This is a genomic window from Chitinimonas viridis (assembly GCF_030409555.1).
Taxonomy (GTDB): domain Bacteria; phylum Pseudomonadota; class Gammaproteobacteria; order Burkholderiales; family Chitinimonadaceae; genus Chitinimonas; species Chitinimonas viridis.
The window spans coordinates 845,191-901,549 of sequence record NZ_JAUFPU010000018.1 but is presented as its reverse complement, the minus strand read 5'-3'; the positions used below and the strand labels follow the sequence as shown (position 1 = coordinate 901,549).

Here is a 56,359-nt window from a genome sequence, read left to right as displayed (position 1 = left end):
CGGCCTTACACCAGTACTTGTTAAGGGTTGGGGCTGGAAGGAGCTATGTGTTGCTGTGCGTGAACGCCGGATTTTACTGCTGAATGGTGAAGGGACTACGTCTGTTGGCTGCGGGTGGATGGCACCAGTTAAAATGTGGTCTGTGGGTCGCTGCTCGCAATCTATTGCTCTGGATGTTCACGCCGGGACAGTAGAACAACTCCTTAGTACGGAAGCGCGTATAGCGTTTCCAAGGGTTGCGCGACAGCAAGGGGAGCCCAAGGCGGCCGAGGGATTATTGGATATTGACGAGGATCTGGCTCGTCGATTCGAGAAATTCCTATCAGATGAGTCACTACTAAACAGCACCGCTTGGGTAGCACACCAAGCAAATAACGAACTATAAGTGCTTTCCGTGGCTCAAAGCAGGCTGTTTCACAGCCATTCAGGGCTGCGGCAGCGAACGCTTATGCAAACCATTGAAATTGCCCAGCCGATCGCAAGACGGCTGGGTGTTAGTCGCGTCGTTGACGTTACATGGCTTGATCGTATAGGCATACCAGTTGCTGCGAGCATCCGACCTACTGCTGCACGGTCACATTTATGTGTAAATGCAGGAAAAGGACTCTCGTTGCAGGAAGCGATCGCGGGTGCGTTACTTGAATCCATTGAGTTTGCATTTGCTGAACCTGGCGCAAGCCTCTTGCAGCACGATGTTATTGCATTAGGTGATATCGCCGCGTCTTTTCCGCAGCCCTTTGATATCCGCTTATTTTGCCCTAAGTGGCAAGCTGACCTAAACCCAGAAAAACAGACTGCAGCGATTCAGGTGCGGCACCCTGACAGTGAGGAGATGATTTGGGTTCCTGCGGAACTAATTTGGATGCCGACACATGACCTTCCTTATACTGGAACGTTCGGCGGCAGCACAAGTGGCCTAGCATCAGGCAACTCTATTCTAGAAGCGAGTGTGCACGGTTTAGCAGAATTAATTGAGCGTGACACCACAGCATTAAATTGCATAAGGCCTTCATCACAACTCGTTAGCTTAAAGGACCTCCCTGATCATCTGGAGATGCTTGTAGATCTAATTATTCAAGCAGATCTCGAAATATTCGTACGTTATACATCCGCTTTAGGAGGGCTACCATATTTCGAAGCCTATATTCTTGAACCAAATCTAACATCACCAATCGCAATTGCTGCGGGCTATGGACTACATCTAAATAAGTCTATTGCGATGACCCGTGCTATAACTGAAGCAGCGCAGGCGCGATTAAGTCACATTCATGGTGGGCGAGATGACATAGTGCGGCGCCATGAAATGTTCATGGCGTCGGGGCCAAGCGCTGAACTTGCAGCGAATGAGGGCTTACGCGCGCGTATCTCACATAATGATTGTGTCATCGATTTTGGGCGGATCGCTGATCAGGAACAATGCTGTGTAGACCTAGCTACGGCGTGGACAACTTTGAATAAGATAGTCAAATCAGAAGGTCTTCCCTCTCCTATCGTGGTCACATTGACTCCGGAGCATCTACCTATACAGGTTGTACGAGTAATTGCTCCGGGCCTAGAGCAATTTGACCCGGAATCTCGTCGAGTTGGACCTCGGATACTACATGAGATCAAGGCCCGTGATTAATCACCATTTACACCTCTTTGCAGGTCCAAGCCTTGGATTGACGACGCAAACTCGATTAAGCGCAGAAGGCATAGTTTTGCATCAACCCATTGGCAGAGGGGATATACAAGCGCTAATTAAAGATGAGCCAGATGCATTAATTGCGATTGCCGATGGGTTATTTCATCAACGGCCTGCTGTCGGTCATGCGGAAATTCGAGATGCAATTCGTTCTGGGGCCCGTATTTGGGGGCTTTGTTCAATAGGTGCGATTCGTGCTGTAGAGCTGGGACATGTAGGAATGTGTGGGTTTGGTGATGTTTTCCAGGCATTTCACGCCAATCCTGCGCTGCCGGATGATGAAGTCACTTTACTTCATTTGCCAAACTATCCTTATACTGCAATAAGTGAACCTTTGATTCATTGGCGGCATTATCTTCAATGCCAAGAGGAAAGCGGAGTTTTATCCGCGCCTGCCAAAGAACATATATTGTCACATATGTCATGCAGGTGGTATGGTGAGAGAACAGTTGAATATGGGTCCTGCCTATTAGCTAAGTTCGGTAATATTCTCATCAATCCTAGGGATCTAGATTTAGCACTTAACCCTCATAGAATAAAATATCTGGATCTTCAAAAATTCATAGAATTACGTCCGTGGGAAATCAAAAATCCAGTAAGCTACACATCGAAATCGCTAAGCTGCTCAAAAATAAAACTGACCGAACTAGGTGGTCTTCCATTCATTGACGACGATTTTGATGCCTCGCGCTTCCTTTCGATAGTGGCTGGTACGCGAGCGGGTTGGCTGGAGCCTAGTCGTGGCCGAGATGATTATCTAAGATTATTAAGTCCAGAGCATGTCTGTGAAGTGGCTAGTAGTAAAGTATTCCGACAAGATTTAATCCCAGATTGCTCCGCGCTGACGGAGAAAGAATCAGCGTGGGTAAACACCGCCCTTCGTGAGGTAAAGGTGCGCTCCAAATCACTCGCACCACTATTTGAACTGCCAATTCGTCTACTTCGATGGCAATGTCAGAAAATTAGTATGACAAATCCCAAGATCCCTCAAACCATTTTTCTAGGTGAAGGTGCACTTCAATCATCCTTCGGTATTCTTGAAGAAGTATTAGTTCATGAATTCGCCCACGTTTGGATGGGTATGATGTGTGAATTGCTAGATCTGCAACACCGGGATGCCAAGCAGATACATACATTGCCATCGGGGACAGGCTCCAAAGACGCGAGAGGTGTCTTACTCGCACTACATTTCTCTTGCGCGGTACATCGATATTTACTGGAAAGCGCAACAACAGTCCCATTGATAGGGCGACGTGCGGAGCGACTTCATTATGTGCTCTGGTACATGCGCCAAGCAACTAAAATACCGATTGGAGCCGATCTCTCACCATTAGGTCAGGCAGTATTCGACCGAATGTCACATTATGCTGCATCTTATGTGTAAGGTAATTTATGCCAACATTGACTTTGATTGGTCCCAAGTTTAGTCTTCTCGAAAGAGATTATCAGTGTGCGGGGCGTTATTGGCGTCAGATAATTGAAGAGCTTACTATCAACAACTATAAACTGAAGGAATTATTACCACTGCGCTGTGGCGATAAAACGGCACTTGGTTTAGCGTATTTTATTAACAATCAACGTATTTATGAGATGGATTTCTTTCACGCTACGTTCATGGATAGCGATGAATTGGTAATAGTTCATGCAGTTAGTGGCGGCTGATGCTAATCTAAATATAGTAAATGAGCCAAAATTGAACCAATCTATTGATGCCAGGGGGCTATGTGACAAATCTTGGCTAAGTCTAGCTAGAAAGCCACACCAGCTGTTACCTCCCTTAGTTCTACCACGAGCGGTTGATGCGTTGGGATTTACCATAGACGACATATCCGAGGTGTTTTTTTACTTGCCAGGTGATCAAGCAGTGAAGAAGCGCCCGTATCTTCGGGCTTACGTAAATGGTGAAATGTTCCCAAGCTTAGAACGAAAGATATGGAAATCGCCGATTAATACTGCAGGCAATTTTCAGTCTTGGTTTAATGATATTTTTGAATGCAGAAAATCAGGTCTAATCCTTAACGGGGCGGAGCGCTGGGCACTAAGAGCATGCGCAAAGTTTGCTGCTTGGATCCGACCAAAAATATATGAGGAGGATCCACTGCATCTTGGCATCGAGGCTGTCATATTTGCGGGTGACTATGGATTCACGCCGTTCGGAGTACATTATGACGAGCCTTGCGCGTCGGTTATTCATTTTAATCTCGGCCCATGCCCTAAGGATATTTTTATATTCGAAAAAGATGCTTTATTAGGCATACCTCGATCGTTGCAAGACGCTACACGTTACACTATCGAACCTGGAGATGGATTTGTTCTACCGGCAAACTATGCTCATATAGGTGATGCTCCTGAATTTAGCATAGATATTTCTTTTAAACTGACCTTTCGTAGCACAGACGAAATAATTTCGCACACCATAGGGCTGCTTATTGATCAAGGTAACAAGGATCTTGGTACAACACTCAGTGACGTTATTTTACATCGCTTAGGAGCTGAAAATAGTAATGAGTTGGTTGGGGTTACGGTGGAGAATATCCTAACTAATGCTCGCCATCGTTCTTGGAGTAATATGCTGTTTTCTGGCTCTCCAATTAAGGAAAGTGCCCATTGGTCCGACAATTCTATAATTAGTTTGGCAAATGAATTTCCCCTTGTTACGCATGTACATAATAATGTTATTTATATATATTCTCGCGGCTATTCTCACCGTGTTGTTAATCATGGGAAAGTACGTTCTGCGCTGGAGAGTTTGAATCAGAACCGGCATATGTCAGTGCTTGAGTTGAGAAAGCAATGCGAATCTTACTGTGATTACAAAACACTTATAGATTTCATAGTAACTAGTCGAGGAGTAATCGTATCCAATTGATTAGAGCGCATTTACTATCCTTTTTGCCAAGTCGGCCGCTAATTATTAGCCACCCTGACTCACCGACCAGGGCTTAGCTGCTAAATCGAAAAGCAGTAGAGAAAAATCCTATACAGGAACTGGCGAGTTTCTCACCATCTCGTTAGAACTCTAGTGAGGTCGTTCTCATAATGTATGCCGAAAACAACCCTTGCGACAAAAATAAGGTAGCAAACCTGGGTATTCGGTAAACATTTACGACTGCTTGTACATGCATCCATTCGTTTTTAGAAGATATTCGCAATCAAAGTAGAAATTTCCGATCGCAACCCGTCAATCCAAGCCTACCGGAACTCTGAAATTTTCAGCTCTTTACTAACGATCAACCCCGGCAAAGAAATTAGGCCTGCAATGAGAACCGCTGATAAGGTACCAACGTTATATCTGAAAGTGCAAAAAATCATTCGCCATTCTCGCTTACTCTATAAATCCACTCCCGCCGTACTCAAATCCACCGTCATCGCCGTTACCGGCGCCCCCGGCAAACTAAGCGTGCAATTCTGTTCGCGCTGCCAGATGCTGGCGCTGGCATAGCCGCTGCCGGCGGGATCAGGCGTTGGGAAGGTGGCGATGCTGCCGGTGTAGGCATGGGTGGCGGTGGTGCTCACCTTATAGGCCCAGATGCGCGGTGTGGCGTTCAATTCCAGTGTCTGCAGCAGGTTAAACAGGCTGGCGGCGATGACGTGTGAGCAGTAGATACCAACGCCATAGCCTTGCTGGGCCAGTGCCTGGGCCCAGGCTTTGATATAGGCCTGGCTGGCGGCGGTGGGGGCGGAGCCGTCTTCTACGTCGAGATAGACGTAGCTGCCTTGGGCAAAACCGGCCTGCCCGACCAGTTGTGCGGCATTGGCACCGTCGAGACTGCCTTGGGCGGCGGTGATGATGTGCGAGCCGGGGCCGGCGGTCTGTTGGCCGAGGTAGACCGGGGCGAGGCCCCAGCCTTGGGCGACCAGGGTGGCGCGGGTGTTCATCCAGCCGGTATCGCCGTGGCTGGGGGCGGGCGCCAGGTAAAAGCCGCACCAGGCTAGGTTGGTGTTGGCCTTGAGCCAGGCCATCTGGCTATCGCCAGGGTAGTGCGAGGTGTCGAATCCTGCCTGAAAACCCATTGCCATCCTCCTGCGCGTATTGTTTTTCTCTTACATGTTCACTTCATCATGCTCGACAGCTGGTTGAAGGCATAAGGGGCAAACAGGGCAGAGCCGACCAGGAAGTACTTGGCCAGATCGTCGATATAGGCCAGCGAAGCCGGGCTAAAAAAGGCGGCGTAGAGGGCGAAATAGCCGATGCCGACATACATGGCGGCCATGATGACCAGGCCCACCATGCCAATCAGACGGCTGGCACTGGGGATCAGGTGACCGGGCAACTGGTAGGTGTCTGTCGCTGTTGGGGTGGCCTGTGGGGCGGGGTTGGCCATCGCGGCGGGCAAGGAGGCGGCATCAAGCTCTTCGCTCATGGCTTCGGCAATACGCCACCCTTGCTTGATCAGGGCGCGGCGTATGGCGGCCAGCACCGATAGCAAAATCAGCGTCACCAGCCCAGTCACGGCGATGAAATAGACGAGTTTGACGGTCTCTTCGTCCATGGTTTCCTCCTGCGGCTTCGATGTAGGGGCACGTTGCAAGCGTCGCAAACCACACATCTTGGTCAGTTCGCTACGCTACGGCTCTAACAACGTTCTATACGCTGGCAGCGCAAAAAGAAAACCACAATGCGATTTCCACCGCTTGCTGTGGCGAACCTGGCGACCGCCATGGGGGCTGAAACCCGGTCTGGCAGGGCTGTTGGCGGCTGCCAGCTGCCCCAAAACCACGCTGTTTGTGCCGTCCATCCGGCTTGCCCTACCGGATGGCCGGGCGATGGCGTGAACGTGGGTATGGATTGGGGATAATTCGGCCCTTTTGCACAGGCCCAAAAAGCATCCACTAAGCGTTCTGCCCGCAAGTACACAGTTATGCACCGGGTACAGGGGGCTTAAGCCTGTGAAAAGTAAACGTTATCTGGGTTTTCCACAGATTTCGGCTACCTTTATTAATCTTTATCCATCTTTACACACTTACTTAATCAAGCCGCCCTGTGAATAGCCCGCTACCCCAGTCCGTGCCAGACAAGCTGCCCGATACCCGCAACCTCGGCGTCATGCTGCGCGTGCTGCTGTCAGCCAACCTGTTCGCGGTGGGTCTGGCTTTGTGGAGCACCGATAGCGTGCGCGATGCGATGCGTGAATACATCGCGCAAGCCGCCTTGCTACAGCCCACTTTGCTGTTTGCACTCGGCAGCCTGGCGCTGCTACGCGATCGCTTGCTGCGCTTGCCCTATGGCATGGGTGTGACTGTCTGCGTGCTGCTATGCACTGCTGTCGGCATGCTGGTCCGTATTGGCCTGGCTGATTTCTACCCGCTGGTGGCACAAAGCTATCTGCGCACGCTGGTTGCCAGCTCGGCACTGACTCTGTTGCTTTTGGGCTACTTCCGGCTACGCAGCCGTGCCATGTCGCCACTGCTGACCGAGGCCAGGCTGCAAGCACTGCAAGCCCGGATACGGCCCCATTTTCTGTTCAACAGCCTGAATGCGGTGTTGAGCCTGATACGCAGCGAGCCGCGCAAGGCAGAAGAAGCATTGGAAGATCTGGCTGATCTGTTCCGAGTTTTTATGGCCGAGAACCGTGATCTGGTGCCGTTGGCACGCGAGGTGGCGCTGGCCAGCCAGTACTTGCGGATAGAGGGTTTGCGGCTAGGAGGGCGGATGCAGCTGGAATGGCACAGTGAACGCATGCCAGCTGATGCGCTGGTGCCGCCACTGGTGCTGCAACCCTTGCTGGAAAACGCCGTGTATCACGGTATTGAACCTGCCATTGCACCCGGTATCATCAGCATCAATATATTTCGATCACGAGATGAGTTGCATATTGATATCCGTAACCCCTATTACAAAGAGGGTGGGGATCATCATTCCGGCAACAAGATGGCGATGGGCAACATCCGGGAAAGGCTGCGTTTGCACTTTGATGCTGAAGCTAGCCTGAAAACCACCGTGGGCAACGACTATTATCAAGTGCATGTAACTATGCCTTACCGCACGGCAAAACTATGACTGCTACGCTCCGAGTGTTTCTGGTGGACGACGAACCACCAGCCCTGAACCGGCTGCAGGATATCCTGGCCGACTGCCGTGCCGAGTTTCCGCACGAAGTGGTCGGCACGGCCCAAAACGGCCCGGAAGCCATAGAGAAACTGGTGCAGCAGCCTGCCGACCTGGTGCTGACCGACATCAACATGCCCGGCATGAATGGCCTGGAGCTGGCTCGCCACCTGGGGCGTCTGCACCACAGGCCAGCCGTGATCTTTTGCACAGCCTTCGATGAATTCGCGGTACAAGCTTTCGAAGTGCATGCGCTCGATTACCTGCTGAAACCCATACGGCAGGAGCGGCTGGCCGCTGCGCTGGCCCGTGCGCGTGAATTGCCGCATGCCAGTACCGATGCATTGGCCTCCTTGGCGACCACGGCAAGGCGGTATTTCAGCGTGGCAGAGCGCGGCAGGGTCAGGCTGGTGCCGGTGGATTCAGTGTTATTCCTGAAAGCCGAGCTGAAGTACGTTACCCTCAAGACCCGCGAAGCCGAGTTTCTGCTGGAAGAATCGCTCACCCAGCTGGAAGCCGAATTTGGCGACCGCTTTTTGCGTATCCATCGCAATTGTCTGATTGCCCGCAACAAGCTGCAGGGCTTTGAGCGTGGCCACGAAGAAGGCGAAGGCCATTGGATGGCAATACTGGATGGCTGCGCCGAGAAATTGCCGGTCAGTCGCCGGCAAGCCCATGTGGTGAGGGAATTCCGCCGAGGTGACGCCTGAAGCAAGCACCCTGATCGCCCTGGTCAAAATATTTTTCTGCTCTCTGCATCCAGCAGGCTGAATGCCTGCATCCAAGTCGGTGTAAACAATGTGGCGGGTCTTTACCGCCTTTTCGGCAGATGCCACCAGCCGCTGCAACGCCGGCTCGTAAATTTGCCCACACACCGAGGACACGTTACATGGATGCACAACTCTTCAACGAACATCTCTGGCTGCTTGCCATGATTCCCTTGGCTGCCATTGCCTTGCCGGCCGTCATTGTGTTTGTGGTGCTGTATTTTCGGCAGCAGCGCACTGTGCAAATGGTTGAGGCCATCAAGTATCTGAGCGATAGAGGCCAGCCCATACCGCCTGAGTTGCTTGATCCGCCCCGGCAAGATGAGAAGGAAGGCTCCCCGCTGTTTCAGGCCATTACCCTGTTGGGTGTCGGTGTGGGCTTGGCGATCATGTTCTACATGTTGGGTCTGCGCTTTTTGAGCGGCATCGGCGCCTTGGTGTTCTGCATCGGTGCGGCACAGTTGCTGGCGCTGTGGATAGAAGGCCGCCAGGGTAACAAGTCGGACAACGCGGCTGACTGACGGTGGACGGCGCCACCATTACCCAGACGGAGGCGGAATCTGCCCTGCTGGGCCGGGCAAGCGCGGGCGACAGGGCTGCTTTTGGCGAACTGGTAAGGCTGCATCAGGCACGGGTGCGGATGCAGCTGCGCCGATTGACCAAGGGCGATATCGCCTTGGCCGATGATCTGGCACAGGAGGCCTTTGTGCAGGCCTGGCGGCATATTGCAGGTTTTCGGGGAACAGCCCGGTTCAGCACCTGGCTATACCGGATTGCCTACCACCAGTTCCTGATGCATCAGCGTAGCCACCCGGTGCAGCAGACCTTGCCCGATAGCTGGGACATCGCCGCCAGCGAGGTGGATAATGTCTTGCGGCTGGACATCGAAGAGGCCGTCAAACGGCTGCCGGAGATGGAACGGATAGCGATAGTCCATTGTTTTCAAATGGATTTAAGCCATGAAGAAGCCGCTGCAGTACTGGGTTTGCCCTTGGGCACCCTGAAATCGCATGTGACGCGTGGCAAAGCCAGGTTGCGCACGTGGCTGGCGGCCTGGCAGGCAGGAGAGCAGAAATGACACCGATCAAACCGGAGATGGCAACGGACGAGGCGCTGGATGCCATGTTGTACGCCACCGCAGGGCCGTTTGATCTGGCGGACGATGGCTTCAGCCAGATTGTGATGGCGCAGGTGTATAACTCGCCGCTGCCATCCCTGCCTGCCGCGCAGGCATTGGCTGTAGCCCGGCAGCGGTTGGCCAGGCAGCGGCGTCAATCGCGCTGGACGCTAGGTGGGGCAGTGGTGGGGACCTTGATAGCCCTGGGCCTGATGCAGCTGTCTGGTGGCGAGAGCCTGGGTAGCTGGCAGGGCTGGGGTATGACGGTGCTGGTGCTGGTGGGCACCAGTGGATTGCTGGCGGCGGTGATGCTGAAGGGCGAGTGGCGCTGAACACCACCCGCCCTGGTTTGATAGCCTCAGGCCGTGCTGGTGCCGGGAGCACCGATATGCATGGCAGGGCTGACCTTGTCGCCCTGGTTGGCCAGGAAACCGCGATACACCCTGGCGGTAGCGGCCGGTTTCTCTAGCATGGGAACATGGCCGCAGGCCGGGATGATTGCCACCTGGGCGTGGCGTATGCCCGCCTGGAACAGCTTGATGGATGAGATGTCCAGCACCCTGTCGTCGTCACCCCACAGTATCAGGGTGGGGGCCTTGATGGCGGGCAGGCGGTCATCGAGCCAAACGCGTTCGGTAAAGATTTCGTGGAAGACCAGATCCTGGTCGTCCGCTACCGTCATGCGCTGGGCCACCAGATAGTCGCGCAGAAAGCCCGGTATCCAGGGTTGTTTGTGGTAGACCAGCTTGATGATGCGGTCGAAATCGCTGGGTTCACGCACCAGCAGCCAGTTCTCGCCCGCCAGCGCGGCGTCGTAGAAGGGACTGCGCTTGGGCATATCCACCCCCGCGGCATTGAACAGCCCCAGGCTGGCCACGCGTTCAGGGTAAGCGGCAGCGAAACCGGCAGCGATATAGCCCCCCATGGAGTTGCCGACCAGATGCACCTGCTCCAGGTGCAGCATGTCGACAAAATCCTTGAGACGGGCGATCTGGCGTTCCAGCGAATAGGATTGGCCCGGCAAATAGCCGGTCTGGCCAAAGCCAGGCAGATCGGGCACCAGCACGCGGTAGTCGCCGCGCATATGCGGGGTGAAGCGCACCCAGTTGTCGCCATCGCCACCAAAGCCATGCAAGAGCAGCATGGGCGGCGCGTCGCGCCGGCCGGATTCGTGGTAGACCAGCTCGAAGCCATCGACCCCTATGCTGTGCCGGACATAGCCAGCACGGCGGCGCATCAACGCCAGGGTGGCGGTAGCCCAACGGGTCCAGGTCAGGCCTATGCCCACCAGTACCAAGCCTGCAACGCCTACAACCTGCCACCAGCTCATGGCAGCTCCCCCGGGTTGATCGGGGTATAGAGATAGTCTATCAATCCAAGCCTCTGATTTATAAGAATCTTATTGGCCCCCTGGTGGCCAGCCGAGAGCTTACCAAAAACCACGGCAGCACTACGGCGTAAATGCTGACGCTCGCCACCTGCCCCCATGACATGGTTTATGCTGCGCGTTTTGCCATCCTGCCTGCAGCCTGTTCGCCATGACCATCAATATGACAAGAGACACCTTTACCGCCAGCGATGGCGCTACCTTGGCGCGCTACCACTGGGCCGGGCGTGAGCCTCGCATCATCGTGGTGATCTCCCATGGCATGGCCGAGCATGCTGCGCGCTACGATGCCTTTGCCGAGTTCCTGAACGAGCACGATTGCGATGTGTGGGCGCTGGACCATCGTGGCCACGGCGGCAGCGTACAAAACGGCAAGCTTGGGCATTTTGCCGATCACGACGGGTTTCGTCGGGTGGTGGCCGATCTGATGGAGCTGATCGCCTATGCCCGCCAGCAGCATCCCGGTCTGCCGGTGGTGCTGCTGGGCCACAGCATGGGCTCCTTTATCGCCCGTTCCCTGCTGTTGACCCGACCGGGCCTGATCGATGGCCTGATACTCTCGGCCACCGGTTTCAGGCAGGCGCCGCTGGCGCGCTGGATGGGCCGGATCGCCCGCTGGAAAGGCCGCAAGGGCATGGATCAGCCCTCGGCCTTCATGGGCAAGCTGGTGTTTGGCACGTTCAACCTGCGCTTTCGGCCGGCGCGCACGCCGTTCGACTGGCTGAGCCGCGACCCGGCCGTGGTGGATGCCTATATTGCCGACCCGATGTGTGGTTTTGATTGCAGCCCCAGGCTGTGGTCTGACCTGTTCGCGGCCATAGTCGATATGGAGAACCGGGAAGCCGGTGGCTCCACCCTGCCAGCCAAGATGTCGGTGATGCTGCTGGCCGGCACCCATGATCCGGTCAGCATGGGCGGGCGCGGCTGCCGCCAGCTGTCTGAGCGCTACCTGCGCATCGGCCTGCGCGATGTGGTGGTGACCCTGTTCGACAAGGGCCGCCATGAACTGCTGAACGAGACCAACAAGGAAGCGGTCTGGCATGGCATACGGGTATGGCTGAACCGACGCTTTCCTCCGGCGGGGCAGGAATGAAGGACTGGCACTTTGCCAGCCTGGAAGGGGTGCCGCTGGCGCAGCTCTACCAGGCTTTTGCTGCGGCTTTTGCCGATTACCTGCTGCCCATGCAGCTGGACGAAGCCGGCCTGCACACCATGCTGCAACGGCGCGGCTATGTGCCCGGCTTGTCGGGTGGGGTGTTTGCCGGTGGGCGCTTGATCGGTTTTCACTTTATCTGCCAGGGCGACTGGCAAGGCCGCCGTACGGCTTACGATACCGCCAGCGGTGTGCTGCCCGAGGCGCGTGGCCAAAGGTTGAGTCAGCGGCTGTTTGCCTGGCTGGCACCACGTTGGCGTGAACAGGGGGTGCAGCAAGCCCTGCTGGAAGTGCTGGCAGAGAACACGGCCGCCCGGCGCAGCTACACAGCCACGGGCTTTGCCCTGAGCCGGCAGTTTGACTGCCTGCAACTGCAGGCCCGGCCCCCGCTGGCCCTGCCCGAGGCCATGACCTTGGTGGTGGAAGCCAGTAATGACTGGCCGGTAGGCTGCCTGGGCTGGTTAGCTGCTGAGCCCGCCTGGCAAAACAGCGTGCGGGCGCTGGCCGCCAGCCCGCAGCGGTTCGAGCGGGTGGGCCTGTATGGCCAGGGCCAGCTGCAAGCGCTGGCGCTGCTCAATCCCATCAGCGGCGAGCTGCCGCTGTTCGCCGTCCACCCCGGCTACCGCCGGCAGGGCCTGGGACAAGCACTGATCGCCAGCGCGGCAGCCCGTAGCGATAAACCGCTGTATTTCAACAATCTCGATGCCGATAGCCCGTCGGTGCAGTTGCTGCTTAAGCTGGGCGCCACCTCGGTCGCCCTGCAGCATGAGATGCGCTGGGATATTGCCTAGCCAGTCCGCTTGAACAGCGCCAGCGCCAGGGCGCGCTGGGTGGCGTGATCGACTACCGGTTCCGGGTAGTCCTGCCCCAGCCGTATGCCCGCCCCTGCCAACACCAAGGGTTTGGCCTGCCAGGGGGCGTGCAGGGCATCGGTCGGCAACCGGGCCAGCTCAGGCACATAGCGACGGATGAACCGGCCTTCCGGGTCGAAGCGCTCTGACTGGCTGACGGGGTTGAAGATGCGGAAATAGGGCTGGGCATCACAGCCGGTGCTGGCGGCCCATTGCCAGCCGCCGTTGTTGGCGGCCAGGTCGAAATCGATCAATTTTTCGGCAAAGTAGCGCTCGCCCCAGCGCCAGTCGATCAGCAGATCCTTGACCAGAAAACTGGCGGCCACCATGCGCAGGCGGTTGTGCATGAAGCCGGTCTGGTTGAGCTGGCGCATGGCGGCATCGACGATGGGGTAGCCGGTACGGCCCTCGCACCAGGCGGCGTATAGCGCGGGGTCGTTGGGAAAGGTCAGTTGCGCGTATTCGGGCTTGAAGGCGTGGCTCACCACATCGGGGCGGTGCCACAGTATCTGCTGGTAGAAATCGCGCCAGATCAGTTCGTTCAGCCAGCACAGGCTGCCGGCGGTGCCGCGCTGCCAGGCATGGCTGGCCAGCCGCCGTACCGATACCGTGCCAAATCGCAGGTGTACCGACAGATAGGACACCCCCTTGATGCCGGGGTAGTCGCGCGCAACCTTGTAGTTGTCGATGCGGTCGTGGAAATCCTCGAACAACTGCGAGGCGCCCGCTGCGCCGGTCTTGATGCCTATCTGCTGCAGATTGCTGCGCTCGAATCCCAGTTGCGACAAGGCCGGCAGCGGCTCGGCAGGGCAGCGGCGCAGCGCCGGCAGGTAGCGGGCGACCGGGTAGGACTGCAGGTAGAACGGGTCCAGCTTTTTCAGCCAGGCGTTCTTGTAGGGGGTAAATACGGTGAAGAACCGACCCGCCTGGGTCAGCACCTCGTCACGCTCGAAGATCACCTGATCCTTGCTGCTATGGAAATCTATGCCGTCCGCCGCCAGGGCGGCGGCGACCTGGGCATCGCGCGCCAGGGCGGCGGGTTCGTAATCGGCATTGGTGTAGACGGCCTGGGCCCCAAGCTCCTGTGCCAGGCGGGGGATTTCCTCCGCGGCCACGGCATGGCGTACCAGCACATCGCTGCCCAGCGCCTGCAGCTCGGCCTTGAGCGCGGCCAGGGTTTCCCAGATGAATTCCACCCGGCGATCCTGCCTGGGCAAGGCGTCCAGGATGGCGCGGTCGAACACGAATACCGGCTGCACTTGCTCGGCGGCCTTCAGTGCGTGGTATAGCGCGGCCTGGTCATCCAGCCGCAGATCGCGGCGCAGCCAGAGCAGGGCGGTAGTGTAGGGTTTCATGTGTTTTGTCAATATTATGTCTAATGCAATTGTAGGGATAATGCAGCTTGCTTGCAGCTGTGTCCTGCCGTTATTTCACGTGAAACATGGCCCGCAGCGGGCGGACGGGGCGCGCAGCGGTCAGGGTGCCCAATGCGCAGGGGCGGGATTTCAAGAACGGGCTGTTTGCCGCACGGGCAAGTGTGGTGCGGGTATGCGATAATTCGCCGCATGGAAGCCATGAATCTGAGCCGCCAATTTCTTATCGCCATGCCCGCCATGGCCGACCCCATCTTCGCCAAGTCGTTGGTGTTCGTCTGCGACCATAACGACCAGGGCGCCATGGGTGTCATCGTCAATCGCCCCCTGGGCATGAATATGCGCACCCTGTTCCAGCAGGTAGACATCGAGCTCCGCCGCGAGGACGTGGCCGAGCAGGAAGTCTATTTCGGCGGGCCGGTCCAGACCGACCGGGGCTTTGTGCTGCACCAGCCGCTGGGCAACTGGCAATCCACCCTGGCGGTGGAGGATGAGCTGGGCCTGACCACCTCCAAGGACGTGCTGTTGGCCATGGGCGAGGGGGGTGGGCCGGATCGCATGTTCATCTCGCTGGGCTACGCCGGCTGGGAAGCCGGCCAATTGGAGAGCGAGCTGGGCCAGAATGCCTGGCTGACGGTCGATGCCGATATCGAGGTGATCTTCAGTCTGCCGTCGGAGCAACGCTATGAAGCGGCCCTGGGCCTGCTGGGCATAGACATGGCCATGCTGTCCGACACGGCCGGCCACGCCTGAGCCCATGGCCGGCTACGTACTCGCTTTCGATTTTGGCGAAGTCCGCATCGGTGTCGCCGGCGGCAGTACCGAGCTGTGCCTGGCATCGCCGCTGACCACCATCACCGGTGCCAGCAACGACGACAAGTTTGCCGCCATCGCCAAGCTGATCGCCGAATGGCAGCCCAGCCAGCTGGTGGTGGGCCTGCCCAGCCATCTGGATGGCACCGAACACGACATGAGCCGGCTGGCACGCACTTTCGCCAACCGCCTGAATGGCCGCTTCAACCTGCCGGTGGCACTGGTGGACGAGCGCCTGACCTCGGTCGAGGCCGAGGAGCTGCTGAGCGAGGCCCAGACCTTTGGCAAGAAGCGCAAGGCCGCGCTGGACCAGGTGGCAGCCATGCGCATCCTGCAGGTATGGTTTGATCAGCAGGGGGCCTGAATGGACGTGCTGATACGCCCCTATATGATGGATGACGCGGCTGCCATGGGCCAGTTGCTGACGGCCCTGGACTACGCCCCCGCTGATGCCGCCACCATGCAGCGCCGGCTGGCACGCCTGGCGCAAGGATTGCCGCATGCGGTGTTCGTGGCGGACTGGCAAGGCCGGGTGGTGGGGTGGGTGCATGTGGCCCAGGTGTGCCAGACCGCCAGCGATGGCTATGCCGAGGTCTATGTGTTGACGGTAGATCCGGCGTGCCAGGGCCAGGGCGTGGGACGAAAGCTGCTGGCGCAGGTCGAACACTGGGTAGTGGCGCAGCTGGGCGGCGGCCGCATCAGGCTGGGTTCCGGCGTCCACCGTACCGAGGCCCACAAGTTCTACGAGCATCTCGACTATTCCAAGCGGCCCAGTTTCGTATTCGAGAAACACAGTGCAGCGACCGTCATCTGAAAGGCATCGACCGATGTATAACCCCCAACTGAACAGCCACGGCGAGCTGATACACCTGCTCAGCACCGAATCGCTGCCGGCGCGCATCCTGCACCAGATACTGGACCGTGCCGCCGGCTATGTGGCAGCGGGCGATGCCGGCGAGAAGAAGCACAGCGACCTGGCCGGCAAGAGCGTGTTCAACCTGTTCTTCGAGAACTCCACGCGCACCCGTACCACCTTCGAGATCGCCCAGAAGCGCCTCAGCGCCGATGTACACAGCCTCAATATCCAGGCCAGCTCCACGGCCAAGGGCGAGACCCTGCTCGATACCATCCACAATCTTGAGGCCATGGGCGCCGACATGTTTGTGGTGCGGCACGCCGAATCGGGTGCGCCCTTCCTGATCGCCAAGCATGTGCGGCCGGGCGTGGCCGTGGTGAACGCCGGTGACGGCCGCCATGCCCACCCCACCCAGGCCCTGCTGGACATGTACACCATCCGCCATTTCAAGGGCGACTTCCGCAACCTCACCGTGGCCATCGTCGGCGATATCCTGCATTCACGGGTAGCCCGCTCGCAGATCCATGCGCTGACCACCCTGGGCTGCCCCGAGGTCAGGGTGATCGGCCCCAAGACCCTGCTGCCGCGAGATGTGGAGCAGCTGGGCGTGCGGGTGTTCCACGACCTGAAGGAAGGCCTCAAGGGCGTGGACGTGGTGATCGCCCTGCGTTTGCAGAACGAGCGCATGAACGGCGCCCTGCTGCCCTCGGCCAACGAGTTCAACCAGTTCTACGGCCTCAGCCGCGAGAAGCTGGCGCTGGCCCAGCCCGATGCCATCGTGATGCATCCTGGCCCCATGAACCGTGGCGTGGAGATTGATTCCGCCGTGGCGGATGGCAAGCAGAGCGTCATCCTGGATCAAGTCACTTTCGGTATCGCGGTACGCATGGCCGTGATGAGCATCTTGTCGGAGGCCCGCGCATGATTACCCTGATACAGAACGGCCGCCTGTTGGACCCGGCCAGCGGCCATGAGACGGTCGCCGACCTCTACCTGGCCGATGGCCGCATCGCAGGCATCGGCGAGGCCCCGGCCGGCCATGTGGCCGACCAGACCCTGGATGCGGCAGGCCTGACCGTGATACCGGGCCTGATCGACCTGGCTGCCCGCCTGGGCGAGCCGGGAGGCGAGCACAAGAACAAGCTGCAGAGCGAGTTGCGTGCCGCGGTGGCCGGTGGGGTGACCACGCTGTGCGCCATGCCCGACACCCATCCGGCGCTGGATGAGCCCGGCCTGGTGCAGATGCTGCGCCAGCGGGCCGATGGCCTGGGCCTGGCCAAGGTGCTGCCGCTGGGCGCGCTGACCCGAGGACTGGCGGGCTCGGAGCTGACTGAATTTGCCAAGCTGCGCGATGCCGGCTGCGTCTCGTTTAGCCAGGCCGATGCGCCGTTGGCCGATACCCGCGTGCTCTACCGCGCCATGCAGTATGCCGCCACCTATGGCATCACCCTGCGCCTGCGGCCGCAAGATGTGCGGCTGGCCTCCGGCGGCGTGGCCCATGATGGCCAGGTCGCCACCCGGTTGGGCCTGCCGGCCATTCCCTCGGTGGCCGAGACGGTCGCCATTTCCACCATCGTGATCCTGATGAAGGACAGCGGCGCCAGCGTGCACCTGGAGCGTGTATCCACCCGCGAAGGCCTGGAGATGATCGCCGCCGCCCGTAACTACGGCCTCAAGCTGACGGCCGATGTCAGCATCAACCATGTGCATCTGGCCGATATCGATATCGGTTACTTCGACAGCAATATGCGCCTGAGCCCGCCCCTGCGCGGGGTGACCGACCGCGATGCCATCCAGCATGCCCTGCTCGATGGCACCATCAGCGCCATCTGTTCTGACCATAGCCCGGTGGGCAACGACGACAAGCTGCTGCCGTTTGGCGAGGCCAAACCCGGTGCCAGCGGGCTGGAGCTGCTGTTGCCGCTGGTGCTGGCCTGGGCCGAGCAGAAGCGGGTGCCCCTGGCACAGGCGCTGGCCCGCATCACCAGCGGCCCGGCCGAGCTGCTGGGCCTGGATGCCGGACGTATTGCCGTAGGCGCTCCGGCCGACCTGTGTCTGTATGATCCGCATGCAACATGGCGTGTCATGCCGGAAACGCTGCTCAGCAGTGGCAAGCACACACCGTTTGTCGGGATGGAGATGCGTGGTAGAGTCCGCCATACCCTGGTCGGTGGCCGACTGGCCTATACCGAACCGGGCGCAGCGTGAAACGCACGCCAAGCTTCTAACAGGGTCCATGGACCCCGACCCGAGCACGACCAGAACCCCTGAATTAGTGAGGAATACGCCATGTCCGATATCGATGCAAACTTCAAGCAAGCCGCCGAAGACGTCACCAAGCTCTCCGAAGCCCCTGACAATTCGGTCAAGCTCAAGCTGTACGCGCTGTTCAAGCAAGCCAGTGAAGGCGATGTGAAGGGCGACAAGCCTTCCATGTTCGACTTTGTCGGCGCCGCCAAGTACAACGCCTGGGCTGAACTGGCCGGCACCGAGCAAGACGCTGCTAAGCAAAAGTACATCGACCTGGTCGAAGCACTGAAGGCCAAGGAATAAGCGCCGCGCTAAGCACCCGTTGGTGCTATCGCGACAAGGCCGCCCAAGGGGCGGCCTTGTTGTTTCTGGAGGCTGTGCAAGGCCCGCCCATCAAGGGGGAAACGCATTCGGGTTGTTGCTGGGGTAGGCCATGAACAAGCGCTTTAGCTCACCCGATTGCTTGAGCTTGGTCAGCTCGGCATCAAAGCGGGCCTTGAGCTGTTTGCCGCGTGGCTTATCGACAAAGCCGAAATACAGGGGCTTGGTCAGTACCGCTGGCTTGATCACGATGCCGACCTGCCTGGACTGCTTGGCCAGCAGCGGTTTCATCTCGGCCTCGTAGTCGAGCACCACATCCAGCCGGTTGGCGGCCAGCATCTCCAGCATGGCGGACAGCGAAGTCTTCTCCTGGTAGTCCATGCGTATGTCTGGCGCGTATTCGGTAAAGGCATAGCCTATCTGCGCGCCCACCCGCATGCCGGCCAGCGAGGCCTTGCCCTGCCAGGCGGGAAAGCGGCTAGCCTGCACGGCGGCATCCACCACATCCATATCGGTCATCTGGGCCGACAGCGGCATCTTGTTGCGCTGTGAGTGGCTGGTGCTGGGTAGGATGTCGGCCGAGCCGGACTCCAGCATCACCCGCGCCCTTTCATAGGGTACGAAGCTGATCTTCAGCTGGTAATCCGGTGCCGGGTAGATCTTGCGCAACAGATCCAGGTAGTAGCCATTGCCGCTGGGTTCGGCGTAGCCCAGGTATTCGGCAGTGGCAATGTGCAGCGTCTCGGCCGCCTGGGCCGTCAGGCCGGCCAGCATGAGCAGTAGGGGGACAAGGCGCATGATGTAGACTCCAGCTGGTGATGGCCCTATTGGCATAGCAGGTTTGCCTGCCCTCTGCCGCCTGTTGTCAGGCTGGCCTGGCGTTGCCTTTTTTTGCGGCCCTCATTTGTCCTGGCCCCCTGCGTCGTGCCATCATCCGCCCGCCCGAACCCTCTTAGCCGTAAGCACCATGACCGATATCCCAGACCTGCCACTCGATGAACCGGAAGACGAACTGCCCGAGGCAGTCGCTGCGGAGCCCGGCAGCAATGATCTGCCACCGCCTCCCAGCCTGACCGACTTTGCTGGCGCCGACAGCGTGCCGCTGGGGCGCTATGCCGAGCGGGCCTACCTGGAATATGCCGTCTCGGTGGTGAAGGGGCGTGCCCTGCCGGATGTCTGCGATGGGCAGAAGCCGGTGCAGCGCCGCATCCTCTACGCCATGCACGAGATGGGCCTGGGTGCCACGGCCAAGCCGGTGAAATCGGCCCGGGTGGTGGGTGAGGTGCTGGGTAAGTACCATCCGCACGGCGATACCTCGGCCTATGACGCCATGGTGCGGCTGGCGCAGAATTTCTCCCTGCGCTATCCGTTGGTGGACGGCCAGGGCAACTTCGGCTCGCGCGATGGCGACGGCGCTGCGGCCATGCGCTACACCGAAGCGCGCTTGACCAAGATCGCCGAGCTGCTGCTGTCGGAAATCGATATGGGCACCGCCGACTTCGTGCCCAACTACGATGGCGCATTCGAAGAGCCCAAGCTGCTGCCGGCCCGCCTGCCCATGTTGCTGCTGAACGGCGCATCGGGTATCGCCGTGGGCATGGCCACCGAAATGCCGCCGCACAATCTGCGCGAGGTGGCCGATGCAGCAGTGGCGCTGATACAGCGGCCGCAGATCAGCCTGGACGAGCTGCTGGACCATATCCAGGGGCCGGATTTTCCTGGTGGCGGCCAGATCATCTCCAGCCGCGAGCAGATACGCACAGCCTATGAGGGCGGCCGTGGCAGCCTGGCGGTGCGGGCACGCTGGAAGATAGAGGAACTGGCACGCGGCCAGTGGCAGTTGGTGGTGACCGAGCTGCCGCCCAATACCTCGTCGCAGCGGGTGCTGGAAGAGATAGAGGACCTGACCAACCCCAAGATCAAGAAGGGCAAGAAGGCACTGACCCAGGAGCAGGTGCAGCTCAAGCAATTGCTGCTGAGCCAGCTCGATACCGTGCGCGATGAATCGGGCAAGGACGTGGCCGTGCGGCTGGTGTTCGAACCCAAGTCGCGGACCCAGAGCCCGGACGAGTTCGCCAACATGCTGCTGACCCACACCAGTCTGGAGGGCAGTTCGTCCATCAACCTGGTGGCCATAGGCATTGATGGCCGGCCGCAGCAGAAATCGCTGAAGCAGCTGCTGGCGGAGTGGGTGCAGTACCGCTTTGCCACCGTGCGCCGCCGCACCGCGCACCGCCTGGGGCAGGTGGATGACCGCATCCATATCCTGGAAGGCCGCATGGTGGTCTACCTCAATATCGACGAGGTGATTCGCATCATCCGCGAGAGCGATGAGCCCAAGTCGGCCCTGATGCAGGCCTTCCAGCTCAGCGAGCGGCAGGCCGACGATATCCTGGAAATCCGCCTGCGCCAGCTGGCCCGGCTTGAAGGTATCAAGATCGAGCAGGAACTGGCCAAGCTGCGTGACGAGAAGGCCGGCCTGGAGCATCTGCTGGGCAATGAATCGGCCATGCAGAAACTGATCGTCAAGGAGATACGCGACGACGCCAAGGCTTTTGGCGATGACCGCCGCACCTTGATTGAAGCCACCGAGAAGGCCAGCATCACGGTGGCCGTGGTGGATGAGCCGTTGACCGTCATCGTCTCGCAAAAAGGCTGGATACGCAGCCGCAACGGCCATGGCCTAGAGATCCAGAACCTGACCTTCAAGGAAGGCGACAGCTTGCTGGCGGCGCTGGAGTGCCGCTCGGTCGATACGGTGGCGCTGTTTGGCTCGGATGGCCGGGTCTACAACCTGCTGGCGGGCAATCTGCCGGGCGGGCGCGGTGACGGGGTGCCGGTGGCTTCGGTGATCGACCTGGCAGCCAAGAGCCGCATCGTGCAGTTGCTGGCGGCGCGGCCGGAGCAGGCCTTGTTGATCGCCGGCGCCAACGGCTATGCCTTCCACTGCGAGTTCAAGGATCTGCTGACCCGGCAGAAGGCTGGCAAGGCCTTCCTGTCGCTGGATGACGGGGAAGAGCTGCTGAAGATCGCCACCTTCAGCCCGGCCGAGGGTAACCTGGTCTGCTGCCTGTCGGTATCGGCCCGCCTGCATGCCTTCCCCCTGGCTGAGCTCAAGGCGCTGTCGGGCGGCGGGCGCGGCATGATCGCCATGGCACTGGACGAGGGTGATAAGCTGGCGGCCATCACCATCAGCGATGGCAAGAGCCTGACGCTGAACGGCACCGGCCGTGGCGGCAAGAGCATGAGCCTGACCTTCGACGCCAACGACCTGGCGCCCTATGTGGGCAAGCGGGCCAAGAAGGGCAAGCCCTTGGTGGGTGGGTTGAAGCTGGCTGGGTTTTAAGGCGCTCAGCTTGATGCTGAAGGGAGTTCAATGAGCTTTGTTCCTGACAGCTTTACACCACCGCTTGAATGGCACGGCGAGCATTTTCAGTTACAGGTGTTGGCACCCCGATACGTCGAACAGGATCTGGCCGCAGTAAGGGCCAGCGCTGGCGATATCCGGTATGTTTTCGGCCCAGCCAACGGCTGGCCTGATGCGGACATGGAATACGCGGAGAACCTGGCCGATCTTGCGCGCCACGAGGTGGAGTTCCAGCAGCGCAAGGCATTTGCCTACGCCATGCTCGACCCCTGCGGGGAGCGCTATCTTGGCTGTGTCTATATCAGGCCGATCAAGTCCAGGTTGGATGGCGACCTCAGGAAGACGCGTTTTCAGGCGCAGTTGTTTTTCTGGCTATCTTCATTGCAGTCGGATATCGATGCGCAGCAGGTTTTGCAGGCATTGCAGCCGTGGCTGGCGGCGTGTTGGCCTTTTGCCGCGGTGGCCTATCCGGGCAGGGAGATAGACTGGCCTAGCTGGGAGCGTATGGCCCGTGATCCAATGCACCACGGCTAGCCTGGGTCAGTAGGCTGGGTGGTTTGCAATTACACCGGATTAGTAACATACTAATTAGTATGCTAACTAGGAGACCGCCATGCAAATGCCTGCAGCCTTGATTGCCCTTGCCCTGATCACCCCGGTACTGGCCGAAGAAGTGCGCGGCAGTGGCCGCGTGGTGGAGCAGCAACGACCGGTGACCGACTTCCAGTCCATCCGCAGCGATGGTGTCTGGATACTCGATGTGAAGGTCGGCCCCGCGCCTTCGGTCAAGGTCAAGGCCGACGACAACCTGCAGCCGCTGATCGAGACCGTGGTGCAGAACAAGCAGCTGCATATCCGCTTCAAGGATGGCAAGCAGACCGTGCACCTGAAGGACGACAGCAAGCTGCGCATCGAGGTGACGGTACCCAAGCTGACGGCCTACAGCCATGAAGGCGCCGGCAAGACGATATTCCACGACATCAACAGCGAGCAGTTCAGCCTGGAGTACGAAGGTGCTGGCCTGGTCACTGCTACCGGCCGGGTAGGCAAGCTGTCCGTGCAGGCGTCTGGTGCCGGCGCGCTGGACCTGGATGCCCTCAAGGCACGCGACGTCAGCGTCAGCCTGGAAGGCGTGGGGGCTATCAGTGTCTACGCCAGCGAGTCGCTGACTGCCGCTGTTGATGGTATCGGTTCGCTGACCTACTACGGCAAGCCCGCCAAGGTAAGCAAGACGGTGTCTGGCATAGGCAGCGTCAGCGCGGGTAACTGAGGACAGCGCGGCGGACAGCGATGGATACGGGGGTTACCACCTGTATCAGGCAGGGGTTTTCGCGCAGTCGTCAGAAGCGCACAGGCAAGCTTCGCGTCCGGGGGGATTTCTGAGATAATTCAGCCAGTTGCAATACGGCATGGGCGGCCGCCCATGCCGTTGGCTTTTCTGGGTACAGGATGTCTAGCTCCCTACGCATTACCGAAATCTTCTACTCGCTGCAGGGCGAAACCAGCCGGCTGGGCCTGCCCACGGTCTTCGTGCGCCTGACCGGCTGCCCCTTGCGCTGTGGCTACTGCGATAGCGCCTATGCCTTCCATGGCGGCAAACGCATGAGCCTGGCCGCCATACTGGAAGAAGTGGCGCAGCACGGCACGCCTTATGTCTGCGTCACCGGGGGCGAGCCCTTGGCCCAGGCCGGCTGCCACGCGCTGCTGACGCAGCTGTGCGATGCCGGTTTTTCGGTCAGCCTGGAAACCAGCGGCCACCTGCCGATAGAAACGGTAGACCCGCGCGTGTCGCGTATCGTTGATATCAAGACGCCAGGCTCTGGCGAGGTGGAAAAGAACCTGTGGGCCAATCTGCAGCACCTGACGGCGCGCGATGAACTCAAGCTGGTGCTGGTGCACCGGCACGACTACGAATGGGCGCGGGACCTGCTGCAGGACAACCAGCTGTTCACGCTGTGCCCGGTGATTTTCAGCCCGGTGTGGGAGTCGCTGCCGCCCAGGGACCTGGCCGAGTGGGTGCTGGCAGACAAGCTGCCGGTCAGGGTGCAGGTGCAGTTGCACAAGATATTGTGGGGCGACAAGCCGGGGGTATAGCGTGAAGGTCAGCCTGCAGGCGGCCCGGCCCCAGCCCTGCTTGCCAGCGAAGCGGCGCAGGCCAATTGATTTAAGGGAACTTCCAGACACCGCATTCTCGTTGCGATACGGCCTTGCTCGTGCAAGATGGCTGCTTGCATAGCAAGCCTATGTTGCATCGAGTGGGGCGCTCGCACCCTGCCTTGCGTAGACACTGCGGCCTTTGGAAGCCCCCATAACCGATACAACGGGACACACCATGCAGAAAAAAGCTGTCATCCTGCTTTCGGGCGGATTGGACTCCGCCACCGTACTGGCCTTGGCACAGAACCAGGGCTATGAGTGCTATTGCCTGAGCTTTGACTACGGCCAACGCCACAATGCCGAGCTGGCAGCCGCCCGGCGCGTGGCCCTGGGGTTGGGCGCCAAGGAACACCGCATCGCGACCATAGACCTGGCCGCCTTCGGCGGCTCGGCCCTGACCGACGCCGCCATCGATGTGCCGGTGGATGGGGTGAAGGAGGGCGAGATACCGGTGACCTATGTACCGGCCCGCAATACCATCATGCTGTCCTTCGCCCTGGGCTGGACCGAAGTGCTGGGCGCCAATGACATCTTTATCGGCGTCAACGCGGTGGACTACTCCGGCTACCCCGATTGCCGCCCCGAATTCATCTCGGCCTTCGAGATGATGGCCAATCTGGCCACCAAGGTCGGGGTGGAGGGTGCCACGCTCAGCATACGCACCCCCCTGATCAAGCTGACCAAGGCGGAGATCATCAAGACCGGTGTGGCCCTGGGCGTACACTATGCGCTGACCGTCTCCTGCTACAAGGCCGACCTGCAAGGCCGTGCCTGCGGTGCCTGCGATGCCTGCCGTCTGCGCCGCGCCGGCTTCGAGGCGGCCGGTGTGGCCGACCCGACACCCTATGTCTGATGGCAGCGGGCTGCGACATTGTGCCGCAGCCCGGCAGCCCGCCCAGGCGGCTAAGCTATCCCCTTAACCCAGCCCGAGACCCCCATGAAAATCGCCCTGATCACCAGCCTGCTCCTGGCTGCAAGCGCCACCCTGGCCGCCGATATCACCGTCAAGCACGCCTGGGCGCGCGCCACTGTGCCGGGCCAGCCGGTTTCGGGGGCATTCCTGGAGATCACCGCCGGCAAGGCAGCCGTGCTGACCGGCGCCAGCAGCCCAGCTGCCGCCATGGTGGAGGTGCACGAAATGAAGATGGAAGGCGGCGTAATGAAGATGCGCCAGCTGGACAAACTGCCCCTGCCCGCCGGCCAGACCATGGCGCTCAAGCCTGGTAGCTACCACTTGATGCTGATGCAGCTGAAGGCGCCGCTCAAGGTGGGCGAGCAACTGCCGCTGGTGCTCCACGTGGAACAGGATGGTAAGTCCATCAAGCTGAATACCACGGCGGAAGTGCGCGACCTGGCGGGGAAGTAGCACGCTCAACGGCTGCTGAGCTTGTCGTACCCGGCTGCGCTGACGTCTAGCGCCAGGGTTTCCCTGGCGCCTGTTGCGCCTGTCCCACCTGCTATGACTTGCGTGCATAAAAGGTGTCGAGCGAGAGCGAGGCTCCCGCGCGGCGGCGCGGGCGGGGGGTGTGGGATAAATCAGGGGAGAGCCTACCGTATCAGGCGACGCTGACGTCTAGCGCGAGGGTTTTCCTGGCGCCTGTTGCGCCTGTCCCGCCTGCTATGACTTGCGTCCATCACAGGTGTCGAGCGAGAGCGAGGCTCCCGCGCGGCGGCGCGGGCGGGGGGTGTGGGATAAATCAGGGGAGAGCCTACCGTATCAGGCGACGCTGACGTCTAGCGCCAGGGTTTCCCTGGCGCCTGTGTCGCCTGCCCCAAGCTGCTATGACTTGCGTCCATCACAGGCTCTCACTCCCTGGGCACGTACTGCAGCAACCAGTCTATGGCATCGGCCTCCCGGTCGAAGGCGCGGCAAGGGTAGGGCGGCTGGCGATAGGTCAGGTAGAGCTTGGCGGCAATGCGGGCAATGGTGGTGGGCTGCATTAGCGCGACAGCGGTGGTGACGGCCATGACCTCGGGGGTGGCGGCATAGTCCTCTGCCTCGGCAGTAGACGTGACCATACCCTGGCCTTTGACCAGTACCGGGCGCGGCACGGTGGAGATCGCGACGTGCTGGCGCAAGGCTGACTGTATGGCTTCCAGGTCTATGCGGGGATTACGCCCGTAATCCAGCCGCAGGATGCCATCCTCCCCCAGCCAGACGTAGGGGTATGGTGCTTCTTGCATCCCATCATTCAAGGCCAAGCCGTGTGGGATTGCCACCCCGCCTTGGTGGCGGGTGGAAAATTCACGGCGAAAATGTCGAGAACAGGCGTCTATCATCAGCTCCGGCACCACCCAAGATTCCCGAGTACCGGTGCCGCATGTAGCCACACGACACGACCTACAAGGCTGGCTAGGCTCCCCGCCAACGCCACCACAGGCGCAGCCCCAATAGCAGGCCCAGGATGGCTGCGTAGATCAGCGGCTGGGTCAGGTCTTTCTTGACCAGCCACCAGTAGTGCAGCACGCCCAGCAGGGCGATGCCGTAGACCAGCTTGTGCAGGCGCCCCCAGTTGCGCTTCAACCGCCGCATCATGGCATCGGTGGAGGTGAGTGCCAGCGGGATCAACAGCACGAAGGCGGCAAAACCCAAAGAGATGAAGGGCCGCTTGGCGATATCACGGATGATGGCGGCCACATCAAAGAACTGGTCCAGCCACAGATAGGTGGTGAAGTGCAGGCTGGCATAGAAGAAGGCATACAGGCCCAGCATGCGTCGCAGCTTGATCAGCACGGTGTAACCGCTCAGCCGCCGCAGGGGGGTGATGGCCAGGGTCAGCAACAGGAACACCAATGTCCAGGTGCCGGTGGAGCGAGTAATGAACTCGATGGGGTTGACCGCCTCGCCACTGAGCACGATATAAGCCGCCCTGCCCAGCGGTAGCAGGCAAAGGATGAAGACCATGGCCTTGATAAGACCGATAGAGAGGGCGCCGGACAGTGGTTTCATGGCTAGGGTAGGCGAGGTTGATGGAAGGCTGGGCATGATCGTGGTAGTACTGTTCGGCAGCTTGCGCTAATTATCCGCGGCCTGACACCAAGTCTAGTGGCGAGGGCAGGCAGTTCAATAAGGGAAGCGCCCAAAGCATCAGGCTGCCCCGACCTTTAGCGCCAGGGTCTCCCTGGTGCCTGCACGATTCGCCATCACCTGTTGATGTCCTGAGTTCATAAGGGGCGCTGAAGCGGGTTCGCAATGGATAACGAGCGTCAGCGAGGCTCCCGCGCGGCGGCGCGGGCGGGGGGTGTGGGATAAATCAGGGAAGAGCCCCATGTATCAGTCTGCCCTGAGCTCTGGCGCCAGGGTTACCCTGGCGCCTGCGCAATCCGTCATCACCTATTGATGTCCTGAGTTCATAACTAGGCTCTTAGTCGCTTGTAGTGTGCCGACATGACGGCATAATCGGAGTTTTGTTCCACCAACCCTAAGCCGAGTCTTTGCCATGCAGAGTTGCATTGCCACCGCCAACCGCCTTGTCGTCAAAGTGGGCTCCAGTCTTGTCACCAACGATGGCCGTGGCCTGGACCATGCCGCCCTGGGCCGCTGGGCCGCCGAAATGGCCGCTCTTACCCGCATGGGCAAGCAGGTGGTGCTGGTCAGTTCCGGTGCCATTGCCGAGGGCGTGGCCCGGTTGGGCTGGCCCCGTCGACCTAGCGCCCTGCACGAGCTGCAGGCCGCAGCGGCAGTGGGGCAGATGGGGTTGGTCGAGGCCTACGAGCGCTGTTTCAAGGCGCATGGGCTCAAGACCGCGCAGATTCTGCTGACCCACGAAGACCTGGCCGACCGCACCCGCTACCTGAACGCCCGCTCCACCTTGCTGACCTTGCTGGGCCTGGGGGTCATACCCATCATCAACGAGAACGACACCGTCTCCACCGACGAGATCAAGGTGGGCGACAACGATACCCTGGGGGCACTGGTCACCAATTTGATCGACGCCGATGCGCTGATCATCCTGACCGACCAGCGTGGCCTGTACAGCGCCGACCCGCGCAAACACCCCGATGCCCGCTTTATCGACGAGTACGAGGCCGGCCAGCCCGAGCTGGAAGCCATGGCCGGTGGTGCCGGCAGCAGCGTGGGCACGGGCGGCATGTACACCAAGATCATTGCTGCCAAGCGCGCCGCCCGCAGCGGTGCCAGCACGGTGATTGCCAGCGGCCGCGAAGACCAGGTGCTGGGTCGCCTGGCCAAGGGTGAGGCCATAGGCACGCAGCTGACGGCCCGCACCACCCGCCTGGCCGCCCGCAAGCAATGGCTGGCCGATCACCTGCAGGTACGCGGCACCCTGCAGCTCGATGCTGGCGCCGTGCGCGCCGTGGCGCAACAAGGCACCAGCCTGCTGCCCATAGGCGTGGCCAGCATAGAAGGCGATTTCCTGCGTGGCGAGATGGTGCGCTGCGTCGGCCCCGACGGCAGCGAGATGGCCCGAGGCCTGTGTAATTACGATGCCGCCGATGCCCGCCGCATCGTCCGCCTGCCCACCAGCCAGATCGAGGCGGTGCTGGGCTTTGTCGATGAACCCGAGCTGATACACCGCGACAATATGGTGGTGCTGTAGATGTTGGCGGATGCCGCGTTGATACGGCCAGCCACCTTGGCTGACTGCCGCCGTATCGCCGAGATACAAGTGCAGTCCTGGCAGGCTACCTACGTAGGCCTGTTGCCGGCCGAGGCCTTGGCCGCACTCTCCATAGACCAGCGCGAGGCACGCTGGCAGACCCTGCTGCCGCAAGGCGATTCCACCACCCTGGTGCTGGAGCAGGCCGGGCGGGTGGTGGGTTGGCTGTCCTACGGCCATTGCCGCGACGCTGGCGCCGACGCCTGCCAGGGCGAAATCTGGGCCATCTATCTGGACCCGGCCTGGCTAGGCCAGGGCCTGGGGCGCCAGCTATGGCAGGCTGGTGTGGCGGGTTTGCAAGCCGCCGGCCATACCCGCATCAGTGTGTGGGTGGCGGCCGGCAATGGTGGTGCGGTGGACTTCTACCGCGCCATGGGCCTGGCGGCCGAGATCGACAGCCTGCAGCCGGACGAGATGGCCGGCCACCCCGTCCAGATGCTGCGTCTGTCCGGCGCCATGGATGCCGCGCCGCCCGATACAACCGCCGAGATTGCCGCTGTCTTGGCATTCTGGTTTGGTGATGCCGCTGCCCCGCGACCGGCCTGGTTCCAGCGCGACGCCGCTTTCGACGACGCCATCATCCAGCGCTTCGGCAACCTGATCACGGCCGCCCAGGCCGGTGGCTTGCAACGCTGGCGTGCCAGCCCGCAGGGCCTGCTGGCCTATCTGTTGCTGCTGGACCAGTTCTGCCGCAATGCCTTCCGCCAGCAGCCCCGCGCCTTCTTGGCAGACCCGCTGGCCCTTGCGGCAGCGCAACAGGCCGTGGCCCATGGCCTGGATCAACAGCTCAGCCCCTTGCAGCGGATATTCATCTACCTGCCCTTCGAGCACGCCGAATCCCTGGCTATGCAGGACCAAGCCGTTGTCCTGTTCAGGGCACTGGCGGCTGATCAGCCCGAGTTGTCGCCCTATCTGGACTACGCCTACCGCCACCGCGAGGTCATCCAGCGCTTTGGCCGCTTCCCCCACCGCAATAGTGTGCTGGGACGGCCGTCGAGCGAGGCAGAGATCGCCTATCTGGCGGAGCCGGGGAGCGGTTTTTGATTACCCATTCGCTGTCGGTGACAGGTGCGCAGAAGGAATGTGGGAGGCAGGGATAGCCAGGGGGAGTTGGCGCTTCATGCTACTCCTTTGAGTCCGATACGCCCGCTTGTATGGTGCTTGCCGCGGCCTTGCTTATGGCGTTGGCGAAGACCTGATCCCGCGTGGCCATGCCGCACCGGTTGGGTAATTCGCGCCAAGTCCTGCTGGGCGATGGAAGCTTTCTGCATAGGGAGTAGGTCAGAAAATCAGCATGATCGATGGCCAAGATCTATTGGCTGGTCTAGCCCATAGGCATAAATACCTGCGCCGCTTGCCTGGACCGCCCCATCTCCCCAGAATGTCGGCTCTCCAAACCGGTCCTTGCCACCATGCGCCTTGCTCCCCTGCTGCTCAGCCTTGCCTGCCTTGTCACCTGGGCTGACGACAGCCTCAATGACGGCCCCTATGTAATCCACCAAGGGCAGACCAGCGAGGCGGCCTGGGTGTGCCAGGGCCGGGTACAGCGTCTGCCGGTCCAGTCTGACCGCAAGCTGGCCATACCGTGTGGCGAACTCAAGGGCCTGGCGCTCAACCGCAGCAATCCGGTGGCACCCGATATCCAGCCGCAACCGCAGCGCTGGGCCGCGCTGTCTGATATCCATGGCCAGGCGGGCATCTTCCAGAGCCTGCTCAAGGCCCAGGGGGTAATCGACGGCAAGGGCAACTGGGCCTGGGGCAAGGGTGTGCTGGTGATTGCCGGCGATATCTTTGACCGTGGCCCCACGGTGAACGAGGCCTTGTGGCAGGTTTACCAGCTGGAACAGCAGGCCCGTGCAGCCGGTGGCGCCGTCCATTTTGTCCTGGGCAACCACGAGGCCATGGTGCTGCGCGGCGATCTGCGCTATATCCACCCGCGCTACCAGGCGGTGGCCCAACTGCTGGGCCGTAGCTACGACCAGCTGTATGGCCGCGATACCGAGCTGGGCCAGTGGCTGCGTAACCGTGCCACTGTGCTCAAGCTGGGCGACACTGTATTCCTGCACGGCGGCCTGCATCCGGAGCTGGCCCAGGCTGCGATAGACCTCAAGCATATCAACCAGCGCTTTCGCGAGCGGCTGGGTGCCAGCAAGGCCGAACTGGCGCAGGATCCTGAAGCCAGCTACCTGATGGGCAGCAAGGGTCCACTCTGGTATCGCGGCTATTTCCTGCCCGAGCGGGCTACCCTGGCCGATGTGGAGGCCCTGCTGGATCGCCTGGGCGCCCGCCGCATCGTGGTGGGACACACCACCCAGCGCGAGCTGGTATCGCTGTATGGCGGCAGGGTGATAGGGGTGGACGCTGGCATCAAGGACGGCGAACGTGGCGAGCTGCTGCTATGGCAGGACGGCAAGCTGTGGCGCGGCACCATGGATGGCCGGCGCAGCGAGCTGGCGGCCGGTGAGGACAGCGGCGGGGTGCTGCCGGGCCAGGAGTAAATCAGTACCGCACTGTTGCATCGACAATGCGGTACCGACGATTTGCCCTCAGGGTGCCTTGCCCCCCATCAGTACCTGCACGGCGGTTTCCAGTTGTGCATCGGTCTGTTCGCCCAGCCTGTCGGCGACGGCGATGTCTACCGGCCTGGGGCCGCTCTCCAGGTCGTCGCCGTTGCGGGTGGATACCACCCGGCTGAAGGGTAGGCGCAAGACCGAGCCATCCACCAGTACCTTGAACGAGGTGAAGATCACCCAGCCTGCACCTGGCTCGCCCACTACCTTGCCCAGCTGCATGGCACGATAGCCTTCGGTGAAGACTTCGCCGTCCGACAGGGTGATCTTGTTGGTTAGCAGGATGGTGGGCTTTTCCAGCGTCTGCTGGCCCACGGCCAGGCGGCCCGGTGCGGTGGGTAGCTGGCGGGCGGTAAAGCTGTAGTGGCTTTGGCGCGCCAGGGTATCGAGCTCCCAGCTATCGACCATGCCGCCATAGTTGTTGCGCACGTCGAGCACCACGCCCTGGGCGGCATGGCTGAGGCGGTCGAGATCCAGGTGGAACTGGTCCAGCGAAGCCTCGCGCATGTCCACCATGTGTATGTAGTCGAGCTTGCCGCCGCTGAGCCGCTGCACCTCGGCCCGCTTGGCAGCGGCCCATTGCTTGTAGCGCAGGGTACTTTCGTCTGCGGCGGCCACCGGCTTGGTATAGGCAGTACGTTGCTTGCCATCCTGGCCGCGCAAGCTCAGCGCCACCAGCTTGCCTATCTTGCCGTCCAGCAGGCGATCAAGGTTGTCATGGCGTTCCACTGCCTGGCCATCGAGGGCGATCAGGGTGTCGCCCACGGCCACGCCGGCCAATGCTGCCGGGCTGTTGGCAACCACCTGGGCCACCCGCAGTTGGCCATCGCGCTCATAGGTGCTGCGATCCAGATCCAGGCCCAGCCGGCCCAGTGTGGTCTGGGTCTCGCCGCGCGGGGCGGCCAGGCCGGTGTGGGAGGTGTCCAGCTCGCCCAGCATCAGCCACACCACCCGGCGCAGTTCGTCGCGGGTCAGTGCCGCGTCCACCCAGGGCTGGTAGCGGGTTTTCAGGGCTGCCCAATCCTGGCCGCGCATGGCCGGGTCGAAGAAGAAGTCGCCCAGGGTGCGCCAGGCCTCGTCGAAGACGGCCTGTTTCTCGGCCTCGAATGCCACTTCGGTCTCGGCCTGCAGCGGGATGGCACGCGGGGTGCCGCCGTCCAGCGCCACCACCATGGCCTTGCCGCCTTCCAGGTAGTAGGCCTCCTTCTCGTCGGTACTCAGTTGCAGGCCATGCTTGGTGGCCGTGCTGAAGCTCAGCTGGCGCGGCAGCTCGCCGGCCTTGTAGCGCCAGATATTGGGCTGGCCGGCTACGATGCCCACCAGGGCCAGGGTCTTGCCATCGCGGCTGGCGGCAAAGTACTGGCTGTCGATAAGGCTGGGCAGCAGGCTGGCATGGCTGCGGGCCCAGGCGGCATCGGGCTGGCTGGTTGCCTTGGCCGGTTCGCCGTCGGCGCCCAGCGGTGCGGGTGGCGCCAGCGGGATCTCGACGATGCGGCCACCTGCCTCGCTGTGCTGGAAGGCACGCCACCACAGCAATTGGCCATCGGCGCGCCATTGCAGGCTGGGCTGGCCATAGCCCTGGTCCTCGGGGCGGAACCACAGTTTCTTGCCGGTGCCGGGGCTGGCCAGCTGGGTCAGGGCCTGCTTGCTGCCGTCCTTCAGCGCTACCAGCGTCACTTGGGCCAGCAGCTTGTGGCCCAGCTCCACCACGGCCAGGTGTTGACCATCGGGCGACCAGGCCAGCGGGGAGTCGGCCCAGATGGGCGGCCGGCCGGTTTGCACGGCAGTCAGCATCCGGGTCTTGCCATCGGCCAGGTTGGCGCTATGCAGTGCCTTGCCGTTGCGGATATAGGCAATCTGGCTGCCATCGGGCGACCAGCGGGGAAAGGCATCGCTCTCGGCCGATTGGCTGACACGCTGCTCGGTCTTGCTGGCCAGGTTGTAGCGCCATATCTCGGCCGGGCCGTTGCGCAAGGAGGTATAGGCCAGCTGCTTGCCATCGGGCGACCAGGCCAGCTGCGATTCGGCCGCGGCGCTGCGGGTCAGCCGGGTGGCGCTGCCGCCTGCCACGGCTGCCAGCCAGATGTCACCACGGGCTACAAAGGCCAGCTGCTTGCCGTCGGGCGAGAGATGCAGCTCTTCCAGCTTGTCGCCCACGGCAAATTTCTCGGTAGCCGGGGTAGGGCCGCTGCCCGATAGTTTCACGTGAATCTGCCGGCTGGCGCCGCTACGGGTGTCCAGCGTCCACAAGCCATGGTCGCGCTCAAATGCCAGCGTCTGGCCATTGGCCGAGAGGCTGGGCCACAGCACCCGGCCGGTGGTGAACTGCGTCACGGGCCTGGGCTGGCCATCCAGTGCCTGCTGGTAGAGGTTGTCCTGCCCGCCGGGGTTGCCCACAAACCAGATACTGCGGCCATCTGCTGCCCACATGGGCCAACTGGCACGGGCGCCATCGGTGGAGAGTTTGCGCCAGCTACCCTGGCCGCCCAGCGGGGCCAGCCACAGCTCGTCCTGGTCGATATGGGCGCCATTGCGCCGCCACCACTGGCCAAAACTGCGGGCATTCAGCGCCAGCCACTGGCCATCGGGCGAGGGGCTGGCCTGGCTTTCGTCCAGATAGCGCTGGGCCAGCACCGGCATGGGCGTGCCGCCGCTGGCGGCCACCCGGTACACATCGTTCATGCGCTGGATATCGTGGGAGGCATGGTGGAAGTACACCCAGCGGCTGTCGGCCGACCAGGCACTGGCCTGTTCGGCCCGGTCGTCATGGCTGAGGCGGCGCAGCTGGTTGCTGGCGATATCGAGCAGGTAGAGGTCGCCGTTGCCGCTGCGGCTGGAGCTGAAGACCAGCTTGCTGCCGTCGGGCGACCACAGCGGGCGAGATTCGGTGGCTGGGTGGGCCACCAGCAGGCGGGCTTCGCCGCCCTGGCTAGGGGCTGTCCAGATGTCGCCGCCCGAGACAAAGGCCAGGGTCTGGCCATCGGGCGAGATGGCGGGTTCGTATAGCAGGGGGGCGGCCTGGGCAAACAGGGGCAAGGTGGCGAGCAGCAGGGTCAGGCGCATAGCGGCGTCCAGCAGGGCAGGAAAGCGCGCAGTCTAGGCCATTCCGTGCCTGATAATCAGTCGCGGCTGGGCTGCCGTGGTATCCACGCGACGCCATGTTGAACTTGTTGCAGTGCGTCATGACTACTAGAGTGAAGTCTGCCGTGCTGCCCGCGCAAGCAGGGCCGTTGCCCAGTACACCCAGGCTACCGGAGTATCCCGCCATGTCTGATTCACCCGCCGCCCGCCGTGCCCGCTTCCTGGAAGAGCAGGAAGTCCGCTATGCCAACCTCAAGCACCAGCTGCGCCAGGCGTTCGATCCTTGGGGCCTGGTGGCCATACACAGCAAGGCCGCGTTCTCCTGGCTGAGCCATCCGGTGGAACTGGCATCGGCCATGACCCGCTATGTCCATGATGTTGCCACCCTGCAGCAGCAGGGCGTGGGCCGTTGGCTGGGCGAGCCGGACACCGATCTGTTTCCGCCCAACCCTGAGGATCAGCGTTTTGCCGATCCGGTCTGGCGCGATCACCCCGGTTGGGACTACGTCAAGGAAGCCTATCTGATGCAGACCCGCTGGATTCAGGACATGCTGTACCAGAGCCCGGGCCTGAGCGATGCCGAACGGCGCAAGAGCGCCTTCTGGCTGCGGCAGAGCCTGAATGCCCTGGCCCCGACCAATTTTCTGGCACTCAATCCCATTGCCCAGCAAAAAGCCTGGGAGAGCCGGGGCGAGAGCCTGCTCAAGGGCCTGCAGAACCTGGCCCGAGATGCGGGCGGTGGCGATGTCAGCATGACCGACCGCACGCCCTACACGGTGGGCGGCAACCTGGCGCTGACACCGGGTGTGGTGGTCTATCGTGGCAAGCTGCTGGAGGTGATCCATTACGCGCCGACCACCCCGACCGTCCATGCCATGCCACTGGTGCTGATCACGCCCTGGATCAACAAGTACTACATACTTGATCTGGCGCCGGGCAAGTCGCTGGTGGAGTACCTGGTGGGGCAGGGCTTCAATGTCTTCATCACCAGCTGGAAGAACCCCGACGAGGACATGGCCGAGGTGAGCTTCGACGACTATATCGTCGAAGGCGCCGCCCGCATCATCGAAGTGGCACGGAGCGTGGGCAAGAGCGAGCAGGTGCATGCCCTGGGCTACTGCATAGGCGGCACGCTGCTGGCACTCTATATGGCCTGGGCCAACCGGAAAGACCCCGAGAAGGTACCGGTCGCGCACTGGACCTTGCTGACGACCCTGACCGATTTTGCTAATCCGGGCGATATCGAAGTCTTCATCGACGAGGACGGTCTCGATGTCATTGACGGCATCATGCAGAAACAGGGTTTCCTCGACGGCAAGGAGATGTCGTCGAGCTTCCGTATGCTGCGGCCCAACAGCCTGATCTGGAACTATGTGGTCAGCAACTACTTGCTGGGCGAGACGCCACGGGCCATGGACGTGCTTTACTGGAATACCGACATGACCCGCATGCCGGCCGCCATGCATCGCTACTATCTGCGCGAGTTCTACCTGCATAACCGGCTGATCGAGCCGGACAGCCTGTGTATGGCCGGTCAGGCGCTGGACCTGAGCCGCATACGGCAGCCACTCTTCATGGTAGCGGCCGAGGAAGACCATATCGCGCCGTGGAAGACCACCTATAGCCTGCTCAAACACCTGCCCGAGCCGGCCACCTTCACCCTTTCCACCTCCGGCCATATCCTGGGCATGGTCAATCCACCGCTGGCCAATTCCAAGCGCAGCTACTGGCAGGGTAGCGTGGGTACCAGAGAGCAGCCCGAGGCCTGGCTGGCCCGCCAGCAGAAGACCCCTGGCTCCTGGTGGCCCAGCTGGGTGGATTGGCTGCGCCCCCGTTGCGGTGCGCAGATCAAGCCGCCACCCCTGAGCAACAAGCAATACCCCAAGCTGATCGAAGCGCCGGGCAGCTATGTGTTCGAGTAAGAGCCGCTATCAAAACCCTTCTGGCGTTGTTGTGCGAGCTTGCCGTACCCGCGTACTGCCTGCTGCGCGCGCCCAGCCAGAACCGCTACGCTGGGTTTGTTAGCTGCTCCAAGGCTGCGGCGCTGCCGTGCACCGCTAGTAGGGGTGCGGCAGCCTGGACAGGGTACGCAGGCTGTCCACCATTGCATCGATAGCGCGCCAGTCCTCGGTCGAGGCCAGGCGGAATGGCCGGATCAGGGCGGGGCTGTCCTCGGGCAGTCCTCGCGGCACACCCAGGTCGACGACGGTGGGCTGGCCATGCTCGAACACCAGCACCTGTGGCTGGGCCTGGTTGGTATTGACGTCGACCGCATACACGCGGCCGTCGTACAGCGCCTCCACTTTGTCCACCAAGGTGTGGGCAACCACCATGCGCTCCGCCCCGTAAGCCTGCAGTACCTGCGCCAGTTCGGCGGGTGCCAGCGACTTGCCCGTTTCGTCGGGCAGGTAGCCACGGTACTGGGTCACCCCCTGGCGACCTAGTACGGCATCCAGTCTGGCGGTGCTGGTGGGCTTGGCCTGCCAGTAATCGCGCATGGTCTGGTTCAGCGCCGATACCGACAAACCGCTCTGCGCCACGGCCGGGCTGATGCCGCCGTGGGCAAACAGTACCTTGCCTAGTTTGACGACAACCGGTTGCTGCCGCAGCCACCGCCCCAGCACCGTTTCAGCACCATAGGTGGCGTTAAAGCCACCCAACTGGCGGCTGGCATAGATGTGCTCGGGATGGGCACGGGAGAGGTTGCCGCGCAGATCGTACTGTTCGTGGTTGCCCAGCAGCGTATGTACTTGGCCCCCGGCAGCCTGGGCCTGCAGGGTCAGGTTATGCACCCGCCACAGGACGGCCTGGGCATCCCGGCCACGGTCCACCAGATCGCCGTTGAACAGCAGCTGGTTGCGGCCGAAGCGCCAGTTGCCCTGGGCGTCGATGATCTCCAGCTTGCGCAGGGCAGCATCCAGAAAGGCCAGATTGCCTTCGATATCGCTCAGCACCACCAGCCGCTCAGGCATCTCGGCCTGCACCTCCGGCACGGTGGCTGGCTGGGCCAAGGCATAGCGGTACTCACGGCCACCGCAGTGGAATTGCAGCTGCGTGCCACGGCCTTGCTGGCTGGTGGTCTTGTCCTCGCAGAACCATTTTGCCTGCCACTGACCATCGGCCCCGGTACGCACCAGCGGGCCATCGACAAAGCCTGGTATCCGCGGTGCATCGCCGGTACCGGCATAGGTGCGCAGGCGCAGGTCACCGCCTGGCAGGTCTACCCGCAGACCGGTGTGCACGCCATGGCGGGTGGTCTCGAAATGGGTGAGCCAGATCAGCCCCAGGCACAGCAGGGTGATCAGGATCAGAGAGCCGAGCAGCCAGCGGGACAGACGTTTGCGCATGATTGGGAAAAGCTATAGAGAAAGCGCGAAATATTAGGGTTTCCCCTGGCATTGCGCACTAAGGCGGCACGGTTTGTTGCGCTATTCGCAGCAATGGCTGTAATAGATTGATTCTTCAATGTAAAATGCGGGCCGCGCCAACCTGTGGACAATCAAGGCTGCAGCTTGGTGCCCCTATTTTTAACCGGTCCGCTCTTTACGGGAGCGACCACTGGCAAAGAGAAGACCATGACGCAAGCGATCGTGGTGGCGGCGCTATACAAGTTCGTCACCCTCAACGATTACCAGGATCTGCGCGCACCGCTGCAGCAATGCATGGAAGACAACGGCGTCAAAGGCACTCTGTTGCTGGCCGAGGAGGGCATTAACGGTACGGTGTCCGCTACCCGCGCCGGCATAGATGGCCTGCTGGACTGGCTCAAGCGCGATCCGCGCTTTGTGGATATCGACCACAAGGAAAGTTATTGCGACGCGCAGCCGTTTTATCGCACCAAGGTGAAGCTCAAGAAAGAGATCGTCACCATGGGGGTCAAGGGCGTGAATCCCAATACCCAGGTGGGTACCTATGTGGAGCCCGAGGACTGGAACGCGCTGATCAACGACCCGGAAGTGCTGCTGATCGACACCCGCAACGACTATGAAGTGGCCATCGGTACCTTCGAAGGCGCCATCGACCCGCATACCGAGAGCTTCCGCGAGTTTCCCGAGTATGTGCGCAAGCACTTCGACCCCAGCAAGCACAAGAAGGTCGCCATGTTCTGCACAGGCGGCATACGCTGCGAGAAGGCCTCCAGTTTCATGCTGGGCGAGGGTTACGAAGCGGTCTACCACCTCAGGGGCGGCATCCTCAAATACCTGGAGCGGGTGCCGCAGGACCAAAGCAAATGGCAGGGCGACTGCTTTGTGTTTGATAACCGGGTGACGGTAAGGCATGACCTTAGTGAGGGGGATTACGATCTGTGCCACGCCTGTCGCCAGCCGGTATCGGTGGCCGATCGTGCCTCGCCGCACTACAGCCCCGGCATCAGCTGCCCCAATTGCTGGGATAGCCTGAGCGAGAAGACCCGCGCCAGCGCCCGGGAAAGGCAGAAACAGATCGAACTGGCCAAGGCCCGCAACCAGCCCCACCCCATGGGTTACGACCCGCGTGCGGCGGCCCACAAGGCCAAGTAGGCCAGGCGCGCCTGGATCAAGCCGGCATTTATCCGTTGGCGCATCGCAGCTGCACCAGCTGTTCCATTCCAGCCAGGATGGCAATGCCTTGATATGGGCTGCGATCAGGCGGGCCTTCTTCAAATGCCGTCTGAAGGCCGCACGAGTGACACTGCCGGGTCGTCGGTGACCCGTCTGGCCTGGCTGGTGGCGCAGCGGTCATGGGTGGGTTTGTGGTTGGCGCGCGTGGTGGTGGCGGTGAGCGTTAGACACTCGCGCTAGAAGTCGAGCCTTCTGGCTGCCCTTTCAGGGTCGGTGCGGGTCTCAACGCCAACACCTGGTTGGAGCCGCAGGGGGCAGGTCTGCCCTAGCCTGTTCCGTAGCTCGTTGCGCAGGGCAGTCAGTTCGTCCAGGCGCTGTTCGACCACCTGCAGCTTATCTGCCAGTAGTGCGCCGACAGCCGCGTCCTGGTCGGGTGCCTTGCGCAAGCGGGCCAGGTTGGTGCCGATCTCGGCCAGGCTGAAGCCCAGCTTCTGCGCCGTCTTGATATACAGCAGTAGTTGCACCGCCTCAGCCGGGTAATCGCGATAGCCATTCTGCTGCCGCCGCGCCTTCAGCAGGCCGGCTCTTTCATAGAAACGCAGGCTGTCACGGCTGATGCCGCTGGCGCTGGCTAGTTCACCGATACGCATGGATATCTCCTTGACCTTGGAGTTTACTCCAGGCCTTAGCCTGCGTGCTCTACCTCACTACCCTCAAGGAACCGCCCCATGTGGACCCCCGCGCAATATCGCCGTCTGGTACGGGCCAGTGCTGCCTACGATCTGGTCGTCACCGCCGCCTTCGCCACACCCTGGAGCTTTGCCCTGCTGCACGCCGCCCTGACCGCCTTGGCCACGGCGCTGGCCTTGCCGGGTGAGTTTCCGGCTTTCTCGGCCGTACCCATGCTGATGGCCAATCTGTTGGGTTCCATCGTCTGCGTCTGGTCGGTCTTGCGCCTGCGTGATCCACAGCAGCAGTTTGGCCGTTACGACGCGGTGGCCCGGGGCCTGTTTGCCTTGTGGCAGGCGTATGCGCTGCTGCAGGGCGCCAGCTGGCTTGTGGCAGGTTTTCTGGTGGTCGAGCTGGCCTGGGGCATCGCCCAGGCGCTGCCGGTACGGGATGAACTTGCACTTGCAGATACCCGCGAGCTTGCTGGGACAGCAGGGTAAAATCAGGGCCATAACGATCACCCAGGCCGGTCCATGCTTATCCAGTCCCACACCGTTGATCTCGCCACACCCAGCGGCCCCATGCGCACCTATGTGCACAGGCCGCAGGGCGATGGCCGCTATCCAGTCATCCTGTTCTACTCCGAGATCTTCCAGCAGACCGGCCCCATTGAGCGCTCCGCCAGGCTGATGGCTGGCCATGGCTATGTGGTGCTGGTGCCCGAGGTATTCCACGAATTGAACCCGGCGGGCACCGTGCTGGCCTACGATGAGGCCGGCCGCGACAAGGGCAATGCCGACAAGGCGGCCAAGCCTGTGGCCAGCTACGATGCCGACAACATCGCGCTGATAACTTGGGCGCAGGCCCAGCCATGGTGTAGCGGCCAGTTTGGCGCCATGGGTTTTTGTCTGGGCGGCCACCTGGCGTTCCGTGCCGCCCTGCAGCCGCAGGTCAGCGCTACCGCCTGCTTTTATGCCACCGATCTGCATACCCAGGTCATCCCCAGCTCCGCAGGCCAGCACAGCATGGCGCGGCTGGCCGATATCACGGGTGAGCTGCTGATGATCTGGGGCAAGCAGGACCCGCATATCCCCGCCGAGGGCCGTGCCCAAGTCTACGCCAGCCTGGCGCAGGCCGGCCTGCGCTTTACCTGGCACGAGTTCAACGGCCAGCATGCCTTTATGCGCGATGAGGGCGAACGCTATGATCCCGAACTGGCCCAACTGGGATACCAGTTGGCCTTGGCGCTGTTCCGTCGCAAACTAGGTTGATCATGTCGAATAAACCTCACCACCCCAAGCAGGCCGCCATTCGTACCCCGGTGGCCGAAAAGACCGATCTGCATCCGCGCAACGCCCATCGCAGCCGCTATGATTTTGCCCAGCTGATCGCCGCCAGCCCCGAGCTGGCGGCCTTTGTCGCCATCAATGCCTACGGCAACGAATCCATCGATTTTGCCGACCCAGCAGCGGTAAAGGCGCTCAATCGCGCCTTGCTCAAGCACCACTACAAGGTGGGCTACTGGGATATCCCAGCCCAGTACCTGTGTCCCCCCATACCTGGGCGGGCCGATTACCTGCACTACCTGGCCGACCTGATGGCTGGCCACAACGGCGGCAAGGTGCCGCGCGGTGCCGGCATACAGGTGCTGGATATCGGTGTGGGCGCTAACTGCATCTACCCCCTGATAGGCCACAGCAGCTACGGCTGGCATTTTACCGGCAGCGAAATCGACCCGGCGGCGCTGGCCAGTGCCCAGGCCATCGTCAATGGCAATCCGGGGCTGCAAGATGCCATCACCCTGCGCTTGCAGGCGGCTCCGCCTGCCATCCTGCATGGGGTGATACAGCCGGGAGAATGGTATGACCTGTGCCTGTGCAACCCGCCCTTCCATGGCTCCCACGCCGAGGCAGTGGCCGGCACCCAGCGCAAATGGAAGAACCTGGGCCGCGCCGAGGCCGCCGGCAAGCAGCCCGTGCTCAACTTTGGCGGCCAGGCCGGCGAGCTGTGGTGCGATGGTGGCGAAGAGGCCTTTATCAGCCGCATGGTGGCGGAGAGTGCGCAGTGGCCTGCCAGCTGCTTCTGGTACACCTCGCTGGTTTCCAAGGCCACCAGCCTGCCGGCCATCTACCGCGCACTGGCCGAGGCGGGCGTGGTGGAGAGCAAGACCATAGAGATGGCCCAGGGCCAGAAAATCAGCCGCATTGTCGCCTGGACCTTCCTCGACAAGCGCCAGCAGCAGGCTTGGCGCCTGCATCGCTGGAGTGCATAGGCCAATCACCGCGGTGACGCTGCCTATGTGCCGCTGAGCGGGTGGGTAGCGTCCGCCGCAGATCTGCCCCTATCTTTCGTACCTCCTGCCTGATTTCTACCTACTGATCGCCACGCGTATTTTTAGGGCGTGGCGAGCCGCCTGCTGCGGCACGGCCAGGTTTCCCCACGCCCAAATCCCCGTCTAGCGCCTTGCCATCTGCCTGCCATCGCCAGGCAACAGGCTCTATGGCCACCACTCGCCCATTTGCAAGCCACTGATACCAAACCCGATTTTTTGGTCATGCACCGGCATTTCCGCAACAGCCTGCCTCCCAAGCGGTTGCTAGGCTTGCGAATTAGATCATTTGCTCTAGGATGCACGCACACGCCCCAGCAAGGGGCGGGTTAGCGCCAACAGGCTGCCCTGGCTGCAAAGTCGCATCGCTGGCAGGCCTGCAGAAACACCGACTTCATCCTGCTGTATCGCACCTGCGGCGCGTCGTTTGCCGGTGCCGTTTCGCCGTTGTAGCTGTCCGGTCGGCAGCGCATGGCAGCCTCACGCTAGATGGGCAATTGCCGTACCGGAATCAACGCCCGGCCCCGTCCTGGTGCCTGGTGATCCGAATGGAGCATGAAACGAAAGGGGTTAGCATGATCAAGCTGTACCGCAGTCTTGTCGCACTCTTTGTGGTAGCCGCCACCGCGCTGCCAGCCTATGCCGCCAACTACACGCTATGGGTCAACGGCCGTACCGGCGGTGGCCAGATCGGCAACTACAACAGCTTTACCTATTGGGGCCCCGCGACGACAGCCGCTGGCGTCAACAAGAAGGCGGTCAACTGGGATGGCCGCAGCAATGTCTCCAGCCAGAACTATCTGATACGCGACGCATTGGACTGCTTCTGCACCGGCACCAACTGGTGCTATATCGCCGCCCATAGCGCAGGCGACCTGATGATGGGCTACACCCTGGCCAACTACGGTGGCTCCACCCGCTACAAGAAGAATGCCTCGCCCAATGCTGCCGGCCAGTGCGGCAATAGCGACGGCAGCACCCAGGTGGGTTGGAACATCAAGTGGGTCAATGTCGCCTCGGGCGCCGGCGGCGGCTCCGAGCTCAGCGACGTGGGCTCGTGGACTACGTCCGAGCCACTGGTGAAGGACCTCAAGACCACCACTGCCCGGGCGCTCTACAACCACAACAGCACCCGCAATGTGTGGTTCTACATGTTTGCTGGCGCCAGCGGCACGCTGTACTCGGGCATCCTGCCGGGCCAGGATGACGAAGCCGTGGCCTACCACTCTACCGGTGGGGTATCGGGCAGTGGCGGCCAAGGCCTGTGCAACCCCAGCGATTGGTTCTGCAACGACCTGAACATGGGCACCGCTGCCAACGAGGGGGGGAGCACCAAATGGTCCTATCACTCGGTCAAGTTCCGCGACAACAACGAGAGCTATAACCACTACGCCAATGGCAATTGGGGCGGCATCATCTCGGTGGTGCGTGCCGATACGGTGACCAATGCCCAGTAAGGCGACACCTGCAGCACCCGCGCCGGCCGCAGCAGGCTGGCGCGCATGGCTAGCCTGCATCGCCGGCGGGCTGGCCGTGCTGGCTGGCCTTACCTGGTGGCTCGATGGCGATGGCCCGACGGCCGTGCAGGCAGCCACCGCAAAAGACAGCACTGCTGCGGTGGCACCCACGCCTACCGGTTGGCCCGCACTGGGCCAGACCCAGTCGCCGGCCATGTCGCCTGATGAGCGGGCCAAGCAACTGGCGGTCTGGACCGAGCGGCTGGAGCGGGCCAAGCACACCCTGGCCAGCTATCGTGAAGGCACCCGCTACCCTTTCGAGTCGCGCCCCATCAGCGAGCATGCCGACCAGACCTATCCCAACCGACCGGTAGCGGAAGACAGCGCGCTACGCACCGAGGACGGTCAGACCGACCCCACCATCAACGTCAAGACTTCGCAAAGCCGCGTCTTCATGGCGGCGGGCGAAAGCGTGGTGTTCACCATCGCCGCCAGTGATCGCAGTGGCCAGCCGGTGGCCTTTACCGTGACCCAGGCCCGCGCCCTGGGCATGCCCTCGCCGGGCCGGGGTGGGCAGCTGCCTCAGCAGGCCGTGGTGTTTGGTGACGCAGGCCTGCAGGGAGATGCCCGCGCTGGTGACGGCGTACAGAGCGCCTTGCTGGCCCCCGCCCAGGGGCCATTTGCTCAGTACGATGGTGCCATACGCGTCGAGGTCAAACTGAAGCTGGCCGGGCGGGAGGGCCTGCATGGTTTTGATGTGTATTACTCGCCCGAACAACCTGCCGTCTGGGCTGGACCGGTGCGCGAGGTAGTGGAGCGGGGATCGCTCTACCTCTATATGCCGGTGCAGGTCAGCACGCCCGGTCGCTACCTGGTCAGCGGTCGTCTGGACGACGCCAGCGGCAAGCCCCTGGCGCTGCTGAGCTTCAACGATGTGCTGCCGGCCGGCCTGCAGCAGATCAAACTGACGGTATTCGGCAAGCTGCTGCGCGACCTCAAGCCCAGTTTTCCGCTTACCTTGCGCGATGTGGATGGCTATCTACTGAAAGAAAACACCCACCCCGACCGCGCTTTGCTGCCACGGCTAATGGGCACGGTGCATGTCAGCAAGGCCTATAGCCTCAATGGTTTCTCGGCCGATGAATGGACCAGCGAGGAGCGCGACCGCTATCTTGCCGAGTATGGGCGGGATGTAGACTTGGCGCAGGGCCAGGTGGACCAGCTGACAGGGCCGTGAGAGCCGGCTTCGGACTCAAGACAAGGATAGGCGGTGACGCCTGAGCGGGCGCCAGGGAGACCCTGGCGCTTGTCATCAGCTGAATCGGCTGCAGGCTTTGAACGCTGCGAGCCTTTTAGGGCACGCGCTTCGAGACGGCAAAGCGCTTGTAGGCCTCGCTCTCGGGGTTGAACAGGGCGGCCCGCAGCTTGGCGTTCAAGGTATCGAAAGCCCGCTCGGCCATCACGCGGTAGACGCGCTCGGTCGGCGGTATATTGCCTGTCGGGCTGTTGTCCTCATTGGGCACCTCGAAGACATCAGGTGGCTCGACCGACAGCGCAAACTGCCAGCCTAGCGGCTGGTCTGGTAGGGCCACGTTGGCGTCGAAGTTGCAGATCAGGCCGACGAACATGCGCTTGTCATTCGGTTCATCCTTGGAGGTATAGACCTGGCCCGAGGGCTGGATCTGGTAGGCGATGTCCAGCAGCGGCAGCTTCTCGTTGATGCGCTTGGTGTGGCTGAGGCTCAGCACATCGTTGGGGAAGATGACCGAGAAGCCCCGCTGCAGGCCCTCGATGATGCGCGTTTCACGGGCCGCTGCGGTATCGGCCTCAAACTGCGGTGCGGCAGGCGCCATCGTGCCCTGGTTCTGGCGCGCATAGGCCGACAGCTTTTCATCCATCTCCGCCAGGGCCTCGGTGGTCGGTCGGCTGAAGCGTATCTGCACCGAAGGGTTGCCAGAGGCTTCCAGGTTGGCCAACAGCGCTTGCATGAAGGGCACCAGGGTAGGGTCTGATGCCGCGGCCTGCCGCTTGAACTTCTCGAACGCACTTTGATAGAGCTTGTGGATTGCCACCTTGCCTTCGCCCTCCAGCCCGGCAGCCGGGTAGCGCTGCAGCACGGTACGGATGGCAGTCACGCTGCGCTTGTCCAGGGCTTCCTTGAATGCAACGCGGGGCAGGGCGGCCTGCACCTCGGCGATATGGTAGCGGCCATGCTGCAGGTATTGCTGGTGGGGCGCCTCATAGGGCTGGGAGGCCAGCGATGCGTAGGCGGCATCGTCGCTCAGCTTGTTGCGCAGGTACCAGAGCGGCAGGCTGATCAGGCCGCCCAGCAGCAGGGCGATGCCGATACGCCAGCGGAAGAATGGTGCCAGCGGGGCAATGGCATGCTTGCCTGGCTTGCTGGCGCCAAGTTTGATGCGACCGGTGCGGACGGGGTACAGGGGATCGAACTGGAGCAGGCCTTTCAAGTCCTGTGCCTGGGCCATGGCCTGTTCCTGGTCGCGCAGGGCCGGGATCTGCTGTAGCAGCTGTGCCATCTTCTCCGCATTGCGGTTGCGTATGCTGAAGACGTACTTGCTCTTGGGGCCGAACTGGAAGGTGATGTCGGTGCCCTGGTACTGGCCGTTGCCATCCCGCTTGTGCGCTACCTGCTCATCGGTGAGCTGGTTCAGGTCCAGCAGCGTCAGCGCGGTCGAATCTGCCACCAGCATGGAACGGGGAAACAGATAGCTGCCCGGTGCAAAGGGCAGCCGCCTATGCAGCACGATGGCACGCCAGGCTCCCAGGATGGCCAGTGCGATGGTCGCCAGGCTACCGCCGTAGACCAGCAGGGAGTAGGGGCCGTCATGCATCTCGGGCGAGCTGACCTCGCCAAAGCCGCCCTGCGCATACAGGAACAGTACAAAGCCGGCCAGGGCTAGCAAGCAGGTGTAGGACAGCAGTTGCACGATCAGGCTACGCCGGTTGGCGAATATCAGGCCAGGACAGGCGGTCTTGGGCGCCAGCGCGGTGGCCAGCTCCTTGCGCACCAATTCGGGTAGGGCGCCGATCTCGAAGGTTTGTACCGGAGGAATTTTCAAGTTGTTCATAGGGTATGGAATGGCTGGATAAGGGAATATAGCGAGGGCTTGCTCAAAGTCTTTTCGCACCGTACCTACCCGCAGGGCTGAAGCGGGAACGTGCCAGGTGCAAGGCGAGCCCCATTACACCCGATTCGACTAAGACCTGGCAACGCCACCATCCCGTGGGGTAGCCAGGTGGGCGCGCAGATCGTGCCCAGGGGGCTGGGTGGCGGCCCACCTGGGCTTGGTGCAGCGATACGCGGCCTTGCTACGGCTGGCTGAGGCGTCACACCTACAGGCGCTTCAGCATATCCGCGTGCTGGCTGTAGAAGTTCACCAGCCGCCAGTTGTAGAACAGGTTGCCGGCCACATCGCCACTGCCTATCACCTCCCAGTGATCTTGCTGGCTGTAGCCCATATGGTTCCACTTGCCCTGCTGGGGCGTGCCGTTGTATTCCACCAACGGTGCGCCGAAGGGCGCCTTCATGCTGATGGTGTTGACCACACCATCGTTCTGGCGCCAGCTCTCGCCGTAGGCGCGATAGGCGCCCATGCCGGTAGCGAAGGGGATCAAGGGCAGGTTGGTGCTGGGGTCGGCATAGTGGTTACCGGTGATCAGGCCGGGCAGGGTAGTGGCGTTGGTGAAAGAGAAGTAATACACCTGCGGCGAGGTGCGTACCCAGGCCCGTTCGGCGGCAGCGCCCTCGGGGCTGAGGGTGTAGAGGCCCACGTCCCGGCTTTGCCAGATGGGCGAGGCCCAGACCCGGTTCCAGTAATGCTGCTGGCTTTCGCCGGCGGCGCGCGCCAAGCCCCATTGATCCAGCTTGAAGTCATAGGGAAAGTCTTCCGGATTGCCGCCCATGCCCACGGCGGCGCCGGCCAGCTTGAGGAGCTGCTTGGCGAATTCATTGAAGCCACTCAGCTTGCCAAAGGTGGTGCCATTGTTGGCGCCAGCGATGGTGGTGATGGAGCGTACCCAGTCCTTGCCGCCCAGATAGAGTTCGGACACCCCGCTGCCACTGGCGGCCCGCTCGGCGGCCGAGCCGTTGCGCAGCAGTTCCACCAGCATGTTGACGGTAGGCGCACCCTGGCTGTGGGCAATCAGGTGGATACGGTTGGCGGCATCCCATTGTGGCAGGCGCCTGGCATCCTCGTAGGGGCGGTTGCCGTTGTAGCAGCGGCCCATGCGGGCATGGCCGTGCTGCGCGGCATGGGCGGCGCCATAGTCCACGCAGCCGCCCTTGAGCTGGAAATACAGCTCCACGCTGCGGTCCCAAGTGGAGCTGAAAGGGCCGACTGCGGCGGTGACGGTAGGGTGGCCCAGCTTTTTCAGCTCCTCCTGCAGGTCGGTGGTGCCGCCCCAGTGGGGGTACAGGCCCCATAGCTCGTCGCGGTCCCAGCCGGCAAAGCCGTGTACCAGTACCAAGGGGTCGTTGTTGGCGGCATTCGCCGTCAAGGTAGCCAGGCCCAGCAGGGCGGCCACCCAGTGTGCGGTTCGATACATGTCTGCTCCAGTTTTATGTTTGGGGCCGCCTGTCAGATAGCCCTGGCAGGGCCGGGTGACGGGTGGCGTCCTTATATGTGCCGCGCCGCCGGCTAAAAAACGCCAAACAAAACAAGGTGGTGGCGACGCTTACACGTTATAGAGCAAGCACTCGGTCAATATGCAAGTAGCATCATTAATCCGGCATGCACTGATACAGCGGGCGGTGAATTGGCGCTGAGCAGGCGCTTTCCAGTCACCGGCGCAGTGGCATCCGCCATGGCGCTGGCTGTAGCGGCACACAATAAAACCCGCCTCCGTAGCTGTAACAAAACTACGGCTAGAGCATGAATTCCAACGAAATATCAAAGACTTGGCTTGCCCTGGTGGGCCTAAAAAGGGATAATGCGCGCGCTTTTGAACCGGCCCGACCCCTTATTGCGGGCCGTTTGTTTTCCGCCTACCCCAAGCGAAAGAGAACCTAGATGGCCGCTACCCGTACCCAACTTGCCAATGCAATCCGCGCCCTGTCCATGGATGCGGTGCAACAAGCCAACTCCGGTCATCCCGGCGCGCCCATGGGCATGGCCGAGATCGCGCTGGCCTTGTGGGGCGGCCATCTCAAGCACAACCCGCAGAACCCCGAGTGGGCTGATCGTGACCGCTTCGTGCTGTCCAACGGGCACGGTTCCATGCTGATCTACAGCCTGCTGCACCTCACCGGCTATGCCTTGTCCATCGACGATCTCAAGCAGTTCCGCCAACTGCATAGCAAGACGCCGGGCCACCCCGAGTACGGCTACGCCCCGGGCGTGGAGACCACCACCGGCCCGCTGGGCCAGGGCATTACCAATGCCGTGGGCATGGCCATGGCCGAGAAGCTGCTGGCCCGTCAGTTCAACCGCCCCGGCCACGACATCGTTGACCATCACACCTATGTCTTTCTGGGCGATGGCTGCCTGATGGAAGGCATCTCGCACGAAGCCTGCTCGTTGGCCGGCACCTGGGGCCTGGGCAAGCTGATTGCCTTCTGGGACGACAATGGCATCTCCATCGACGGCCATGTCGAAGGCTGGTTTACCGACAACACGCCCAAGCGTTTCGAAGCCTATGGCTGGCATGTGATTGCCGATGTGGACGGCCACGATGTGGATGCCGTGAATGCCGCCATCCAGGCTGCCAAGGCTGAGACCGGCAAGCCCACCCTGATCTGCTGCAAGACGGTGATCGGCAAGGGTTCGCCCAACAAGCAGGGCACCCACGATGTGCATGGCGCCGCCCTGGGCGCGGCCGAGATTGCCGCTACCCGCGAGCACCTGGGCTGGAGCCACGCACCGTTTGAGGTACCGGCCGACGTCTATGCTGGCTGGGATGCCAAGGCCAAGGGTGCGGCCAGCGAGAGCGACTGGAACCAGCGCTTTGCTGCCTACCGTGCTGCCCACCCCGAGCTGGCTGCCGAGTTCGAGCGCCGCATGGCGGGCGAGCTGCCGGCCGACTGGACCGAGTTCAAGGCGGCCGCCATCGCCAAGATCAATGACGCAGCGCAGACCGTGGCTACCCGCAAGGCCAGCCAGATTGCGCTGGAAGCCTTCTCGCCCAAGCTGCCTGAATTCCTGGCCGGCTCGGCCGACCTGACCGGCTCCAACCTGACCAACTGGTCGGGTTCCAAGTGGATAGACGGCGAGGGCAATGGCAACTACATCAGCTATGGCGTGCGCGAGTTCGGCATGGCCGCCATCATGAACGGCATGACCCTGCACGGCGGTCTGCGCCCCTATGGCGGCACCTTCCTGATGTTCAGCGAATACGCCCGCAATGCCCTGCGCATGTCGGCCCTGATGAAGATCAACCCCATCTTCGTGTTCACCCACGATTCGATCGGCCTGGGCGAAGACGGTCCTACCCACCAGCCGGTGGAACAGACCGCCACCCTGCGCTACGTGCCCAATATGGACACCTGGCGTCCTTGCGACACCACCGAAACGGCGGTGGCCTGGGCCCATGCCATCGAACAGAAGAACCGCCCCAGCAACCTGGTGCTGAGCCGCCAGAACCTGCCCTTCGTCAGCCGCGATGCGGGCCAGATTGCCGATATCGCCAAGGGTGGCTATGTGCTGCGCGAGGCCGAGGGCGGTGCTGCCCAGCTGATCCTGATCGCCACCGGCTCGGAAATCGAACTGGCACTGAAGGCCCAGACCCAGCTGGCCACCGAGGGCATCCGTGCCCGCGTGGTGTCCATGCCCTCGACCAATGTGTTCGATCGCCAGGATGCGGCCTACCGCGCCAGCGTGCTGACCCGTGGCGTGCCGCGCGTGGCCATCGAGGCCGGCGTATCTGACTTCTGGCGCAAGTATGTGGGCCTGGACGGCGCCGTCATCGGGATGGACACCTTCGGTGAATCGGCCCCGGCACCCGCGCTGTTCAAGGCCTTCGGCTTTACCGTGGAGCAGGTGGTCGCCACGGCCAAGTCCGTGCTGTAAGCCGATAGGTCAGAACGGCCCCGCCGATCAGCGGGGCCGTTTTGCTTGCGCGTAGGCAGGATCGCGACCCGGTTCTTTCGCCGCGCTGCAACAAATGGTCGTGTTTGTAGCTCCCTTTCAAGCATTTGGACGGTTACAATCGCGCCCTTGTAGTCATAATGGTAGCGACTACATTTTGAGCTGCCATCGTCATGGAGAACTCCAGTATGTCCATCCGCATCGCCATCAACGGCTACGGACGCATCGGTCGCAACGTGTTGCGCGCGCTGTATGAACTCAATCGCAACGAAGATTTCAAGATCGTCGCCATCAACGCCTCGGGTGACATCGAGACCAACGCGCATCTGACCCGCTTCGATACCGTGCATGGCCGCTTCAACGCTGAAGTGAAGGCCGATGGCGACTGGTTGCGCATCAATGGCGAGAACATCCGCTTCTTCTCCACCCGCAATCCGGCCGAGCTGCCCTGGGGCGAGCTGGGCATCGACATCGTGCTGGAATGTACCGGCGCCTTTACCAGCAAGGCCAAGTGCCAGGCCCACCTCAATGCCGGCGCCAAGAAGGTGCTGATCTCCGCACCGGGCGACAAGGACGTGGATGCCACCGTGGTCTACGGCGTCAACCATGACATCCTGACGCGTGACATGACCGTGGTGTCGAACGCGTCCTGCACCACCAACTGCCTGGCACCCGTGGCCCAGGTACTGAACGACCACATCGGCATCGTCAAGGGCCTGATGACCACCATCCACGCCTACACCAACGACCAGGTGCTGACCGATGTGCGTCACAAGGACCTGCGCCGCGCCCGTTCTGCCACGCAGAGCCTGATCCCCACCAAGACCGGTGCCGCTGCTGCCGTGGGCCTGGTGCTGCCTGAGCTCAATGGCAAGCTCGACGGCTTTGCCGTACGCGTACCCACCATCAATGTCTCGATGGTCGACCTGACCTTCCAGGCCGCCCGCGCCACCAGCAAGGAAGAGATCAACGCCCTGATGCGCGATGCCGCAGGCGGCGGCAAGCTCAAGGGCGTGCTGGGTTACAACGACCTGCCGCTGGTCTCCATCGATTTCAACCACACCAACGAAGCGTCCATCTTCGACAGCACCCTTACCAAGGTCAGCAATGGCGATCTGGTCAAGGTCGGTGCCTGGTATGACAACGAATGGGGCTTCTCGGTGCAGATGCTGAATACCGCCCGCGCCATGATGCAGGCCAAGTAAGCGCAACGCCAAGGCTACTCTGCCAGCGTTGCAGTAACAGGTTCGGGGCGCGTAAGCGCCCCGAACGCACTACAGGCGCCCACGCTGCTACATTGAGGGCATACGCCCACCCTCACCCGAGACTCGCCATGAACTTCAAGAAGCTTACCGACCTCGAACTTGCCGGCAAGAAAGTGCTGATCCGCGTGGACATGAATGTCCCGGTCAAGGATGGCGTGATCGGCGACGACACCCGTATCCGCGCCTCGCTGCCCAGTATCAGCCATGCCCTGGCGGCCGGTGCCGGCGTGATTCTGATGACCCATCTGGGCCGCCCCACCGAGGGCACGATTGCCGAGGAAGACAGGCTGGCCCCGGTGGCCCGTCGCCTGGGCGAGCTGCTGGGCCGGGATGTGCCCGTGATTGCCGACTGGGTCGGCCATACAGTGCAGGCAGGCGAGCTGGTACTGCTGGAGAATGTGCGTACCAATGTCGGCGAGAAGAAGAATGCCGATGCCCTGGGCCAGCAATATGCGGCCCTGTGTGATGTCTTTGTCAACGATGCCTTTGGCACGGCCCATCGTGCCGAGGCCTCCACCCATGCGGTGGCGCGGTTCGCCCCGGTGGCCTGCGCCGGCATTCTGCTGGCAGCCGAGCTGGATGCGTTGGGCCGTGCGCTGGCGCAACCCAAGCGGCCCCTGGTGGCCATCGTGGCCGGTTCCAAGGTGTCGACCAAGCTCACCATACTGGAATCGCTGGCCGACAAGGTAGACCAGCTGATCGTCGGTGGCGGCATCGCCAACACCTTCCTGCTGGCCGAGGGCAAGCAGATAGGCAAGTCGCTGGCCGAAGCCGATCTGGTTGACCAGGCCCGTGCCGTGATCGCCAAGATACGCGCACGCGGCGGCGATGTGCCGCTGCCGGTCGATGTGGTGGTGGGGCAGAAATTCGACCCGGCCGAGCCCGCTGTAACCAAGCCGTTGGCCGCCGTGACCGACAGCGACATGATATTCGACATCGGCCCCGATTCGGCCGCGCAACTGGCTGCCGTGGTGGCCCAGGCGGGCACCATCGTCTGGAATGGCCCGGTCGGCGTATTCGAGTTCGACCAGTTCGGCAAGGGCACCGAGACCCTGGCCCGCGCCATTGCGGCAAGCCCGGGCTTCTCCATTGCCGGTGGCGGTGACACCCTGGCTGCCGTGGCCAAGTATGGTATTACCGAGCAGGTCGGTTATATCTCCACCGGCGGTGGCGCTTTCCTGGAATTCCTTGAAGGCAAGACCCTGCCGGCAGTGGCGATGCTGGAACAGCGGGCTTGAACCTGACCATGTCGCTCGCTGAGTCTAGTTCCTTCCCCAAGGTACTGATGCCCCTGCTGCTGGTCCTGGCGCTGACCGCCTGTGGCCAAAAGTCGGCCGAAACCGCGCCGGAGATGTCGCTGGCGGCCGCCGCTGCACCGGCAGCCGACATGGCGGAAGCCAAGCCGGGAGCTACGCCGCGTCGCTACCTGGCGATCAGCCATTATCTAGAGGTGGAAACAGCGGCTGAGCAGGTCGAGCCCATGTGGCGGCAATTGCAGGCCAAGGTGGTATCGCTGGGTGGCGAGGTCGTGAGTGCGGAGTTGTCGCGCGGTGACGCCCGCCAGCCGACGGCGACTTTGTCGCTGCGCCTGCCGCCCCAGCATGTGCCCAGCCTGTACGCCTTGCTGGCGCAAGGGGGCGAGCTGGTCAATACCCGCACCGACAGCGAAGACAAGACGGCCGAGGTGGTGGATGTGGAGGCCCGCCTCAAGAACCTGACCGAAGCCCGCGACCGGCTGCGGCAGATGTTGGCGGAGCGGCCGGGCAAGCTGAGCGATGTGCTGGAGGTGCAGCAGGCGCTGACCGAAACCCAAAGCCAGCTGGACAGCTTTACCGGCCAACGCAAGGCGCTGGCCGACCAGACCGACAAGGTCAAGCTGGACCTGACCCTGCACCCACCGCGCAGCGTGATCGAGCGGAGTGCCCTGAGCCCCCTGCGGGACGCCTGGCATTCGGTGGGCTACACGGCCTCTGCCAGCCTGGCCGGCCTGTTGACCTTTGTGGCGGCCCTGCTGCCCTGGCTGTTGCTGCTGATACCCGTGGGTCTATTTATCCGCCGCGCCTGGCGCAAACGCCGCGCGGCTAAAATGTAGTCGAGATTACAGTGCTACAAGCCTGCTAAAATCCCGCACAAACCATTGCCTATTGGCACCCATTGTTCTTGGAGTGAACTATGTCCCTCGTCTCGATGCGCCAGCTGCTCGACCACGCCGCCGAAAACGGTTACGGCCTGCCGGCTTTCAACGTGAACAACCTGGAACAGGTCCAGGCCATCATGCAGGCCGCCGACGAGTGCAACAGCCCGGTGATCATGCAGGGCTCGGCCGGTGCCCGCAAATACGCTGGCGAAGCCTTTCTGCGCCACCTGATCCTGGCTGCGGCCGAAGCCTACCCGCACATTCCCATCGTGATGCACCAGGATCACGGTGCTTCGCCCGCCGTCTGTATCCAGGCCATGCGCTCGGGCTTCTCCAGCGTGATGATGGACGGGTCCTTGCTGGAAGATGCCAAGACCCCATCAAGCTATGACTACAACGTCGACGTGACCCGTCGCGTGGTGGACATGGCCCACGCCATCGGCGTGAGCGTGGAAGGCGAGCTGGGCTGCCTGGGTTCGCTGGAAAGCGGCATGGGCGAGAAGGAAGACGGCCACGGTGCCGAAGGCGTGCTGACCCACGACCAACTGCTGACCGATCCGGATGAGGCTGCCGATTTCGTCAAGCGCACCCAGGTCGATGCCCTGGCCATTGCCATTGGCACCAGCCACGGCGCCTACAAGTTCACCCGCAAGCCCACTGGCGACATTCTGGCCATCGAGCGCATCAAGCAGATCCACGCCCGCATCCCCAATACCCACCTGGTCATGCATGGCTCCAGTTCGGTACCGCAAGAGTGGCTGGACATCATCCGCGAGTTTGGCGGTGAGATGAAGGAGACCTATGGTGTGCCAGTGGAGGAGATCGTCACCGGCATCAAGTACGGCGTGCGCAAGATCAATATCGATACCGACATCCGCTTGGCCATGACCGGTGCTACCCGCCGCTTCCTGGCCCAGCACAAGAGCGAGTTCGACCCGCGCAAGTTCCTCAAGGAAGCCACCAGCGCGGCCAAGGATATCTGCAAGGCCCGTTTCGAAGCGTTTGGCTGTGCCGGCCAGGCCAGCAAGATCAAGGCGATCTCCATGGAGAAGATGTCCGATCTTTACAAGCGCGGAGAGCTGGCGGCTGTGGTAAAATAAGAAAGCAATAAAATCTTGTTTTGAAAGACTATACTGAACTATCAGAATTTAGTCGTATCTGAGAATATACGCGTGAGCTTGATTCGGTTTGCCGCCGCCCGAGAAAGCGGTACTTTCGAAAGACTTACCCCGCCTTGCGCGGGGTTTTTCTTTGTGGCGCCGGATACGCGCACTGCCTTGGTGCAGACGGTTTTCAGCTCATTGCCAATGGCTATTTGGCAGTAGCCCCAAGCACGGGCAGCATGGCTGGGTCGCTACCCAAAGGCCCAGCCGCCATGCCCTTACAGTCCAAGTTCCCTGATCTCGGCCTCACCATCTTCAGCCGCATGAGTACGCTGGCGGCGGAGACCGGTGCCATCAACCTGTCGCAGGGCTTTCCTGATTTCGCCTGCGATGCCGCATTGCTGGACGGCGTCAACGCTGCGCTGCAGGCCGGGCACAATCAGTACGCCCCCATGCCAGGCCTGCCACTGCTGCGCCAGGCCATCGCCCACAAGTTCGAAGCCAGCGCTGGCCTGCTGGTCGACCCTGAGCGCGAGATCACCATCACCGCTGGTGCCACCCAGGCGCTGTACACCGCCATTGCCACAGTGCTGCGGGCGGGTGACGAGGCCATCATCCTGGAGCCGGCCTACGACAGTTATGCGCCCGCTATTGTGGCGCAGGGTGCGGTGCCGGTCCGCGTCAGCCTGGCGCCACCCCGCTTCGCCGTGGATTGGCAGGCCGTGGCCGCTGCCGTGACCCCGCGCACCCGATTGATCATCGTCAACAACCCCAACAATCCGGCCACCAGCATCTTCTCCCGCGCCGATCTCGACGCCCTGGCCGGCATTGCCGAACAGCATGATCTGCTGGTACTCAGCGATGAGGTGTACGAGCATCTGGTGTTCGACGGCCAGCAGCATGCCAGCGTACTCAGCCACCCGCAGCTACGCCCACGCAGCTTTGCTGTGTACTCCTTCGGCAAGACCTTCCATGCCACTGGCTGGAAGGTGGGCTACTGTGTGGCCGCTCCAGCCTTGATGGCGGAGTTCCGCAAACTGCACCAGTACCTGGTGTTCTCAGTCTCCACCCCCATGCAGCACGCCCTGGCCGCCCATCTGCAGCAGGCAGCCTCCTGGCAGGGCCTGGCGGCCTTCTACCAGCAAAAGCGCGATCACCTGGCGGCAGGACTGCAGGCAGCGGGCTTTACCCTGCTACCCAGTGCCGCCACTTATTTCCAACTGGTCGATTATTCCGCCATCCGGCCCGATCTGGGCGAGCTGGCCTTTGCCGAATGGCTGACCCGCGAACACGGCGTGGCCAGCATCCCGGTATCGGCTTTCTATGCCGATGGGCGAGACCACCATATTGTGCGGTTCTGCTTCGCCAAGCAGCAGCAGACACTGGATGCCGCCATCAGC

General features: G+C 61.7%; 52 protein-coding genes (1 of these 52 cut by a window edge). 40 read left to right on the top strand and 12 right to left on the bottom strand.

The features are described from left to right. The 5 genes from QWZ03_RS17135 to QWZ03_RS17115 form a co-directional block, all read left to right on the top strand. Nucleotides 1–385, top strand: partial view of a hypothetical protein gene (locus tag QWZ03_RS17135; protein WP_290333834.1) — the 3' portion only. It extends 101 nt beyond the left edge of the window; only the last 385 of its 486 coding nucleotides appear in the window; its start codon lies off the left edge, out of view; it ends in the stop codon at nt 383–385. Between the two features lie 63 nt (nt 386–448). Then, the gene (locus QWZ03_RS17130) at nt 449–1,624 is read left to right on the top strand and encodes a YcaO-like family protein (protein ID WP_290333833.1); all 1,176 of its coding nucleotides are present in this window, start codon (nt 449–451) and stop codon (nt 1,622–1,624) included. After that, entirely contained in the window at nt 1,617–3,068 is a 1,452-nt protein-coding gene (locus QWZ03_RS17125; protein ID WP_290333832.1) for a TfuA-like protein, read from the top strand. Before QWZ03_RS17130 ends, QWZ03_RS17125 begins: the two co-directional genes overlap by 8 nt. 8 nt (nt 3,069–3,076) lie before the next feature. Further along, nucleotides 3,077–3,346, top strand: a complete 270-nt coding sequence (locus tag QWZ03_RS17120; RefSeq protein ID WP_290333831.1) for a hypothetical protein — start codon at nt 3,077–3,079, stop codon at nt 3,344–3,346. A 202-nt stretch (nt 3,347–3,548) separates the two neighbouring features. Next, entirely contained in the window at nt 3,549–4,553 is a 1,005-nt protein-coding gene (locus tag QWZ03_RS17115; protein WP_290333830.1) for a hypothetical protein, read from the top strand. 461 nt (nt 4,554–5,014) lie between these two features. Here QWZ03_RS17115 and QWZ03_RS17110 read toward each other — a convergent pair whose 3' ends face one another. Together QWZ03_RS17110 and QWZ03_RS17105 are read right to left on the bottom strand one after the other, a co-directional pair. After that, nucleotides 5,015–5,698 carry a glycoside hydrolase domain-containing protein gene (locus tag QWZ03_RS17110; protein WP_290333829.1) on the bottom strand — a complete coding sequence of 228 codons (684 nt, stop codon included), beginning with the start codon at nt 5,696–5,698 and terminating at the stop codon, nt 5,015–5,017. A gap of 38 nt (nt 5,699–5,736) precedes the next feature. Continuing rightward, nucleotides 5,737–6,177, bottom strand: a complete 441-nt coding sequence (locus QWZ03_RS17105) for a hypothetical protein (protein WP_290333827.1) — start codon at nt 6,175–6,177, stop codon at nt 5,737–5,739. Between the two features lie 491 nt (nt 6,178–6,668). Here QWZ03_RS17105 and QWZ03_RS17100 point away from each other — a divergent pair, with 491 nt between their 5' ends. The 5 genes from QWZ03_RS17100 to QWZ03_RS17080 all read left to right on the top strand — a co-directional run bounded on the left by QWZ03_RS17100 (nt 6,669) and on the right by QWZ03_RS17080 (nt 9,949). Next, on the top strand, nt 6,669–7,685 hold the full coding sequence (locus tag QWZ03_RS17100) for a sensor histidine kinase (protein WP_290333826.1): 1,017 nt from the start codon (nt 6,669–6,671) through the stop codon (nt 7,683–7,685). Continuing rightward, on the top strand, nt 7,682–8,443 hold the full coding sequence (locus QWZ03_RS17095; protein WP_284195495.1) for a LytR/AlgR family response regulator transcription factor: 762 nt from the start codon (nt 7,682–7,684) through the stop codon (nt 8,441–8,443). The genes QWZ03_RS17100 and QWZ03_RS17095 overlap by 4 nt, the downstream gene beginning before the upstream one ends. Nucleotides 8,444–8,622: 179 nt before the next feature. Then, the gene (locus QWZ03_RS17090; RefSeq protein WP_290333824.1) at nt 8,623–9,021 is read left to right on the top strand and encodes a DUF6249 domain-containing protein; all 399 of its coding nucleotides are present in this window, start codon (nt 8,623–8,625) and stop codon (nt 9,019–9,021) included. 2 nt (nt 9,022–9,023) lie between these two features. Beyond that, entirely contained in the window at nt 9,024–9,578 is a 555-nt protein-coding gene (locus tag QWZ03_RS17085) for an RNA polymerase sigma factor (RefSeq protein WP_290333823.1), read from the top strand. Beyond that, nucleotides 9,575–9,949, top strand: a complete 375-nt coding sequence (locus QWZ03_RS17080) for a hypothetical protein (protein WP_290333822.1) — start codon at nt 9,575–9,577, stop codon at nt 9,947–9,949. Before QWZ03_RS17085 ends, QWZ03_RS17080 begins: the two co-directional genes overlap by 4 nt. A 26-nt stretch (nt 9,950–9,975) precedes the next feature. Here the strand turns inward: QWZ03_RS17080 and QWZ03_RS17075 are convergent, their stop codons facing one another. Then, the gene (locus tag QWZ03_RS17075) at nt 9,976–10,947 is read right to left on the bottom strand and encodes an alpha/beta fold hydrolase (RefSeq protein ID WP_290333820.1); all 972 of its coding nucleotides are present in this window, start codon (nt 10,945–10,947) and stop codon (nt 9,976–9,978) included. A 208-nt stretch (nt 10,948–11,155) separates the two neighbouring features. Here QWZ03_RS17075 and QWZ03_RS17070 point away from each other — a divergent pair, with 208 nt between their 5' ends. Next, on the top strand, nt 11,156–12,097 hold the full coding sequence (locus QWZ03_RS17070; protein ID WP_290333818.1) for an alpha/beta hydrolase: 942 nt from the start codon (nt 11,156–11,158) through the stop codon (nt 12,095–12,097). Then, a complete protein-coding gene (locus tag QWZ03_RS17065) occupies nt 12,094–12,948 on the top strand; it encodes a GNAT family N-acetyltransferase (protein WP_290333817.1) in 855 nt (284 codons plus the stop codon). Before QWZ03_RS17070 ends, QWZ03_RS17065 begins: the two co-directional genes overlap by 4 nt. On the opposite strand, the gene QWZ03_RS17060 is transcribed toward QWZ03_RS17065, so the two are convergent. Beyond that, nucleotides 12,945–14,363: a cryptochrome/photolyase family protein gene (locus QWZ03_RS17060; protein WP_290333816.1), complete on the bottom strand. Its 1,419-nt coding sequence runs from the start codon at nt 14,361–14,363 to the stop codon at nt 12,945–12,947. The two genes, QWZ03_RS17065 and QWZ03_RS17060, sit on opposite strands and share 4 nt — an antisense overlap. Before the next feature lie 219 nt (nt 14,364–14,582). Here QWZ03_RS17060 and QWZ03_RS17055 point away from each other — a divergent pair, with 219 nt between their 5' ends. The 6 genes from QWZ03_RS17055 to QWZ03_RS17030 all read left to right on the top strand — a co-directional run bounded on the left by QWZ03_RS17055 (nt 14,583) and on the right by QWZ03_RS17030 (nt 18,603). Beyond that, nucleotides 14,583–15,134, top strand: a complete 552-nt coding sequence (locus QWZ03_RS17055; RefSeq protein WP_368860125.1) for a YqgE/AlgH family protein — start codon at nt 14,583–14,585, stop codon at nt 15,132–15,134. 4 nt (nt 15,135–15,138) lie between these two features. After that, nucleotides 15,139–15,558: a Holliday junction resolvase RuvX gene (ruvX, locus tag QWZ03_RS17050; RefSeq protein ID WP_284195486.1), complete on the top strand. Its 420-nt coding sequence runs from the start codon at nt 15,139–15,141 to the stop codon at nt 15,556–15,558. Further along, nucleotides 15,559–16,008, top strand: coding sequence for a GNAT family N-acetyltransferase (locus QWZ03_RS17045; RefSeq protein WP_290333815.1), 450 nt, complete (start codon nt 15,559–15,561; stop codon nt 16,006–16,008). Nucleotides 16,009–16,021: 13 nt separating this feature from the next. Then, nucleotides 16,022–16,975, top strand: coding sequence for an aspartate carbamoyltransferase catalytic subunit (locus tag QWZ03_RS17040; RefSeq protein WP_284195484.1), 954 nt, complete (start codon nt 16,022–16,024; stop codon nt 16,973–16,975). Then, nucleotides 16,972–18,258, top strand: a complete 1,287-nt coding sequence (locus QWZ03_RS17035) for a dihydroorotase (protein ID WP_290333814.1) — start codon at nt 16,972–16,974, stop codon at nt 18,256–18,258. The genes QWZ03_RS17040 and QWZ03_RS17035 overlap by 4 nt, the downstream gene beginning before the upstream one ends. Before the next feature lie 81 nt (nt 18,259–18,339). Beyond that, on the top strand, nt 18,340–18,603 hold the full coding sequence (locus tag QWZ03_RS17030; protein ID WP_284195482.1) for an acyl-CoA-binding protein: 264 nt from the start codon (nt 18,340–18,342) through the stop codon (nt 18,601–18,603). A gap of 90 nt (nt 18,604–18,693) precedes the next feature. Here the strand turns inward: QWZ03_RS17030 and QWZ03_RS17025 are convergent, their stop codons facing one another. Further along, nucleotides 18,694–19,419: a substrate-binding periplasmic protein gene (locus QWZ03_RS17025; protein WP_290333813.1), complete on the bottom strand. Its 726-nt coding sequence runs from the start codon at nt 19,417–19,419 to the stop codon at nt 18,694–18,696. Nucleotides 19,420–19,588: 169 nt separating this feature from the next. On the opposite strand from QWZ03_RS17025, the gene parC reads away from it, so the two are divergent. The 6 genes from parC to QWZ03_RS16995 all read left to right on the top strand — a co-directional run bounded on the left by parC (nt 19,589) and on the right by QWZ03_RS16995 (nt 25,511). Then, nucleotides 19,589–21,967 carry a DNA topoisomerase IV subunit A gene (parC, locus tag QWZ03_RS17020; protein ID WP_290333811.1) on the top strand — a complete coding sequence of 793 codons (2,379 nt, stop codon included), beginning with the start codon at nt 19,589–19,591 and terminating at the stop codon, nt 21,965–21,967. A gap of 30 nt (nt 21,968–21,997) precedes the next feature. Next, nucleotides 21,998–22,522 carry a hypothetical protein gene (locus QWZ03_RS17015; RefSeq protein ID WP_290333810.1) on the top strand — a complete coding sequence of 175 codons (525 nt, stop codon included), beginning with the start codon at nt 21,998–22,000 and terminating at the stop codon, nt 22,520–22,522. A 79-nt stretch (nt 22,523–22,601) separates the two neighbouring features. After that, nucleotides 22,602–23,258, top strand: coding sequence for a head GIN domain-containing protein (locus tag QWZ03_RS17010; RefSeq protein WP_290333809.1), 657 nt, complete (start codon nt 22,602–22,604; stop codon nt 23,256–23,258). A gap of 179 nt (nt 23,259–23,437) precedes the next feature. Further along, nucleotides 23,438–24,082, top strand: coding sequence for a 7-carboxy-7-deazaguanine synthase QueE (gene queE, locus QWZ03_RS17005; RefSeq protein ID WP_284195478.1), 645 nt, complete (start codon nt 23,438–23,440; stop codon nt 24,080–24,082). A gap of 238 nt (nt 24,083–24,320) precedes the next feature. Then, on the top strand, nt 24,321–24,998 hold the full coding sequence (queC, locus tag QWZ03_RS17000; protein WP_290333808.1) for a 7-cyano-7-deazaguanine synthase QueC: 678 nt from the start codon (nt 24,321–24,323) through the stop codon (nt 24,996–24,998). Between the two features lie 84 nt (nt 24,999–25,082). Next, entirely contained in the window at nt 25,083–25,511 is a 429-nt protein-coding gene (locus QWZ03_RS16995) for a copper chaperone PCu(A)C (protein WP_290333807.1), read from the top strand. 440 nt (nt 25,512–25,951) lie between these two features. On the opposite strand, the gene QWZ03_RS16990 is transcribed toward QWZ03_RS16995, so the two are convergent. Continuing rightward, a complete protein-coding gene (locus QWZ03_RS16990; RefSeq protein WP_290333806.1) occupies nt 25,952–26,329 on the bottom strand; it encodes a DUF7793 family protein in 378 nt (125 codons plus the stop codon). A 169-nt stretch (nt 26,330–26,498) separates the two neighbouring features. Beyond that, entirely contained in the window at nt 26,499–27,095 is a 597-nt protein-coding gene (gene msrQ, locus QWZ03_RS16985) for a protein-methionine-sulfoxide reductase heme-binding subunit MsrQ (RefSeq protein WP_290333805.1), read from the bottom strand. Between the two features lie 490 nt (nt 27,096–27,585). On the opposite strand from msrQ, the gene proB reads away from it, so the two are divergent. The 3 genes from proB (at nt 27,586) to QWZ03_RS16970 (ending at nt 31,262) form a co-directional block, all read left to right on the top strand. Then, nucleotides 27,586–28,704 carry a glutamate 5-kinase gene (proB, locus tag QWZ03_RS16980; protein ID WP_290333804.1) on the top strand — a complete coding sequence of 373 codons (1,119 nt, stop codon included), beginning with the start codon at nt 27,586–27,588 and terminating at the stop codon, nt 28,702–28,704. Further along, nucleotides 28,705–29,808, top strand: coding sequence for a DUF924 family protein (locus tag QWZ03_RS16975; RefSeq protein WP_290333803.1), 1,104 nt, complete (start codon nt 28,705–28,707; stop codon nt 29,806–29,808). It begins immediately after the preceding gene. A gap of 368 nt (nt 29,809–30,176) precedes the next feature. Further along, complete coding sequence (locus tag QWZ03_RS16970; RefSeq protein WP_290333802.1) at nt 30,177–31,262, top strand: metallophosphoesterase; 1,086 nt, start codon at nt 30,177–30,179, stop codon at nt 31,260–31,262. Nucleotides 31,263–31,310: 48 nt separating this feature from the next. Here the strand turns inward: QWZ03_RS16970 and QWZ03_RS16965 are convergent, their stop codons facing one another. After that, entirely contained in the window at nt 31,311–34,397 is a 3,087-nt protein-coding gene (locus QWZ03_RS16965) for a S41 family peptidase (protein ID WP_290333801.1), read from the bottom strand. A 203-nt stretch (nt 34,398–34,600) separates the two neighbouring features. On the opposite strand from QWZ03_RS16965, the gene QWZ03_RS16960 reads away from it, so the two are divergent. Then, the gene (locus QWZ03_RS16960; RefSeq protein WP_290333800.1) at nt 34,601–36,337 is read left to right on the top strand and encodes a PHA/PHB synthase family protein; all 1,737 of its coding nucleotides are present in this window, start codon (nt 34,601–34,603) and stop codon (nt 36,335–36,337) included. 135 nt (nt 36,338–36,472) lie between these two features. Here QWZ03_RS16960 and QWZ03_RS16955 read toward each other — a convergent pair whose 3' ends face one another. Further along, entirely contained in the window at nt 36,473–37,762 is a 1,290-nt protein-coding gene (locus QWZ03_RS16955) for a metallophosphoesterase (RefSeq protein WP_290333799.1), read from the bottom strand. 228 nt (nt 37,763–37,990) lie between these two features. Between QWZ03_RS16955 and trhO the strand changes: the two genes are divergently transcribed. After that, nucleotides 37,991–38,935 carry an oxygen-dependent tRNA uridine(34) hydroxylase TrhO gene (gene trhO / locus QWZ03_RS16950; protein ID WP_290333798.1) on the top strand — a complete coding sequence of 315 codons (945 nt, stop codon included), beginning with the start codon at nt 37,991–37,993 and terminating at the stop codon, nt 38,933–38,935. A gap of 257 nt (nt 38,936–39,192) precedes the next feature. Here the strand turns inward: trhO and QWZ03_RS16945 are convergent, their stop codons facing one another. Beyond that, nucleotides 39,193–39,606, bottom strand: a complete 414-nt coding sequence (locus tag QWZ03_RS16945; protein ID WP_290333797.1) for a MerR family transcriptional regulator — start codon at nt 39,604–39,606, stop codon at nt 39,193–39,195. Between the two features lie 78 nt (nt 39,607–39,684). Between QWZ03_RS16945 and QWZ03_RS16940 the strand changes: the two genes are divergently transcribed. The 5 genes from QWZ03_RS16940 (at nt 39,685) to QWZ03_RS16920 (ending at nt 44,648) form a co-directional block, all read left to right on the top strand. Next, nucleotides 39,685–40,125 (top strand): hypothetical protein, encoded by a 441-nt coding sequence (locus QWZ03_RS16940; protein ID WP_290333796.1) that lies wholly within the window; start codon nt 39,685–39,687, stop codon nt 40,123–40,125. 33 nt (nt 40,126–40,158) lie between these two features. Continuing rightward, nucleotides 40,159–40,896 carry a dienelactone hydrolase family protein gene (locus tag QWZ03_RS16935; protein WP_290333795.1) on the top strand — a complete coding sequence of 246 codons (738 nt, stop codon included), beginning with the start codon at nt 40,159–40,161 and terminating at the stop codon, nt 40,894–40,896. 2 nt (nt 40,897–40,898) lie between these two features. Next, nucleotides 40,899–41,897, top strand: a complete 999-nt coding sequence (gene rlmF / locus QWZ03_RS16930; protein WP_290333793.1) for a 23S rRNA (adenine(1618)-N(6))-methyltransferase RlmF — start codon at nt 40,899–40,901, stop codon at nt 41,895–41,897. Between the two features lie 632 nt (nt 41,898–42,529). Continuing rightward, nucleotides 42,530–43,411 carry a hypothetical protein gene (locus QWZ03_RS16925; RefSeq protein WP_290333792.1) on the top strand — a complete coding sequence of 294 codons (882 nt, stop codon included), beginning with the start codon at nt 42,530–42,532 and terminating at the stop codon, nt 43,409–43,411. Beyond that, entirely contained in the window at nt 43,401–44,648 is a 1,248-nt protein-coding gene (locus QWZ03_RS16920) for a hypothetical protein (protein ID WP_290333791.1), read from the top strand. The genes QWZ03_RS16925 and QWZ03_RS16920 overlap by 11 nt, the downstream gene beginning before the upstream one ends. Nucleotides 44,649–44,763: 115 nt before the next feature. Here QWZ03_RS16920 and QWZ03_RS16915 read toward each other — a convergent pair whose 3' ends face one another. Both QWZ03_RS16915 and QWZ03_RS16910 read right to left on the bottom strand, forming a co-directional pair. Then, entirely contained in the window at nt 44,764–46,500 is a 1,737-nt protein-coding gene (locus QWZ03_RS16915; RefSeq protein WP_290333790.1) for a hypothetical protein, read from the bottom strand. 265 nt (nt 46,501–46,765) lie between these two features. After that, a complete protein-coding gene (locus tag QWZ03_RS16910; protein ID WP_290333789.1) occupies nt 46,766–47,977 on the bottom strand; it encodes an esterase/lipase family protein in 1,212 nt (403 codons plus the stop codon). A 464-nt stretch (nt 47,978–48,441) separates the two neighbouring features. On the opposite strand from QWZ03_RS16910, the gene tkt reads away from it, so the two are divergent. The 6 genes from tkt to QWZ03_RS16880 all read left to right on the top strand — a co-directional run. Continuing rightward, nucleotides 48,442–50,436, top strand: a complete 1,995-nt coding sequence (gene tkt / locus QWZ03_RS16905) for a transketolase (protein ID WP_290333788.1) — start codon at nt 48,442–48,444, stop codon at nt 50,434–50,436. Nucleotides 50,437–50,642: 206 nt separating this feature from the next. Then, nucleotides 50,643–51,659 carry a type I glyceraldehyde-3-phosphate dehydrogenase gene (gene gap / locus QWZ03_RS16900; RefSeq protein WP_284195457.1) on the top strand — a complete coding sequence of 339 codons (1,017 nt, stop codon included), beginning with the start codon at nt 50,643–50,645 and terminating at the stop codon, nt 51,657–51,659. A 128-nt stretch (nt 51,660–51,787) separates the two neighbouring features. Then, complete coding sequence (locus tag QWZ03_RS16895; protein WP_290333786.1) at nt 51,788–52,957, top strand: phosphoglycerate kinase; 1,170 nt, start codon at nt 51,788–51,790, stop codon at nt 52,955–52,957. An 8-nt stretch (nt 52,958–52,965) separates the two neighbouring features. After that, nucleotides 52,966–53,811, top strand: coding sequence for a DUF4349 domain-containing protein (locus tag QWZ03_RS16890; RefSeq protein ID WP_290333785.1), 846 nt, complete (start codon nt 52,966–52,968; stop codon nt 53,809–53,811). 80 nt (nt 53,812–53,891) lie between these two features. Then, the gene (gene fba, locus QWZ03_RS16885) at nt 53,892–54,956 is read left to right on the top strand and encodes a class II fructose-bisphosphate aldolase (protein ID WP_284195454.1); all 1,065 of its coding nucleotides are present in this window, start codon (nt 53,892–53,894) and stop codon (nt 54,954–54,956) included. A gap of 242 nt (nt 54,957–55,198) precedes the next feature. Beyond that, nucleotides 55,199–56,359, top strand: a 1,161-nt coding sequence (locus tag QWZ03_RS16880) for a methionine aminotransferase (protein WP_290333783.1), incomplete at its 3' end; no start/stop codon positions are given.

What these genes read in the sequence shown, in the direction of transcription:
- QWZ03_RS16975 (WP_290333803.1), top strand. Translation starts at nt 28,705, where the DNA reads ATGTTGGCGGATGCCGCGTTGATACGGCCAGCCACCTTGGCTGACTGC.
- gap (WP_284195457.1), top strand. Translation starts at nt 50,643, where the DNA reads ATGTCCATCCGCATCGCCATCAACGGCTACGGACGCATCGGTCGCAAC.
- QWZ03_RS17070 (WP_290333818.1), top strand. Translation starts at nt 11,156, where the DNA reads ATGACCATCAATATGACAAGAGACACCTTTACCGCCAGCGATGGCGCT.
- rlmF (WP_290333793.1), top strand. Translation starts at nt 40,899, where the DNA reads ATGTCGAATAAACCTCACCACCCCAAGCAGGCCGCCATTCGTACCCCG.
- QWZ03_RS17010 (WP_290333809.1), top strand. Translation starts at nt 22,602, where the DNA reads ATGCAAATGCCTGCAGCCTTGATTGCCCTTGCCCTGATCACCCCGGTA.
- QWZ03_RS16910 (WP_290333789.1), bottom strand. Translation starts at nt 47,977, where the DNA reads ATGTATCGAACCGCACACTGGGTGGCCGCCCTGCTGGGCCTGGCTACC.
- QWZ03_RS16940 (WP_290333796.1), top strand. Translation starts at nt 39,685, where the DNA reads ATGTGGACCCCCGCGCAATATCGCCGTCTGGTACGGGCCAGTGCTGCC.
- parC (WP_290333811.1), top strand. Translation starts at nt 19,589, where the DNA reads ATGACCGATATCCCAGACCTGCCACTCGATGAACCGGAAGACGAACTG.
- QWZ03_RS17030 (WP_284195482.1), top strand. Translation starts at nt 18,340, where the DNA reads ATGTCCGATATCGATGCAAACTTCAAGCAAGCCGCCGAAGACGTCACC.
- QWZ03_RS16890 (WP_290333785.1), top strand. Translation starts at nt 52,966, where the DNA reads ATGTCGCTCGCTGAGTCTAGTTCCTTCCCCAAGGTACTGATGCCCCTG.
- QWZ03_RS16960 (WP_290333800.1), top strand. Translation starts at nt 34,601, where the DNA reads ATGTCTGATTCACCCGCCGCCCGCCGTGCCCGCTTCCTGGAAGAGCAG.
- QWZ03_RS17045 (WP_290333815.1), top strand. Translation starts at nt 15,559, where the DNA reads ATGGACGTGCTGATACGCCCCTATATGATGGATGACGCGGCTGCCATG.
- proB (WP_290333804.1), top strand. Translation starts at nt 27,586, where the DNA reads ATGCAGAGTTGCATTGCCACCGCCAACCGCCTTGTCGTCAAAGTGGGC.
- QWZ03_RS17130 (WP_290333833.1), top strand. Translation starts at nt 449, where the DNA reads ATGCAAACCATTGAAATTGCCCAGCCGATCGCAAGACGGCTGGGTGTT.
- QWZ03_RS17110 (WP_290333829.1), bottom strand. Translation starts at nt 5,698, where the DNA reads ATGGGTTTTCAGGCAGGATTCGACACCTCGCACTACCCTGGCGATAGC.
- QWZ03_RS17080 (WP_290333822.1), top strand. Translation starts at nt 9,575, where the DNA reads ATGACACCGATCAAACCGGAGATGGCAACGGACGAGGCGCTGGATGCC.
- QWZ03_RS16945 (WP_290333797.1), bottom strand. Translation starts at nt 39,606, where the DNA reads ATGCGTATCGGTGAACTAGCCAGCGCCAGCGGCATCAGCCGTGACAGC.
- QWZ03_RS17105 (WP_290333827.1), bottom strand. Translation starts at nt 6,177, where the DNA reads ATGGACGAAGAGACCGTCAAACTCGTCTATTTCATCGCCGTGACTGGG.
- ruvX (WP_284195486.1), top strand. Translation starts at nt 15,139, where the DNA reads ATGGCCGGCTACGTACTCGCTTTCGATTTTGGCGAAGTCCGCATCGGT.
- QWZ03_RS17095 (WP_284195495.1), top strand. Translation starts at nt 7,682, where the DNA reads ATGACTGCTACGCTCCGAGTGTTTCTGGTGGACGACGAACCACCAGCC.
- QWZ03_RS17025 (WP_290333813.1), bottom strand. Translation starts at nt 19,419, where the DNA reads ATGCGCCTTGTCCCCCTACTGCTCATGCTGGCCGGCCTGACGGCCCAG.
- QWZ03_RS16955 (WP_290333799.1), bottom strand. Translation starts at nt 37,762, where the DNA reads ATGCGCAAACGTCTGTCCCGCTGGCTGCTCGGCTCTCTGATCCTGATC.
- QWZ03_RS17040 (WP_284195484.1), top strand. Translation starts at nt 16,022, where the DNA reads ATGTATAACCCCCAACTGAACAGCCACGGCGAGCTGATACACCTGCTC.
- QWZ03_RS17090 (WP_290333824.1), top strand. Translation starts at nt 8,623, where the DNA reads ATGGATGCACAACTCTTCAACGAACATCTCTGGCTGCTTGCCATGATT.
- QWZ03_RS16925 (WP_290333792.1), top strand. Translation starts at nt 42,530, where the DNA reads ATGATCAAGCTGTACCGCAGTCTTGTCGCACTCTTTGTGGTAGCCGCC.
- QWZ03_RS16965 (WP_290333801.1), bottom strand. Translation starts at nt 34,397, where the DNA reads ATGCGCCTGACCCTGCTGCTCGCCACCTTGCCCCTGTTTGCCCAGGCC.
- queE (WP_284195478.1), top strand. Translation starts at nt 23,438, where the DNA reads ATGTCTAGCTCCCTACGCATTACCGAAATCTTCTACTCGCTGCAGGGC.
- QWZ03_RS16990 (WP_290333806.1), bottom strand. Translation starts at nt 26,329, where the DNA reads ATGCAAGAAGCACCATACCCCTACGTCTGGCTGGGGGAGGATGGCATC.
- queC (WP_290333808.1), top strand. Translation starts at nt 24,321, where the DNA reads ATGCAGAAAAAAGCTGTCATCCTGCTTTCGGGCGGATTGGACTCCGCC.
- QWZ03_RS17065 (WP_290333817.1), top strand. Translation starts at nt 12,094, where the DNA reads ATGAAGGACTGGCACTTTGCCAGCCTGGAAGGGGTGCCGCTGGCGCAG.
- QWZ03_RS17060 (WP_290333816.1), bottom strand. Translation starts at nt 14,363, where the DNA reads ATGAAACCCTACACTACCGCCCTGCTCTGGCTGCGCCGCGATCTGCGG.
- QWZ03_RS17120 (WP_290333831.1), top strand. Translation starts at nt 3,077, where the DNA reads ATGCCAACATTGACTTTGATTGGTCCCAAGTTTAGTCTTCTCGAAAGA.
- QWZ03_RS16920 (WP_290333791.1), top strand. Translation starts at nt 43,401, where the DNA reads ATGCCCAGTAAGGCGACACCTGCAGCACCCGCGCCGGCCGCAGCAGGC.
- QWZ03_RS16895 (WP_290333786.1), top strand. Translation starts at nt 51,788, where the DNA reads ATGAACTTCAAGAAGCTTACCGACCTCGAACTTGCCGGCAAGAAAGTG.
- QWZ03_RS17055 (WP_368860125.1), top strand. Translation starts at nt 14,583, where the DNA reads ATGAATCTGAGCCGCCAATTTCTTATCGCCATGCCCGCCATGGCCGAC.
- QWZ03_RS16970 (WP_290333802.1), top strand. Translation starts at nt 30,177, where the DNA reads ATGCGCCTTGCTCCCCTGCTGCTCAGCCTTGCCTGCCTTGTCACCTGG.
- fba (WP_284195454.1), top strand. Translation starts at nt 53,892, where the DNA reads ATGTCCCTCGTCTCGATGCGCCAGCTGCTCGACCACGCCGCCGAAAAC.
- QWZ03_RS17035 (WP_290333814.1), top strand. Translation starts at nt 16,972, where the DNA reads ATGATTACCCTGATACAGAACGGCCGCCTGTTGGACCCGGCCAGCGGC.
- trhO (WP_290333798.1), top strand. Translation starts at nt 37,991, where the DNA reads ATGACGCAAGCGATCGTGGTGGCGGCGCTATACAAGTTCGTCACCCTC.
- QWZ03_RS16995 (WP_290333807.1), top strand. Translation starts at nt 25,083, where the DNA reads ATGAAAATCGCCCTGATCACCAGCCTGCTCCTGGCTGCAAGCGCCACC.
- tkt (WP_290333788.1), top strand. Translation starts at nt 48,442, where the DNA reads ATGGCCGCTACCCGTACCCAACTTGCCAATGCAATCCGCGCCCTGTCC.
- msrQ (WP_290333805.1), bottom strand. Translation starts at nt 27,095, where the DNA reads ATGAAACCACTGTCCGGCGCCCTCTCTATCGGTCTTATCAAGGCCATG.
- QWZ03_RS17075 (WP_290333820.1), bottom strand. Translation starts at nt 10,947, where the DNA reads ATGAGCTGGTGGCAGGTTGTAGGCGTTGCAGGCTTGGTACTGGTGGGC.
- QWZ03_RS16915 (WP_290333790.1), bottom strand. Translation starts at nt 46,500, where the DNA reads ATGAACAACTTGAAAATTCCTCCGGTACAAACCTTCGAGATCGGCGCC.
- QWZ03_RS17015 (WP_290333810.1), top strand. Translation starts at nt 21,998, where the DNA reads ATGAGCTTTGTTCCTGACAGCTTTACACCACCGCTTGAATGGCACGGC.
- QWZ03_RS16935 (WP_290333795.1), top strand. Translation starts at nt 40,159, where the DNA reads ATGCTTATCCAGTCCCACACCGTTGATCTCGCCACACCCAGCGGCCCC.